General features: G+C 63.3%; 44 protein-coding genes (1 of these 44 running past the window's edge). 24 read left to right on the plus strand and 20 right to left on the minus strand.

Translation table 11 applies throughout. From position 1 onward, the window contains the following. On the minus strand, positions 1 to 469 hold the beginning of the coding sequence (locus AAHK20_RS24965; protein ID WP_449184178.1) for a glycoside hydrolase family 31 protein. It extends 1,958 nt beyond the left edge of the window; 469 of the gene's 2,427 nt are visible here — the first part of the coding sequence; the start codon lies at positions 467 to 469; the stop codon falls past the left edge of the window. Positions 470 to 520: 51 nt separating this feature from the next. Next, entirely contained in the window at positions 521 to 1,789 is a 1,269-nt protein-coding gene (locus AAHK20_RS24970; protein WP_449184179.1) for an MFS transporter, read from the minus strand. A 479-nt stretch (positions 1,790 to 2,268) separates the two neighbouring features. Here AAHK20_RS24970 and AAHK20_RS24975 point away from each other — a divergent pair, with 479 nt between their 5' ends. From AAHK20_RS24975 to AAHK20_RS24990, 4 genes are all read left to right on the plus strand, one after another. Beyond that, positions 2,269 to 3,444, plus strand: a complete 1,176-nt coding sequence (locus tag AAHK20_RS24975) for a porin (RefSeq protein ID WP_449184180.1) — start codon at positions 2,269 to 2,271, stop codon at positions 3,442 to 3,444. 224 nt (positions 3,445 to 3,668) lie between these two features. Next, a complete protein-coding gene (locus AAHK20_RS24980; RefSeq protein WP_449184181.1) occupies positions 3,669 to 4,430 on the plus strand; it encodes a FadR/GntR family transcriptional regulator in 762 nt (253 codons plus the stop codon). Positions 4,431 to 4,587: 157 nt separating this feature from the next. Further along, positions 4,588 to 5,502 (plus strand): 5-dehydro-4-deoxyglucarate dehydratase, encoded by a 915-nt coding sequence (gene kdgD / locus AAHK20_RS24985; RefSeq protein ID WP_449184182.1) that lies wholly within the window; start codon positions 4,588 to 4,590, stop codon positions 5,500 to 5,502. Between the two features lie 92 nt (positions 5,503 to 5,594). Continuing rightward, positions 5,595 to 6,941: an enolase C-terminal domain-like protein gene (locus AAHK20_RS24990; RefSeq protein ID WP_449184183.1), complete on the plus strand. Its 1,347-nt coding sequence runs from the start codon at positions 5,595 to 5,597 to the stop codon at positions 6,939 to 6,941. Positions 6,942 to 7,021: 80 nt separating this feature from the next. On the opposite strand, the gene AAHK20_RS24995 is transcribed toward AAHK20_RS24990, so the two are convergent. Next, positions 7,022 to 8,827: a hypothetical protein gene (locus AAHK20_RS24995; RefSeq protein WP_449184184.1), complete on the minus strand. Its 1,806-nt coding sequence runs from the start codon at positions 8,825 to 8,827 to the stop codon at positions 7,022 to 7,024. On the opposite strand from AAHK20_RS24995, the gene AAHK20_RS25000 reads away from it, so the two are divergent. From AAHK20_RS25000 to AAHK20_RS25010, 3 genes are all read left to right on the plus strand, one after another. Then, complete coding sequence (locus AAHK20_RS25000; protein ID WP_449184185.1) at positions 8,808 to 9,020, plus strand: hypothetical protein; 213 nt, start codon at positions 8,808 to 8,810, stop codon at positions 9,018 to 9,020. The two genes, AAHK20_RS24995 and AAHK20_RS25000, sit on opposite strands and share 20 nt — an antisense overlap. 483 nt (positions 9,021 to 9,503) lie before the next feature. Further along, entirely contained in the window at positions 9,504 to 9,896 is a 393-nt protein-coding gene (locus tag AAHK20_RS25005) for a hypothetical protein (protein ID WP_449184186.1), read from the plus strand. Between the two features lie 155 nt (positions 9,897 to 10,051). Continuing rightward, positions 10,052 to 11,734: a multicopper oxidase family protein gene (locus AAHK20_RS25010; protein WP_449184187.1), complete on the plus strand. Its 1,683-nt coding sequence runs from the start codon at positions 10,052 to 10,054 to the stop codon at positions 11,732 to 11,734. Positions 11,735 to 11,852: 118 nt separating this feature from the next. Here AAHK20_RS25010 and cspD read toward each other — a convergent pair whose 3' ends face one another. Continuing rightward, positions 11,853 to 12,059: a cold shock domain-containing protein CspD gene (gene cspD, locus AAHK20_RS25015; protein ID WP_017776809.1), complete on the minus strand. Its 207-nt coding sequence runs from the start codon at positions 12,057 to 12,059 to the stop codon at positions 11,853 to 11,855. Between the two features lie 545 nt (positions 12,060 to 12,604). On the opposite strand from cspD, the gene clpS reads away from it, so the two are divergent. After that, on the plus strand, positions 12,605 to 12,919 hold the full coding sequence (gene clpS, locus AAHK20_RS25020) for an ATP-dependent Clp protease adapter ClpS (RefSeq protein WP_137331330.1): 315 nt from the start codon (positions 12,605 to 12,607) through the stop codon (positions 12,917 to 12,919). Continuing rightward, positions 12,916 to 15,213: an ATP-dependent Clp protease ATP-binding subunit ClpA gene (gene clpA / locus AAHK20_RS25025; RefSeq protein ID WP_449184188.1), complete on the plus strand. Its 2,298-nt coding sequence runs from the start codon at positions 12,916 to 12,918 to the stop codon at positions 15,211 to 15,213. Before clpS ends, clpA begins: the two co-directional genes overlap by 4 nt. A 115-nt stretch (positions 15,214 to 15,328) precedes the next feature. Here the strand turns inward: clpA and dut are convergent, their stop codons facing one another. The 6 genes from dut to AAHK20_RS25055 form a co-directional block, all read right to left on the minus strand. Next, on the minus strand, positions 15,329 to 15,775 hold the full coding sequence (gene dut / locus AAHK20_RS25030; RefSeq protein WP_449184189.1) for a dUTP diphosphatase: 447 nt from the start codon (positions 15,773 to 15,775) through the stop codon (positions 15,329 to 15,331). Between the two features lie 21 nt (positions 15,776 to 15,796). Beyond that, on the minus strand, positions 15,797 to 16,813 hold the full coding sequence (locus tag AAHK20_RS25035) for an LLM class flavin-dependent oxidoreductase (protein WP_449184190.1): 1,017 nt from the start codon (positions 16,811 to 16,813) through the stop codon (positions 15,797 to 15,799). Between the two features lie 41 nt (positions 16,814 to 16,854). Then, complete coding sequence (gene coaBC, locus AAHK20_RS25040) at positions 16,855 to 18,069, minus strand: bifunctional phosphopantothenoylcysteine decarboxylase/phosphopantothenate--cysteine ligase CoaBC (protein ID WP_449184191.1); 1,215 nt, start codon at positions 18,067 to 18,069, stop codon at positions 16,855 to 16,857. 27 nt (positions 18,070 to 18,096) lie between these two features. Beyond that, positions 18,097 to 18,597: a signal peptidase II gene (gene lspA / locus AAHK20_RS25045; protein ID WP_449184192.1), complete on the minus strand. Its 501-nt coding sequence runs from the start codon at positions 18,595 to 18,597 to the stop codon at positions 18,097 to 18,099. Continuing rightward, positions 18,597 to 21,434 carry an isoleucine--tRNA ligase gene (gene ileS / locus AAHK20_RS25050; RefSeq protein ID WP_449184193.1) on the minus strand — a complete coding sequence of 946 codons (2,838 nt, stop codon included), beginning with the start codon at positions 21,432 to 21,434 and terminating at the stop codon, positions 18,597 to 18,599. Before ileS ends, lspA begins: the two co-directional genes overlap by 1 nt. A 180-nt stretch (positions 21,435 to 21,614) precedes the next feature. Further along, on the minus strand, positions 21,615 to 22,619 hold the full coding sequence (locus tag AAHK20_RS25055) for a bifunctional riboflavin kinase/FAD synthetase (RefSeq protein ID WP_449184194.1): 1,005 nt from the start codon (positions 22,617 to 22,619) through the stop codon (positions 21,615 to 21,617). 114 nt (positions 22,620 to 22,733) lie between these two features. Between AAHK20_RS25055 and purN the strand changes: the two genes are divergently transcribed. The 6 genes from purN (at position 22,734) to nadC (ending at position 29,768) form a co-directional block, all read left to right on the plus strand. Continuing rightward, complete coding sequence (gene purN / locus AAHK20_RS25060) at positions 22,734 to 23,387, plus strand: phosphoribosylglycinamide formyltransferase (protein ID WP_449184195.1); 654 nt, start codon at positions 22,734 to 22,736, stop codon at positions 23,385 to 23,387. Further along, positions 23,384 to 24,793: an RsmB/NOP family class I SAM-dependent RNA methyltransferase gene (locus tag AAHK20_RS25065; RefSeq protein ID WP_449184196.1), complete on the plus strand. Its 1,410-nt coding sequence runs from the start codon at positions 23,384 to 23,386 to the stop codon at positions 24,791 to 24,793. The genes purN and AAHK20_RS25065 overlap by 4 nt, the downstream gene beginning before the upstream one ends. 35 nt (positions 24,794 to 24,828) lie before the next feature. Continuing rightward, positions 24,829 to 26,193 carry a mechanosensitive ion channel family protein gene (locus AAHK20_RS25070; RefSeq protein ID WP_449184197.1) on the plus strand — a complete coding sequence of 455 codons (1,365 nt, stop codon included), beginning with the start codon at positions 24,829 to 24,831 and terminating at the stop codon, positions 26,191 to 26,193. Positions 26,194 to 26,397: 204 nt separating this feature from the next. Further along, positions 26,398 to 27,594 (plus strand): DesA family fatty acid desaturase, encoded by a 1,197-nt coding sequence (locus AAHK20_RS25075; protein ID WP_449184198.1) that lies wholly within the window; start codon positions 26,398 to 26,400, stop codon positions 27,592 to 27,594. Between the two features lie 126 nt (positions 27,595 to 27,720). Further along, on the plus strand, positions 27,721 to 28,869 hold the full coding sequence (gene nadA / locus AAHK20_RS25080) for a quinolinate synthase NadA (protein WP_449184199.1): 1,149 nt from the start codon (positions 27,721 to 27,723) through the stop codon (positions 28,867 to 28,869). Further along, positions 28,869 to 29,768 carry a carboxylating nicotinate-nucleotide diphosphorylase gene (gene nadC / locus AAHK20_RS25085; RefSeq protein WP_449184200.1) on the plus strand — a complete coding sequence of 300 codons (900 nt, stop codon included), beginning with the start codon at positions 28,869 to 28,871 and terminating at the stop codon, positions 29,766 to 29,768. The genes nadA and nadC overlap by 1 nt, the downstream gene beginning before the upstream one ends. Positions 29,769 to 29,824: 56 nt before the next feature. On the opposite strand, the gene nadB is transcribed toward nadC, so the two are convergent. The 4 genes from nadB to radC all read right to left on the minus strand — a co-directional run bounded on the left by nadB (position 29,825) and on the right by radC (position 33,048). After that, positions 29,825 to 31,423, minus strand: a complete 1,599-nt coding sequence (nadB, locus tag AAHK20_RS25090) for an L-aspartate oxidase (RefSeq protein ID WP_449184201.1) — start codon at positions 31,421 to 31,423, stop codon at positions 29,825 to 29,827. A 166-nt stretch (positions 31,424 to 31,589) separates the two neighbouring features. Next, entirely contained in the window at positions 31,590 to 31,757 is a 168-nt protein-coding gene (rpmG, locus tag AAHK20_RS25095; protein WP_004185395.1) for a 50S ribosomal protein L33, read from the minus strand. Between the two features lie 10 nt (positions 31,758 to 31,767). Continuing rightward, the gene (rpmB, locus tag AAHK20_RS25100) at positions 31,768 to 32,001 is read right to left on the minus strand and encodes a 50S ribosomal protein L28 (RefSeq protein ID WP_004186391.1); all 234 of its coding nucleotides are present in this window, start codon (positions 31,999 to 32,001) and stop codon (positions 31,768 to 31,770) included. Positions 32,002 to 32,280: 279 nt separating this feature from the next. Further along, the gene (radC, locus tag AAHK20_RS25105; RefSeq protein ID WP_449184202.1) at positions 32,281 to 33,048 is read right to left on the minus strand and encodes a RadC family protein; all 768 of its coding nucleotides are present in this window, start codon (positions 33,046 to 33,048) and stop codon (positions 32,281 to 32,283) included. Positions 33,049 to 33,322: 274 nt separating this feature from the next. Here radC and AAHK20_RS25110 point away from each other — a divergent pair, with 274 nt between their 5' ends. The 8 genes from AAHK20_RS25110 (at position 33,323) to AAHK20_RS25145 (ending at position 40,935) form a co-directional block, all read left to right on the plus strand. After that, entirely contained in the window at positions 33,323 to 33,778 is a 456-nt protein-coding gene (locus AAHK20_RS25110; protein ID WP_449184203.1) for an FKBP-type peptidyl-prolyl cis-trans isomerase, read from the plus strand. 2 nt (positions 33,779 to 33,780) lie between these two features. Further along, positions 33,781 to 34,740 (plus strand): 4-hydroxy-3-methylbut-2-enyl diphosphate reductase, encoded by a 960-nt coding sequence (gene ispH / locus AAHK20_RS25115; protein WP_449184204.1) that lies wholly within the window; start codon positions 33,781 to 33,783, stop codon positions 34,738 to 34,740. A gap of 322 nt (positions 34,741 to 35,062) precedes the next feature. Further along, the gene (locus AAHK20_RS25120; protein ID WP_449184205.1) at positions 35,063 to 35,827 is read left to right on the plus strand and encodes a type 1 periplasmic-binding domain-containing protein; all 765 of its coding nucleotides are present in this window, start codon (positions 35,063 to 35,065) and stop codon (positions 35,825 to 35,827) included. Positions 35,828 to 36,049: 222 nt separating this feature from the next. Continuing rightward, positions 36,050 to 37,000 carry a branched-chain amino acid ABC transporter permease gene (locus tag AAHK20_RS25125; RefSeq protein ID WP_449184206.1) on the plus strand — a complete coding sequence of 317 codons (951 nt, stop codon included), beginning with the start codon at positions 36,050 to 36,052 and terminating at the stop codon, positions 36,998 to 37,000. Between the two features lie 18 nt (positions 37,001 to 37,018). Then, positions 37,019 to 38,188, plus strand: a complete 1,170-nt coding sequence (locus tag AAHK20_RS25130) for an ABC transporter permease subunit (protein ID WP_449184207.1) — start codon at positions 37,019 to 37,021, stop codon at positions 38,186 to 38,188. A gap of 21 nt (positions 38,189 to 38,209) precedes the next feature. Beyond that, complete coding sequence (locus AAHK20_RS25135; protein WP_449184208.1) at positions 38,210 to 38,980, plus strand: ABC transporter ATP-binding protein; 771 nt, start codon at positions 38,210 to 38,212, stop codon at positions 38,978 to 38,980. Further along, on the plus strand, positions 38,980 to 39,693 hold the full coding sequence (locus AAHK20_RS25140) for an ABC transporter ATP-binding protein (RefSeq protein ID WP_449184209.1): 714 nt from the start codon (positions 38,980 to 38,982) through the stop codon (positions 39,691 to 39,693). Before AAHK20_RS25135 ends, AAHK20_RS25140 begins: the two co-directional genes overlap by 1 nt. Positions 39,694 to 39,810: 117 nt before the next feature. Beyond that, the gene (locus AAHK20_RS25145) at positions 39,811 to 40,935 is read left to right on the plus strand and encodes a branched-chain amino acid ABC transporter substrate-binding protein (RefSeq protein WP_449184223.1); all 1,125 of its coding nucleotides are present in this window, start codon (positions 39,811 to 39,813) and stop codon (positions 40,933 to 40,935) included. Between the two features lie 148 nt (positions 40,936 to 41,083). Here AAHK20_RS25145 and AAHK20_RS25150 read toward each other — a convergent pair whose 3' ends face one another. The 4 genes from AAHK20_RS25150 to AAHK20_RS25165 all read right to left on the minus strand — a co-directional run bounded on the left by AAHK20_RS25150 (position 41,084) and on the right by AAHK20_RS25165 (position 44,973). Next, the gene (locus AAHK20_RS25150; RefSeq protein ID WP_449184210.1) at positions 41,084 to 41,872 is read right to left on the minus strand and encodes a carbonic anhydrase; all 789 of its coding nucleotides are present in this window, start codon (positions 41,870 to 41,872) and stop codon (positions 41,084 to 41,086) included. Positions 41,873 to 41,978: 106 nt separating this feature from the next. Continuing rightward, positions 41,979 to 42,443: a GNAT family acetyltransferase gene (locus AAHK20_RS25155; RefSeq protein WP_449184211.1), complete on the minus strand. Its 465-nt coding sequence runs from the start codon at positions 42,441 to 42,443 to the stop codon at positions 41,979 to 41,981. Positions 42,444 to 42,458: 15 nt separating this feature from the next. Further along, on the minus strand, positions 42,459 to 43,643 hold the full coding sequence (locus AAHK20_RS25160) for an acetylornithine transaminase (RefSeq protein WP_449184212.1): 1,185 nt from the start codon (positions 43,641 to 43,643) through the stop codon (positions 42,459 to 42,461). A 298-nt stretch (positions 43,644 to 43,941) separates the two neighbouring features. Further along, positions 43,942 to 44,973, minus strand: a complete 1,032-nt coding sequence (locus tag AAHK20_RS25165; protein WP_449184213.1) for a CDP-6-deoxy-delta-3,4-glucoseen reductase — start codon at positions 44,971 to 44,973, stop codon at positions 43,942 to 43,944. Positions 44,974 to 45,039: 66 nt separating this feature from the next. Between AAHK20_RS25165 and AAHK20_RS25170 the strand changes: the two genes are divergently transcribed. Then, positions 45,040 to 46,062 (plus strand): NAD-dependent epimerase/dehydratase family protein, encoded by a 1,023-nt coding sequence (locus tag AAHK20_RS25170; RefSeq protein ID WP_449184214.1) that lies wholly within the window; start codon positions 45,040 to 45,042, stop codon positions 46,060 to 46,062. Positions 46,063 to 46,125: 63 nt separating this feature from the next. Here the strand turns inward: AAHK20_RS25170 and AAHK20_RS25175 are convergent, their stop codons facing one another. Further along, complete coding sequence (locus AAHK20_RS25175; RefSeq protein ID WP_449184215.1) at positions 46,126 to 46,314, minus strand: hypothetical protein; 189 nt, start codon at positions 46,312 to 46,314, stop codon at positions 46,126 to 46,128. 179 nt (positions 46,315 to 46,493) lie between these two features. Next, a complete protein-coding gene (locus AAHK20_RS25180; RefSeq protein ID WP_449184216.1) occupies positions 46,494 to 47,198 on the minus strand; it encodes a pseudouridine synthase in 705 nt (234 codons plus the stop codon). Between the last annotated feature and the right edge of the window lie 211 nt (positions 47,199 to 47,409).

A 47,409-nucleotide genomic window follows, 5' to 3' on the forward strand; every position in this document is an offset into this window, starting at 1 on the left:
GGCCCACGACCATCTCGCCGGGCATGCGGCGGACATAGTGATAGACGCGCTCGTCCCACCAGCCGAAGTTGTAGGCTTGCGTCGCGCGATCCTGCAACACCGCGTGCCATGCATCGCCGTGTCGAATTTCCCATGCGCAGTAACCGCCGGCGAGCGTGATCGTGAGGCGGATTTGCTGCGTTTCGATGCGGATTGCGCCGGTGCTCGACGTGTCGAGCGTGTAGGGCGGCAGCGTGAAGCCGCTCGTGTCGAGCCGATCGCGTCCTTCGAATGCGACGTCGTCGAGCCCGGGTGCGATCGCCCATGTGCGAGGGCCGTGGGCGGTTCCGTCCGGCAGCACGCGCACGCGGACGATGTCGTCCTCGAGCACGAACACGTCGATCGTCGCGCGTTGCGCACTGGTGAGAAGCAGGTGATTCCCGTCGTTCGACGCCAGCGTGAACGACGGTGGATGCAGTAACGACGTCATTGAACTTCCTGGTTGATGCAAGTGGGCCCCGTCAAGCGGACCGCGTTTCGCTCACGCGTGGACCAGTGCGCGCTCCTGGCGCGACTGTCCGCGTATCAGCCATACGAGCACGGCGGCGCCGATCAGGTCGAACGCGCCGAGACACGCGAAGAGCGGTCCATACCCGACGGTGTCGGCCAGCGCGCCGACCATCAGCGAAAAGCCGAGGCCGCCGATCCATGCCGCCATGCCCGCGAAGCCGCTGGCCGTGCCGACTTCTTCGGGGTCGAAGACGTCGGCGGAGAGCGTGTTGACGAGCGTGGAAATCATCTGATGCGCGAAGCCGCCGATGCAGAAGAGGGCGATGGCCTCGTAAGGCGATGCGACGAGACCGATGCACGCCGGGCCGATCATCATGAACGCGCCCAGTATCACGCCCGCCACGCGCGACCAGATGAGCGGCAGGCGGCAGTACTTCATCAGGAATGGCGACAAGTAGCCGCCCAGTATGCCGCCGAGATCCGCCGCCAGGAAAGGCATCCACGCGAAGAGCGCGATCTGTTTCAAGTCCATGTGGCGATCGGTGACGAGGTAGAGCGGAATCCAGAAGCTGAAGGTTTGCCAAGCCGGCTCGGCGAAGAATCGCGGCAGCGCGATCGCCCAGAAGCGGCGCGATGCGATGACGTCGCGCACGCGGCGCTTCCCGTGCACGGGGGCGTGCGTCTGGCCGTCGAGAATCAGCGCGCGTTCGCGCTCGCCGACGCGCGGGTGGTCGCCAGGCTTGCGGTAGAGCGCATACCAGGCCGCGGCCCAGATGAAGCCGATTGCCCCCGTCGCCATGAACGCAGCTTGCCAGCCGAAGCGCAGCGAAAGAAAGATGACCACTGGCGGCGCGAGCACCGCGCCTAGCGACGTGCCGGCATTGAAGTAGCCGACCGCGACCGACTTCTGCTTGTCGGGAAACCATTCGGCGACGGCCTTCATGCCCGACGGAATCGCAGCGGCCTCGAACAAACCGAGAAAGCCGCGCACCACGCCGAGCGAGAGCCATCCGCTCGCAAAGCCGTGCATGACGCCGGCGGCCGACCACAGCGCGGCGAACAGCGCAAAGCCGAGCCGCAGCCCGAGCAGGTCGACGATGATGCCGCAGACCGGCTGCATGATCGTGTAGCCGATCTGGAACGCGGCGACGATGTACGAGTACTGCTGGGTGGTGAAACTGAGTTCGTGTTTGAGCTCGGGCGCGAGCACCGACAACGAGTTGCGGGCGAGGTAGTTCATGATCGTGCCGACGCAAACGAGGGCGATGATCCACCAGCGCAAGCCTTTGACCGTTTTCAAGCTTGTCTCCTCCAATATTTGGGGCGCGGCAAGGTTCGGCTTGCCGCCGGCCGAATGGCTGATGCTTCGGCTCGAGCTATTGAATGGATCGGGCGCCGCGCTTAAGCGCTGAAGTCGCCGAACTTTCAAAGCTAGTTATCGGATGACTGATGTCATCTCGTTCGAAAATCCTATGTTCGCAAATGAGTGCTGTCAAGCGTCAATGTTCGAGTGAACTTGCGGCGAGCGGCTTCGTTTTTCGGTTGCAGTCAGCCTTGAGGCCTTTATTTACTGGGCTGAGCGCGAAATGCGTTCCTTCTGCCCGAGGCTCCGATTTCTGATAGCGTGCTTGACGACGCTCGTTTGCGAACATAGGATGTTTTTGCAATTTCGAATATCAGTCATCAGACAACTGGGTGCCGACGTGCTTGTGGCGAGCCGGACTCCAGCCCGGCTCGTCGTCAGCATGAGCGCCGCCTTGGACAATAGGAAGAGACACGATGAAAAAGCAGAAGAGGATGCAGGCGCTGCTCGTGGCAGGCGCTTCGCTTGGTGCCGCGTCGGCCCATGCGCAATCGAGCGTGACGCTCTACGGCGTGGTCGATGACGCCATTGCCTACGTCAATAACCAGAAGGGCAGCTCAAATGTCTATCTGGCGCAGGGCAATCTCTACGCCTCCAAGTTCGGCCTTCGCGGTAACGAGGATCTGGGCGGCGGCACGAGCGCGATCTTCGATCTGCAGGCGGGCTACAACCTGAACACGGGCGCGGCGTCGACATCCGGGCTGCTTTTCAACCGGCAGGCATACGTCGGCTTGCAAAACAAGACCTACGGCACGGTGACGATGGGCCGCCAGTACACGCCGTACTTGTTGTTCGTGGGGCCGCTCGCGTCGAGCAACTGGACGACCGGCGCGACGGGTGCGCATCCGGGCGACTACGACGGCCTCGACACGACGGTCCGCATCAACAACGCGGTGACCTATACGTCGCCCACTTACTACGGTCTCAGCGCCAGCGCGCTATACGGGTTGAGCGGCATTGCCGGCAGCCCCGGCAAGGGGCAGACGTTCAGCGGCGCGATTCGCTATGCCAGCGGTCCGGTCAGTCTCGCCGCGGGCTATCTGCGTTTGGACAACACGGGACTCACGAACAATTTCGATCCGAACGCGACGGGCTCATTCGCCGTTTCCGCCGTCAACCAGGGTTTTGCGTCGGCGAGGGCGGTGCAGAACGTCGCGGCGGCGGGCAACTATACGCTCGGCGATCTGACGCTCGGGCTGAACTACACAAATGTCGAGTACCTCGCGGGCGGCAAATCGCTCTTTGCAAATACCGCTGTCTTCAACACGTATGGCGCGATTGCCGCGTACCGTTTCACGCCCGCGTTCGACATCGCGGGCGCGTTCGCCTACACGTTGGCTTCGAAGTCGAACGGCGTCACGAGTGCGGCGCGCTACCAGCAGTATTCGCTGAGGGAGTCTTACCACCTGTCGAAGCGCACCACGCTCTACGCGCTGCAGGCGTTTCAGCACGCCAGCGGACAGACGCTCGGCGCGACCGGCGCAGGCAGTATCGTCGACGCCGTGGCGGTGGTCGGCGACTCGCAAAACTCGACGCCGTCGTCGACGAACAAGCAGTTCGTCGGCATGGCGGGCATCACGGTGACGTTCTGATCGGCATCCATGGTGCGCGGGCGGTGCGTAGAACGCGCCAATCAGGCTGAAGTGTAGAGATATGACAACTGATATCTGTTTGCGTACGTCACATGGAAGTCGAAGTTTTCGCGGCGCCGTTCACGCCGGCGCGCCCGCCTGCCTGCGTCGTCAGCATGGGCCGAGGACATATAATCAAATCTTATGAGCCGTTGGCTCAGCCACCGTTCACCGCCCACTGTCCCATGACCCAAGCTCCCGCATCGCGCTCGCTTCGTAAATCCCGCAACCTGACCGAGGAAGTCGTTGCGATGCTGCACGAGCAAATTCGCGACGGGGCGTTCCGTCCGGGTCAGAAGCTCCCCACGGAATCGGAAATCATGCAGCTCTTCGGCGTGAGCCGGACGGTCGTGCGCGAGGCGATTTCCAGGCTGCAGGCGGCGCGCCTCGTCGAGACGCGTCACGGCATCGGCACGTTTCTGCTCGAGACGCCGGAGTCCAATCACTTCCAGATCGACACGTCGAGCATCATGACGATGCTGGACGTGATGGCGATTCTCGAGCTGCGCATCAGCCTGGAGGCCGAGGCCGCGGGCCTCGCGGCGATGCGGCGCACGGACGCTCATCTGAAGGAGATGCGCCGTGCGCTCGACGACTTTCAGGAGCACATCGCCAAGCGCACGGGCAACGCGGTCGAAGCGGATGTCGCGTTCCACCTGCAGGTCGCGAGCGCCACGGGCAACCGCTATTTCCACGACATCCTGAGCCAGCTCGGCAACACGATCATTCCGCGCACGCGCGTCAACTCGGCGGCGCTCGCCGATAACGACCAGGCGAGCTATCTGGACCGCGTCAACCGCGAGCATGAGGACATCTTCAACGCCATTTCGCGGCGCGACGCCGAAGCGGCGCGCGCCGCGATGCGCACGCACCTGACCAACAGCCGGGAGCGTCTGCGTCGCGCGCAGGAGGCGGCGAGCGCTGGGGCGCACGACGTGGCGCAATAACTTTCGATAAGCCGTGTTCGTTGCGGTCCTTTCTTGCTTGGCTTGCGTGGTGTGTTGTACGATGACGTATCACATAACTTGAACGGCCTCGGGCAAGCGAAGTTGCGAGCCTTTGTCGTCTTTCCAGGTCCGTTCTCCTTCCCAGGACATCTCGACCATGACCGCACCGCAAGAACTCAAACAAATCATCTCCGACGGCCTGCTCTCGTTCCCCGTGACCGATTTCGACGCGCAAGGCAACTTCCGCGCGAAGACTTACGCTGAGCGACTCGAATGGCTCGCGCCGTATGGCGCGAAAGCGCTGTTCGCAGCCGGCGGCACCGGCGAATTCTTCTCGCTGACGCCGGCCGACTACACCGAAGTCGTGCGCACCGCGGTCGAGACCTGTGCGGGCAAGGTAGCGATCCTGGCGGGGGCGGGTGGCCCGACGCGCATGGCCATCGCCTACGCGCAAGAAGCGCAGCGCCTCGGCGCGAAGGGCGTGCTGCTGTTGCCGCATTACCTGACCGAAGCGAGCCAGGACGGCATCGCGGCGCATGTTCAAGCCGTCTGCGAAGCGGTGGATATCGGCGTGATCGTCTATAACCGCGCGAATTCGAAGCTCGACGCGAACCAGCTCGTGCGCCTCGCCGAGCGCTGCCCGAATCTGATCGGCTTCAAGGACGGCGTCGGCGATATCGAAAGCATGGTGAAGATCCGCCGCAAGCTCGGCGACCGCTTCGCCTACCTCGGCGGCCTGCCGACGGCCGAGGTCTATGCCGCCGCGTACAAGGCGCTCGGTGTGCCGGTGTACTCGTCCGCGGTGTTCAATTTCATTCCGAAGACGGCGATGCAGTTCTACCGCGCGGTCGCCGCCGACGACCACGCGACCATCGGCCGCCTGCTCGACGATTTCTTCCTGCCGTACCTCGAGATCCGCAACCGCCGCGCCGGTTATGCGGTGAGCATCGTGAAGGCGGGGGCGAAGCTCGTCGGCCATGACGCCGGCCCGGTTCGCGCTCCGCTCACCGATCTGACCGAGGAGGAGCTTGGCATGCTCGATGCGCTGATCCGCAAGCTCGGCTCGCAGTAAGGCGATTCCGTTCGCTTGTTCGTCCGCTTATTTGCCTGCCTATTCGTCCGTTTCGTCCGTTTCGCCCGTTTTCGATCGAGAGAGTCTCGCTGATGAATGCCAACGCCGCCTCCGCCAACACGCCCGTCGTGACCGAGTTGACCGTCGTGCCCGTCGCCGGCTACGACAGCATGCTTCTTAACCTGAGCGGCGCGCATGGGCCGTTCTTTACGCGCAACGTCGTGATGCTCAAGGACAGCGCGGGGCACGTCGGCGTCGGCGAGGTGCCGGGCGGCGAAAAGATTCGCGCGGCGCTCGAGCGCTCGCGCGCGCTCGTCGTCGGTCAGCCGCTCGGCGCGTATAACGCCGTGCTGAGCGCGATGAGCCGGGAATTGTCGAAAGTGGAAGAGGGCGGGCGCGGCTTGCAGACGTTCGATTTGCGAGTCGGCGTCCATGCGGTCACCGCGATCGAATCGGCGCTGCTCGATTTGCTCGGCCAGTTTCTCGGCGTGCCGGTCGCAGCGCTGCTGGGCGAGGGCGTGCAGCGCACGTCGGTGCCGGTGCTCGGCTATCTGTTCTATATCGCCGATGCCGGCAAGACCGACCTGCCGTATCTGCGCGAGTCCCACCCGGCCGATGCCTGGGAGGCCCGGCGCCGCAACGAGGCGCTGACGCCGGAGGCGATCGTGCGCTTGGCCGAGGCCACCCACGAGCGTTACGGCTTCAACGACTTCAAGCTGAAAGGCGGCGTGCTCGCGGGCGACGCGGAAATCGAGGCGGTGACGGCGCTAGCCGAACGCTTCCCTCATGCGCGCATCACGCTCGATCCGAACGGCGCGTGGTCGCTTACCGAGGCGATTCGCCTGTGCCGCGATCAACACGACGTGCTCGCGTACGCCGAAGATCCGTGCGGCGCGGAAAACGGCTTCTCCGGCCGCGAGGTGATGGCCGAATTCCGCCGCGCGACGAACCTGCCGACCGCCACCAACATGATCGCCACCGATTGGCGGCAATTCACGCACGCGCTGCAACTCGGCGCGGTCGATATTCCGCTCGCCGATCCGCACTTCTGGACGATGCGCGGCTCGGTGCGCGTCGCGCAAACGTGCGCGGAGTGGGGGCTGACCTGGGGATCGCATTCGAACAACCACTTCGATATTTCGCTCGCGATGTTCACGCATGTCGCGGCGGCGGCGCCCGGGCGCGTGACGGCGATCGACACGCATTGGATCTGGCAGGACGGCCAGCGTCTGACGCGCGAGCCGCTCGAAATCGTCGGTGGAGAGATTGCGTTGCCGGCTACGCCGGGTCTCGGGGTGGAGATCGATGCCGAGCGCCTTGAAGACGCGCATCAGCTGTATTTGAAGCACGGCCTCGGCGCACGCGACGATGCGATCGCGATGCAGTATTTGATTCCCGGCTGGACATTCGACAACAAGCGGCCGGCGCTCGTGCGCTGATCGTCGAGCAGGAGGGGGACCGGTCGCCCGCAGCCGGTCGCCCGCGCGCGAGCAACCGGCCTTGCTACATCAGCTTCCGATCAATCGGTGTACTTCCACTCGTTGTAGTAAGCCGTCTTGCCGACAGTCCAGTACAACTCGGCAAGGCGCGAAGCGCCGACGACCAACGACGGGAACGCGCACGTGCTCGTACATTGCTGCACGTTGTTCTGCGCCACGCCGGCCGTCACCGACTCCGTGTACTGACCATTGGCCGCGAACGGCGTCGGCCCGACCCACCATCCATCGACTTCCGTCGACGGCGTCACGCCCGTGCCCGGCACCGCCTGAACCTGCGCTTTCGCCACCAGCGGTGCGATGTTCTGATTGTTGATCAGGTTCGACCACGACAAGCTCATCGAGGTCTGCGCAGTGGTGGCGAGCGAGCCGCCAGGCATCAGGACCGAGTTCAGCGTGCTGGTCGTGAGCGACTGCCACGGCACGCTCGCGCCCGCCGAAGCGGCGGCCGTCGGCGTGATATTCATGACGCTCGTGCTGCCGAGCTGATTGCCGGTGGCGTCGTAGAACGTGACCGTGTACGTCGCGAATTGCGGGACGTTCGACACCGCGATCGGCTGCGGCGTGTAGAAGCCGAGACTGTTCGTTCCCGGCGTGAACGTCGAGGTCGCGCCGGGCAGCGCCGCCCAAGACCAGCGATAGAGGTTGGTGTTCGAGTTCGTCGTCACGCCGCCCGTCGGGACGCTCGTGAGCGCCTGGCTCGTCAGTCCGAGCGTGCTGTTGCCCGTTGCATTGCGCGGCACCAGATAGAGCGTGCCGTTGATGCCCGGACCCGTCACCGATGCGGAAGCGAGATTCGCGGGATTCGGCGTTCCCGCCGCGCCCGCCGGAATGGTGATGCCGATACCGGATTCGTAGCGTCCGAACGGCGCATCGGCGCTGTCGACGAAAATACGGCGGCTCACGTAAGACGTGATCGTGACGTTGTACTGCTCCTGATTGCCGATGATGTCCCACGTGCCGCTGCCGGTTTCCTGCGCGACCGTGACGTCTTCGCCGTTCGCACCGTTCAGCGTGTAGGGCAGCGCGATTAGCGCCTGTTGCTTGCCGTTGGTGCCCGTGAAGAACTTGATCGTGTGCGGCATGCCGAGCGTCGCGCCGGACGCCGTCAGCGACGGATGCGCCGTCGCGAAGCTGGTGAAGCCGTTTTCGAGGTAGCTTGCATCGATGGCCGAGCACGACGTCGACGAGGACGCCAGGCATTGGCTCAGCGTGGAGATCAGCGAGGTCAGGTAATTGGCCGGAGCGGGCGGTGCGGCGAGCGGCGTCGAGACCGTGGTGCCCTGAACCAGCGGAATGCCGGCCGACGGATTCGCGCTCGACACGAGCTCCGTGCCGCCTGAGGGATTCGGCACGATCTGCACCGAGTCGATGACGGCGTCGGGGCCGCTCTGGTTCGGCGTGAACGCGGTGCCGATCGGGTCGAACGAAGCGCTGAGGCCGTTTGCGCTCAAGATCGGTGCCAGTGCGCTATCGAGCGTCGCGACCGCGCTGGACACAGACGACGGCGTCACGAGCGATTTGAGGCTGCCGCTTGCCGAGAGGTCGAGCGGGTTGCCGCTCGTCGTCAGCAAAGAGGCGACGGCGGTGGTCAGCGTCGTGACGTTGGCGACGACGGGCGCGCTCGTGCCGCTCGGCAATTGGGACACCACCGAGACCAGCGTCGGGTTCACGCCCGAGGGATCGGCCGCCACGACCATGAACGGTGCGGTGAGGCCGCTCAGCGACACGGTGTAGGTGCCCGAGCTGTTGCTGGTGGCGCTCGCGCTGTTGCCGTTCACGTCGATCACCGTGACGTTCGCGTTGGCGATGGCATTGCCGATTGCCACGGTCCCCGTCATTTGCGTGGGGGTGGCGGAATTGTTCGTTGAAGTGGAGGCGCTGCCGCTGCTGCCGCCCCCGCAGCCCGTGAGAATAGAAAAGGCCAAAGCGCCGGTAACGGCAAGCGCCAATCTCGATTTGGCCGGTTTTAGTGATTTCGCTTTAAGTTTGGTCATATCTCGGAAATATTGTTTATTGTGATTCGCCACCCATGGCTTGGGGATGCATCTTCTTGAAGCAACGTCTCGCGCCGATTTACGAGCTTTTGCGGTTTCTCCTCGATGTTTTCGGCGTGCCGTCGCGATCCCATGTGAAATCGAAATCGCAGAATTGCCTGCGGACACGAAAGCGATTTGCAAGAAAATTAAAGCCGAATCTAAGCTTGCAATTGGATCGTCGAGTTGTCTTTCTTGTGCTGCATCGTTATTAACGGCTCGACTTCCGGTTTATTAAGCGCGTTGCAGTGCAATCGCTTGGCTTGCGAAATAACTCATTGATATTTTTAGGGTTTAACTTTTGGTGCGAGTTTGTTTCCGAGAAATATCGAGGTTCGTGCATTTGGCTTGAGTTAATCGATGGCACGGCCGAGTGTGCGGAGCGCGTTGCGATATCATTCGGTGGATCCGGTTTCATTCGCCCTAGCGTCAACAAGTCCGTTCGAGGGCTTTGCTTTTTGGTGCATTCATGAAGTGGGTGTCGCGCATTCTTCTGGTTTTCCTGCTGTCGTCGCTTGCGATGACGGGCGCGTTCGCACATCAAGTGGGCGCTGCAGGCGGCGAGCTTTCCGTGTTGCCTGCGACGGGCAATGTCTCTGCGGTGCATCACGCCGACGCGGCGCTCTCGAGGTCCGCCGCATTGCCTCGTCAAGACGCGCACTGCACCACGGGCAAGGACATAGCCGGTCATGACTGCGGGCATGCTTGCTGCAGCATCGCCTGCGGACTTCACTGCGGCGCATTGCCGAGCGCGTTTCATTTCTCGCCGAACGTAGCCGCGGCGTCCGCACCCTCGATCTCGACCGACGCCGAACCCGCGAGCCTCGCACACGCGCCGCCTTGGCGTCCTCCTATCGCCTGACCGTTGCGCCACTCGATGGGGCAATTCGAAGCCTTCATTGGCACGACAGCTACGGACCGAAGCGCATCGCGACGCGTCCGCACCTTGCCCCTTTCGCAAACGGTCAATCGCGAAGCGCGATTTGCACGCGCTTCGCTTGCAATAAGGAACCCTCGATGATTCGCAGAGAATTTCTGGCCCGCACGCTTGGCGTGGCGGCCGCGTCGCTGTTCGCTCGCGACGTATTCGCCCAGCAGCATGCACACGACATGATGGAGATGCACGACATGCCGGCCATGCCGTCGATGCCCGCCGGCAAGATGCCGATGACGTCCGCGGCGCTCGCGCCCGCCAATGCGCTGCCAGCTGGCGCATCGTTGCCGGCCTTGCGTACGCTGGCCAACCAAAGCCGCGAGCGTGGCGTGTTTCGCGCGACGCTGGTCGCGAAGCCGCATTCGCTCGAGTTGCTGCCGGGCACGACGACGTCGTTCTGGCTATATGGCGACGATCCGTCCGCGTTATCCGGAAGCGCGATTGATGGTCCCGTGGTCGGCCCGCTGATCGACGTTCGTGAAGGCGACACGGTCGAGATCGCCTTCGTCAACGGCTTGCCGCAACCGTCGACGATTCATTGGCACGGCATGCCCGTGCCGCCCGATCAGGACGGCAACCCGATGACGCCGGTCGCGCCGGGCGCGACACACGTCTACCGCTTCACGCTGCCGCGTGGCAGCGCGGGCACGTACTGGTATCACCCGCATCCGCACATGCTGACGGCCGAGCAGGTCTATCGCGGCCTCGCGGGGCCGATCATCGTGCGAGCCGCCGACGATCCGCTTGCCGAGTGGCCCGAGCGGCATCTGTTCATCAGCGACCTGAAGCTGGCCGCCGACGGCACGATCGCGCCGAATGACATGATGGATTGGATGAACGGCCGGGAAGGGCAGTTCGTGCTCGTCAATGGTGTGAGGAGGCCGCGAATCGTCGTGTCGCAAGACGAGCGCTGGCGCGTGTGGAACGCGAGCAGCGCGCGCTACGTGCGTCTGACGTTCGACGACGGCCGCCGCTTCGCCCAAGTCGGCACTGATGGCGGCTTGCTCGAAAGCCCGCGCGACAGATTGACGGAACTGCTGCTGGTGCCGGGCGAGCGCGCCGAACTGATCGTGCGCGCAGCGAGTGCGGAGGGCGCAGGGCGTGCGAGTGGGGCGCCGTCGCACGCGGTGCTGACCGCGGCCGTCTACGACCGGAGCAAGATGGCGATGTCGCACGGCAGCTTGCCGCCCGAGCCGTCGCGCGCGCTCGCGGACGTCGAATTCACGCCCGCCGCCGACGCGAAGGATGTCGAGGCATCGGTCGTCGATACGCCGCGCGCCGATACTCAGGCGCAGCGCATGCTGCCGAGACATTTGCGCACGATCGCAACGCTTGCCACGCCCACGGCACGTAAATCCGTCGTGTTCTCCGAGCAGATGGACATGGCCGCAATGCACCGTCCTGGCGCATCGAATCACGGGATGCCGGCGGGTATGAGCTTCATGATCAACGGCACAACCTACGACCCGAGCCGCGTCACGCTGACCAGCCGCCGCGGCGAGGTCGAGCTATGGTCGATCGAGAATCGCACCGACATGGATCATCCGTTCCATCTACACGGCACGCAGTTCCAAATAGTGGAGCGCGTGTCGGATGGCGTGACGACCCCCGAGCCGTTTCGCGCGTGGCGCGACATGGTGAACGTGAAGCGTGGAGAGATCGTGCGAATTGCGACGATGCAATCGATGCGCGGCGAACGCATGTTTCACTGTCACATCCTCGAGCACGAGGATCTCGGCATGATGGGCACGCTGAAAGTGATCTGAAACAACGTCAAAGCGCTATTTTGATATGTGGGGATTTGACGCGGCTTTGAGATATCAATAATCCAAAAAGAAACCCGGCACGAGGCCGGGTTTCCAAAGCACAGCGAATCGAACGTTATCAGGCGGCGGCCTGGATGTTCGATGCCTGTTTGCCTTTAGGTCCTTGCACGACTTCGAAGCTGACCTTCTGGCCTTCCTTGAGCGTCTTGAAACCGTTCATCTGGATGGCCGAGAAGTGTGCAAACAGATCCTCGCCGCCTTCGTCGGGCGTGATGAATCCGAAGCCTTTCGCGTCATTGAACCATTTGACCGTACCAGTTGCCATACCAACTTCCCCTGTAACTCATGTCCTACCACGAGCACGCTCGAAAAGCTCAGCGGCCACGGAATGCAGCCGCCCCCTCCTCACTAGCTCACCTCGGCATTTTTTCGTACCTACGCACCTGCTGCGGCCAGCTGAAAAAAAGTGCCAGCTTGATTGTTGGATCTCTTTATTCGAGTGTCAAGTGAATTTTGAGACGTTGTGTGGAGCGTTGTATCAAAAGCATTTCTAGGGTTTTTCCCGCTTTTCATATGTGCGCTGGCGCAAGCGCTGGATCTTGAAAAGACGCATAATCGACGCACATGGGGTCACGGGCCGCGCCGGGACGGGCTCTCAGCCGGTCGGCACGCGATGTGCGATACTCGACTCGACTATGCTGACGGGGCGGCAACGAACCTCGGCGATGTCGAAGGCCGGCGCCGCGATCGGCCGCGAGAATGCAAGCGTGCGCGATGGGGTGACCGTCGGGCGGCAGCGATTGAGCCACCGGCCAGGCGGTCGGGTTTTGACAGGATTGCGGGCCTGTCCGAGTTGTTTAGAATGGGTGTATGGCGATTATTCCGGACAAGCAAGACAGCACCGTACTGGAGCGGCAGGAAAAGAAGCTGAAACCGCCTTCCATGTATAAGGTGGTGTTGCTGAACGACGATTTCACGCCAATGGAATTTGTCGTGATGATCGTGCAGGAATATTTCAATAAAGACCGCGAGACCGCGACGCAGATCATGCTGAAGGTCCATCGCGAGGGGCGGGGAGTTTGTGGGGTCTACACGCGAGACATCGCGTCGACCAAGGTCGAGCAAGTCGTTACCCACGCACGGCAGGCAGGGCATCCGCTGCAGTGCGTGATGGAGGAAGCATGATTGCCCAGGAACTGGAAGTGAGCTTGCACATGGCGTTTATGGAAGCACGCCAGGCGCGGCACGAGTTCATAACGGTCGAACATCTTTTGCTGGCGTTGTTGGACAACCCGACGGCAGCAGAGGTGTTGCGTGCGTGCGCGGCCAATATCGAGGATCTGCGCCAAAACCTGCGCAATTTCATCCACGACAACACGCCCACTGTTCCCGGCACCGACGACGTCGATACGCAGCCGACACTCGGCTTTCAGCGAGTGATCCAGCGCGCGATCATGCACGTCCAGTCGACCTCGAACGGCAAGAAGGAAGTGACCGGCGCGAACGTGCTGGTCGCGATCTTCGGCGAAAAGGATTCGCATGCGGTCTACTACCTGCAGCAGCAGGGCGTGACGCGCCTCGACGTCGTCAATTTCATCTCGCACGGCATTGCGAAGACGAGCAGCAGCGACGCCGCCAAGGCGAGCGACGCGAACGCCGAAGCCGACGAAGCCGCCGCGCAGAAGGAAACGCCGCTCGCGCAGTTCACGCAGAACCTGAACCAGATGGCGAAAGACGGCCGCATCGATCCGCTGATCGGGCGCGAGCTGGAAGTCGAACGCGTGGTGCAGGTGCTGTGCCGCCGTCGCAAAAATAATCCGCTGCTCGTGGGCGAGGCCGGCGTCGGCAAGACGGCGATCGCCGAGGGCTTGGCCTGGCGCATCACGCGCGGTGAAGTGCCCGATATCCTCGCGGACGCACAGGTCTATTCGCTCGACATGGGCGCACTGCTCGCGGGTACGAAGTACCGCGGCGATTTCGAGCAGCGTCTCAAGACGGTGCTGAAAGAATTGAAAGAGCGTCCGCACGCGATTCTGTTCATCGACGAAATTCATACGCTGATCGGCGCGGGCGCCGCGTCGGGCGGCACGCTCGATGCATCGAATCTGCTGAAGCCGGCGCTGTCGTCGGGCACGCTCAAGTGCATTGGCGCGACCACCTTCACCGAATATCGCGGCATCTTCGAAAAGGACGCGGCGCTCTCGCGGCGCTTCCAGAAGATCGACGTGACCGAGCCGACTGTCGAACAGACGGTGGCGATCCTCCGCGGGCTGAAGTCGCGCTTCGAAGAGCACCACGGCGTGAAGTATTCGTCGGGGGCGTTGTCGGCGGCGGCTGAGTTGTCGGCGCGCTTCATCACCGATCGTCATCTGCCGGACAAGGCGATCGACGTGATTGACGAAGCCGGCGCCGCTCAACGCATCCTGCCGAAGTCGAAGCAGAAGAAGACGATCGGCAAGAGCGAGATCGAGGAAATCATCTCGAAGATCGCACGCGTGCCGGCGCAGAGCGTGTCGCAGGACGACCGCAGCAAGCTGCAGACGCTCGATCGCGACCTGAAGAGCGTCGTGTTCGGGCAAGACCCGGCGATCGACGCGCTGTCCGCTTCGATCAAGATGGCGCGTGCGGGCCTCGGCAAGACCGACAAGCCAATCGGCGCGTTCCTGTTCTCGGGGCCGACGGGCGTCGGCAAGACCGAAGTTGCGCGCCAGCTCGCGTTCACGCTCGGCATCGAACTGATCCGCTTCGATATGTCGGAATACATGGAGCGTCACGCGGTGAGCCGCTTGATCGGCGCTCCGCCGGGATATGTCGGGTTTGACCAAGGCGGGCTTTTGACCGAGGCCGTCACGAAGAAGCCGCACTGCGTGTTGCTGCTCGACGAAATCGAAAAGGCGCACCCGGACATCTACAACGTGCTGCTGCAGGTGATGGACCACGGCACGCTGACCGACAACAACGGCCGCAAGGCGGATTTCCGCAACGTCATCATCATCATGACGACGAACGCGGGCGCCGAGTCGATGCAAAAGGGAACGATCGGCTTCACGAGCCGCCGCGAAACCGGCGACGAAATGGCCGATATCAAGCGGATGTTCACGCCTGAGTTCCGCAACCGCCTCGACGCGACGATCAGCTTCCGTTCGCTCGACGAAGAAATCATCATGCGCGTGGTCGACAAGTTCTTGATGCAGCTCGAAGATCAGCTGCACGAGAAGAAGGTCGATGCGCTCTTCACCGATGCGTTGCGCAAGCACCTCGCGAAGCACGGTTTCGATCCGCTGATGGGCGCGCGTCCGATGCAGCGTCTGATTCAGGACACGATCCGCCGCGCGTTGGCCGACGAGTTGCTGTTCGGCAAGCTGATGAGCGGCGGCCGCGTGACGGTCGATGTCGACGAAAACGACAAGGTGTTGCTCACGTTTGACGAAAACGCTGCGCCGCGCAATGCGAATCCGGAGACGGTCGAGGTCGAGTGACGCGCGAACGTGATTCGTAGGCGATAGAAACAAAACGGCGCGGGTTCATCCCCGCGCCGTTTTGCTTTTCAGCGGTCCTGTCCGTTCGAAGGGGCGCAACGCCCCTTTCGCGGCATCAATGCTTGCCCGTGCTTCCGAATCCGCCTGCGCCGCGGTCGCTCTCGTCGAACTCATCGACGATATTGAAGTGCGCCTGCACGACCGGCACGATCACGAGCTGGGCGAGGCGCTCCATCGGATTCAGCGTGAACGTGGTGTGTCCGCGGTTCCACGTCGAAATCATCAACTGGCCCTGATAGTCCGAATCGATCAGCCCGACGAGGTTGCCGAGCACGATCCCGTGCTTGTGCCCGAGACCCGAGCGCGGCAGGATCATCGCCGCGTAGCCCGGATCACCGACGTGGATCGCGAGGCCGGTCGGCACCAGTGCGGTCTGGCCCGGTTCCAGTGTCAGCGGTTCGTCGAGGCACGCGCGCAAATCGAGGCCGGCGCTACCGGTCGTCGCGTAGGCGGGGAGCTGGTCGCGCATGCGCGCATCGAGGATCTTCAGGTCGAGTTTCATGCAGGCTTTGTTGAGTGAGGGTCAAGCGGTTGGGTTGTCGCGCCCGAGCTCGAAAGCTTGAGCGAGGAGTTCGTATGAGCGCAGCCGGGCGCGATAGCTGCCTGCGACGGTCAGGATGACCAGTTCGTCGGCGTTGAATTGGTCCTTCACTTCCGCGAGGCGCGCTGTCACGGATTCCGGCGTTCCGATGATGCTGCGCGGTTTCTCGCGATCGATCACGAGCTGGTCGCGCTCGCCGAACTCTTGAAGGCGGCCTTGTTCGATCGACGGAATCGGCGCGTTCAGGCCGTACGCCATTTGCACGCGGCGCAGGTCGACGGCCCGTTCCAGCTCGGCGGCTTCCTTTTCCGTGTCCGCGCAAATGACGAAGACAGATGCGGCAAGGTAGGGCTTCTCTTCGTGGCCCGGGGTGAAGCGATCTCGATACGCCTCGCCGACCTGATGCCCGAAATGCGCGTTGATGAAATGCGCGAACGCAAATCGCATGCCGAGCCGGGCCGCCAGCATGCCGCCGAAATCGCTCGAGCCGAGCATCCACAGTTGCGGACGCGTCGCGATTTGCGGCTGCAGCAGCACGCCTTGCGCGACGTGGTCGAGCGGCAGCTTGCCGCTCATTAGCGCGACGAGATCGGCGACTTGTTCGGCGAAGATTTCGCCGCGGTTGTACTGGCCGGCCGCGACCGCCTGGGCAGTACGCATGTCGCCGCCGGGCGCGCGTCCGACGCCGAGATCGACGCGGTTCGGGAACAGCGCTTCGAGCATCAGGAACTGCTCGGCGACTTTGAACGGGCTGTAGTAGGGCAGCATGATGCCGCCGGAGCCGATGCGGATGCGTTTGGTAAGGCTGCCGAGCCGGGCCAGCATCACTTCGGGACAAGGGTTCGAAACCCCCCGCAGGCCGTGGTGCTCGGCGCACCAGTAGCGCGTGTAGCCGAGATCGTCGGCGAGCTGCGCGAGCTCGAGAGTGGCGGCAATCGCGTCGGCCACCGAGTGCCCGTCGATCACGGGCGTTTGATCGAGCACGGAAAGTAGCGTCATGGCAGTACCGCTCCGAGTTAAGCCGCTAGTCCATTCCCCGCTTAGGAAATCAGGCTCGTGTCCGGCAGTCGGCGAGCGATCTCGTCGATCAGCGTTTGCGCGAGCGTCGTTTTGTCTGCGCGCGGCAGCTTTGTCACACCACCGGCTTCGAACAGCGCCACTTCATTATCGTCGCGGCCGAACGTCTGCGGGCCAAGATTGCCGATCAGCAACGGCACGTTCTTGCGGACGCGCTTTTCTTCACCGTTCACGTCTAGGTTGCCGCTTTCCGCAGCAAAACCGACGCAGAACGGCGGATGCGGCAGCTTTGCCACCGACGCGAGGATGTCCGGATTCTCTACGAATGTGAAGCTCGGCATTTTGCGGTCGGCCGTCTTCTTGATTTTATGTTCGCTGACGTGATCCACACGCCAATCCGCTACGGCGGCGACCGCGATGAAGATGTCGCAATCCGCTACCGCCTGCATGACGGCGTCGTGCATCTGCTGGGCCGTTTGCACGTCTTCGCGGAACACGCCCCAAGGCGTATCGAGCGCGACCGGGCCGGCCACCAGATGCACGTCCGCGCCGGCCTGCTGCGCTGCGCGCGCGAGCGCAAAACCCATCTTGCCGCTGGAGAGGTTCGTGATGCCGCGCACCGGGTCGAGCGGTTCGAAGGTCGGGCCCGCCGTGATCAGGACGCGCCGCCCGCCAAGCACTTTGGGCCGGAAGAACGAGGCGATGGCCTCATACGCCGCTTCCGGCTCGATCATGCGGCCATCGCCGACTTCGCCGCAGGCCTGCGAGCCGGAATCCGGGCCGAGCACGAGCACGCCGTCGGCGCGCAGTTGCGCGACATTGCGCTGCGTCGCCGGGTTCTGCCACATCTGGCGGTTCATCGCGGGCACGACGAGCAGCGGGCAGTCGCGCGCGATGCACAACGTGGAGAGCAGGTCGTCGGCCATGCCGTGGGCGAGCTTTGCGAGGAAATCGGTCGAAGCGGGTGCGATTACGATCGCGTCCGCTTCACGCGAAAGGTCGATATGCGGCATGTTGTTGTCGATGCGCGCATCCCACTGGCTCGTGTAGACCGGGCGCCCCGAGAGCGCCTGCATCGTGACCGGCGTGATGAACTGCGTGGCCGCTTCGGTCATCGCGATTTGCACGGTCGCACCGGCCTTGGTCAAGAGCCGCGTCAGCTCGGCGATCTTGTAGCAGGCGATGCCGCCCGTCATGCCCAGTACGAGGTGTTTTCCTGCGAGTTCTGCGGTTGCCAACGAAGGTCTCCGAAAGCGAAGGCGCGTTTAGCGCGCGCCGCGCACGCGCCGCAATTCGTCGAGCACAAGCAAGATCGCGCCGATCGTGATCGCGCTGTCGGCGAGATTGAACGCGGGCCAGTGCCAGCCGCCGACGTGGAAATCGAGAAAGTCGATCACGTGGCCGTACACAATCCGATCGATCACGTTGCCGAGCGCGCCGCCCATGATCAGTGCGAGCGACGTGCAGAAGAGCCGCTGGTTGCCGTGGCGCTTCATCAAGTAGCAGATCACGGCCGCGGCCGCGACGCCGAGCAGCGTGAACGCCCAGCGCTGCCAGCCGCCAGCCGCTGCGAGAAAGCTGAACGCCGCGCCGCGATTGAACACGAGAAAGAAGTTGAAGAACGGCGTGATCGAGTACGGCACGGCGTAGGCAAACACCTTCGACACCGCGATCTTCGTCAACTGATCGGCCAGGATCACGATCAGCGCGATGCCCAGCCACGGCGCGAGGGTCCCGCTTGCTTGCTTCGACATGGTCTTCGCCATTATGCCGCGCTCCGGGTCTCGCCGCTGCCGAACAGGTTGGAGACGCAGCGGCCGCAAAGAGTGGGGTGCTCGGCGTTGGCGCCGACGTCTTCGCGGTAGTGCCAGCAGCGCTCGCACTTGAGGTACTTCGAGGTGACGACTTCGACGCCTTCGTCGGCTTCGGAGTCGACCTTGACGACGGTCGCCGCCGACGTGATCAGCATGAACTTGAGGTCGTCATTCAAGCTCGCGAGCGCGTCGTAGCGCGCGCCGCTCGCGCGGATCTGCACCTCAGCCTGCAGCGACGAACCGATCTGGTTCGCGACGCGCGCCTCTTCGAGCGCCTTCGTCACGTTGCCGCGCACGTCGCGCAGGAGCGACCACTTGTCGAGCAGCGCCGCCGCACCCGGCACTTCCGGGTATGCGTAATACGTTTCGGTGAAGATCGTGTCGCGGCCCGGCTGGAACACCTTCCACGCTTCTTCCGCGGTGAACGACAGGAACGGCGCCATCATCCGCAGGAGGCCCTGCGCGATGTGATAAAGCGCCGTCTGCGCCGAGCGGCGCGCGGCCGAATCGGGCGCGCTCGTGTAGAGGCGGTCTTTGAGCACGTCGAGGTAGAAGCCGCCCAGGTCTTCGGAGCAGAACGTCTGCAGTTTCGCGACGACCGGGTGGAATTCGTACTTCTCGTAGTGCGCGAGCACGTCCTGCTGCAGCGTCGCCGTGAGCGCAACGGCGTAGCGGTCGATCTCGAGCCATTCGCCGATCGGACGTGCGTTCTTCTCGATGTCGAAGTCCGACAGGTTCGCGAGCAGGAAGCGCAGCGTGTTGCGAATGCGCCGGTAGCTTTCCGTCACGCGCTTCAGGATTTCCTCGGAGATCGCGAGCTCGCCCGAATAGTCGGTCGACGCGATCCACAAGCGGATGATTTCCGCGCCGAGCCGGTTCGCGACTTCGTGCGGATCGATGCCGTTGCCGAGCGACTTGCTCATCTTGCGGCCTTCGCCGTCGACGGTGAAGCCGTGCGTGAGCAAGGCGTCGTACGGCGCGCGGCCGTCGAGCATCGATGCCGTCAAGAGCGACGAATGGAACCAGCCGCGGTGCTGGTCCGAGCCTTCGAGGTAGAGGTCGGCCGGGAATTGCAGTTGATCCTTGTGTGAGCCGCGCAGCACGTGCCAGTGCGTCGTGCCCGAATCGAACCAAACGTCGAGCGTGTCGCGGTTCTTTTCGTACATATTGGCGTCGTCGCCGATCAGCTCGCGCGGATCGAGCGTCTGCCATGCCTCGATGCCGGCTTTCTCGACGCGCTGCCCGACGGCCTCGAGCAGCTCCAGCGTGCGCGGATGCAGCTCGCCCGTTTCCTTGTGGACGAAGAATGCCATCGGCACGCCCCATTGGCGCTGGCGCGAGAGCGTCCAGTCCGGACGGTTCGCGATCATGCTGTGCAGGCGCTGCTTGCCCCACGACGGGTAGAACGTGGTCGCGTCGACCGCGGCGAGCGCCGTTTCGCGCAGCGTGCGGCCGCCGTCTTTCGGCGTGACGTCCATGCCGGCGAACCATTGCGAGGTCGCGCGATAGACGATCGGCGTCTTGTGGCGCCAGCAGTGCATGTAGCTGTGCGTGTACTTCTCGGTGTGCAGGAGCGTGCCTGCCGAGCCGAGCGCTTCGACGATCTTCGGATTCGCCGTCCAGATCGACAGACCGCCGAAGAGCGCGAGCGATTCGATGTAGCGGCCGTCGCCCATCACCGGGTTGATGATGTCGGAGTCGGCCATGCCGTGCGACTTGCACGACTCGAAGTCTTCCACGCCATAAGCGGGCGACGAGTGGACGATGCCCGTGCCGGACTCGGTCGTCACGTAGTCGCCGAGGTACACCGGCGCCGTGCGCTTGTAGTCGGGGTGCGACGAAGCGAGCGGGTGATGGAAGCGCAGGTTCACGAGCTTGGCGCCCGTCGTGGTCGCGACGACGTGGCCTTCGAGCTTGTATTGCTTCAAGCACGCTTCGACGCGTTCTTCCGCCAGGATCAGCAGGCCGCGCGGCGTATCGACGAGCGCGTAGACGATCTCCGGATTCACGTTGAGCGCCTGGTTCGCGGGGATGGTCCAGGGCGTCGTGGTCCAGATCACGATGCCGCCTTCATTGCGCGGCAGCGCGGAGAGCCCGAACGCTTGAGCGGTCTTGTCGGCTTCCGCGATCGGGAACATCACATCGATCGTCGGGTCGGTCTTGTCCGTGTATTCGACTTCCGCTTCGGCCAGCGCCGAGCCGCAGTCGAAGCACCAGTTCACCGGCTTCAGGCCGCGGAACACATAGCCTTTCTCGATGATCTTCGCGAGCGCGCGGATTTCACCGGCCTCGTTCGCGAAGTTCATCGTCTTGTACGGATTGTCCCAGTCGCCCAGCACGCCCAGGCGGCGGAACCCGGACTTCTGCTTTTCGATCTGTTCGGTCGCGTAGGCGCGGGCCTTTTGCATCACTTCCGCCGCCGGCAGCGACTTGCCGAACTGCTTTTCGATCTGGATCTCGATCGGCATGCCGTGGCAGTCCCAGCCAGGCACATAGGCCGCGTCGAAGCCCGCCATGTTGCGCGACTTGACGACCATGTCCTTCAGGATCTTGTTCACCGCGTGGCCGAGGTGGATGTCGCCGTTCGCATACGGCGGGCCGTCGTGCAGGATGAACTTCTTGCGGCCAGCGCTTGCCGCGCGGATCTTCTCGTAGACCTGGTTCTCCTGCCATTCCTTGACCCATTGCGGCTCGCGCTTGGGCAGGTCGCCACGCATCGGGAACGGCGTGTCGAGCAGGTTGACCGGATACTTGGCCTGGGGTTTCGAATCGGCTTTCTTGTTGCTCATGGTGAGATCGCTGGAAAACGGTGGACGCCCGGCTGTGGGCGTCGTGTTGGGCGTGGCGTCTGTGGCGTCGGGCTTTGGTACGGGTGTCTCCCGAGTGTCCGACGCGACGCCGTGTACGGTGCTTGCTGCGTTTTTCTGGCGGTGCGGGTGCAGGCTTTGGCGCCGGCGCGCACCGCGCGGCTACCTAATTCGATCGGTGGCCGAGGTGGAAAAGCCCGTTGCGCTGCTGCCGGGCGCGCTGCCGCCCGAGCCGCCGAGCGCGGCAAAATACTCGCGCGCGTTGACGACATCGCGAGCAATGGCCTTGGACAGCGTTTCGAGGTCGATGAATTTCTCCTCGTCGCGCAGCTTCTTCAGAAATTCGACGCGCACGAGTTTGCCATAAGCGTCGCCGTGCCAGTCGAGCAAGTGAACTTCGAGCAGCACGCGGCCGGAATCGTCGACGGTCGGGCGCAGGCCCAGGCTTGCGACGCCCGGCAGCGGCTCGGGCGCGATGCCGTGCACGCGCACGACGAAAATGCCGGAGAGCGCCGGCCGCTTGTGCGCGATCGGCAGGTTCAGCGTGGGAAAACCCAGATCGCGGCCGAGCTTCAAGCCGTGCACGACGTGGCCGCTGATCGCATAGTCGCGGCCGAGCGCCGAGCGCGCTGTGTCCAGATCGCCCGCGATGAGCGCCGTGCGCACGCCGGAGCTGGAAATGCGCGCGCCGGTCGGATCGGCGACGGTCGCCATCTGCTCGACTTCGAAGCCGTGTTGCGCACCGGCAGCCTTCAGCGACGCGAAATCGCCCGCGCGCTTCGCGCCATAGCGGAAGTCGTCGCCGATCATCACCCAGCGCGCGTGCAGCCCGTTGACGATGATCCGCTCGACGAACGCATCGGGCGTCTGACTCGCGAACGTGTGATTGAAATGCTCGACGACCACCCGGTCGACGCCGTTCATCCGCAGCGCTTCCAGCTTGTCGCGCAGCATCGCGATGCGCGGCGGGGCGCCGGCCGGATTGAAGAATTCCCGCGGGTGCGGCTCGAAGGTCATCACGCAGACGGGCAGGCCGCGCGCGTCGGCCGCTGCGCGCACGTGGGCGAGCAGCGCCTGGTGGCCGCGGTGGACACCGTCGAAATTGCCGATCGTCAGCGCGCAGGGCGCCCGGCTTTCGGCATTGGGAAGACCGCGGAAGACTCTCACGATAGCGGATGGGGTGGGGCGGCCAAGTGCCGCAAAGCAGAAGATTATAAACGTTCGGGGCAAATGGCGGCTCTCCCCGGCGGTTTGGGGCCTCCCGAATGATAAAATCCGCGGATGAAAAAAATCGTCATCCTGATTTCAGGACGAGGCAGCAACATGGAAGCGATCGTGCACGCTTGCGCGCACGAAGGCTGGCCGGCGCAAGTCGCCGCCGTGATTGCCAACCGTCCCGACGCCGCGGGTCTTGCGTTCGCCGCGTCGCACAGTATTGCCACGCAAGTGGTCGATCATCGCGCTTATCCAGACCGTGAGAGCTTCGACGCCGCGCTCGCCGCCGTCATCGATGGCTACGGGGCCGACCTCGTCGTACTCGCCGGTTTCATGCGCGTGCTGACGCCGGGCTTCGTCGATCGCTACGCCGGGCGGATGCTGAACGTGCATCCGTCGCTCTTGCCGAGCTTTCCGGGCCTGCATACGCATCAGCAGGCGCTCGACGCCGGCGTGCGGCTGCACGGCGCGACCGTGCACTTCGTCACGTCGCAGCTCGACCATGGGCCGATCGTCGTGCAGGCGGCGGTGCCGGTCGTCGATGGCGACGATGCGGCGGCGCTCGCTGCCCGCGTGCTGACTTACGAACACGTGATTTATCCACGGGCGGTGCGCTGGTTCGTCGAGGGGCGGCTCGCGCTCGACGGCTTGCGTGTCAGCCTGACGCCGCCTGAGCCGCAATGGCTCTTTTCCGACCAACTCGCCGGGGAAAAAATATGAAAGGGAAGGAAGGAAAGGGGTCCAACGGAAACGGGCAAAAACGTTCGCGAGGCGCCGAGGGCGTGCGTGCCGCGGGCGCTCGTGGTGCCGGCAATCGTGGTCAGGGCAATCGCGCGTCATCGGGCCGCAGCGGCGCGGACGGCGGTCCGCGCGTGCATGGATTCTTGATCGGGCAAACCGAAACGCTTCTGGCGGAGGTCCTCAAGCTCACCGGTCCGGCCGACGCCACGACGAGCCGCTTTTTCCGCGCCCATCCGAAGCTTGGCCACAATGAACGCGGCGTGATCGCCGAAGCGGTGTTCGCCGTGCTGCGCCGGCGCATGGAATTCGCCCATCTCGCCGAAAGCGGCAGCGGGAGCCCGACGCGGCGCCTGACGCTGCTTGGCCTGATGCAGACGATGGGGCTGTCGGCGCTCAAGCCGTTCGTTTCTGCAGACGAACTCGCATGGCTCGAGCACGTGTCGAAGATCGATCCACAGAACTTGCCCTTGCGTGTGCGCACGAACCTGCCCGAGTGGATCGTCGAAGCCCTCGCCAAGCGTTTCGAGGCCGACGAGCTGGCTCAACTCGCCGCCGCGCTGAATTACCCGGCTCCGCTCGATTTGCGCGCGAATCCGATCAAGGCGACCCGCGACCAGGTCCTCGACGCGCTGAAAGCCGCGGGTATCGACGCCGGCGCCATGCCGTTTGCGCCGTATGGCGTGCGTGTCGCCGGCAAGCCCGCGCTCACCAAGCTGAAGGCGTTCGAAGACGGCTGGATCGAAGTGCAGGACGAAGGCAGCCAGCTGCTGTGTTCGCTGGTCGCGCCCAAGCGCGGCGAGATGATCGTCGACTTCTGCGCGGGCGCGGGCGGCAAGACGCTCGCGCTCGGCGCGATGATGCGTTCGACCGGGCGTCTGTATGCGTTCGACGTGTCCGATCGCCGGCTCGCGAAGCTGAAGCCGCGTCTCGCGCGCAGCGGGTTGTCGAACGTGAACCCGGTGCTGATCGACAGCGAGCACGATGCGAAGATCAAGCGCCTCGCCGGCAAGATCGACCGCGTGCTCGTCGACGCGCCTTGCAGCGGCCTCGGCACGCTGCGCCGCAATCCCGACCTCAAATGGCGCCAGTCGCCCGAATCGATCGCCGAGCTCGCGCCCAAGCAGGCGTCGATTCTCGAGAGCGCCGCGCGGCTTGTGAAGAAGGGCGGGCGCCTCGTCTACGCGACGTGCAGCGTGCTCGAAGAGGAAAACGAAGCGATCGTCGCGCAGTTCCTCGCCGCGCATCCGGAGTTCGTGCTCGTGCCTGCGGGCACGGTGCTCGCGGAGCAGCGCATCGAGATGGAAATGGGCGATTACCTGTCGCTATGGCCGCATCGCCATGCGACCGACGGCTTCTTCGCCGCAGTGCTCGAGCGGCGCGGTTGAGGCCCTTCAAGCACGTTAGGTAGCGCAGGTTTCCGATGGCTTTGACTGACAACCGTATCTTTTCGCACATGCTGGGCGGCTTCGTGCGCGACTTCGGCCAGCCGGTAATGATCTGGCAGGCCGGCGCGCTCGTCGGCGCGCTGGCCGTGGCGTGGTTCCTCGCGCGTTTCGTGCGCCGCAAGCTCGATTTGCGCCGGCAGACACGCTATCAAGCGCTGCGCTTCGGCGCCGAGAGCCTCAACAAGGCGATCTTTCCGCTGCTGGGCGGCGTGCTCGTCTGGTCGATCGAGGAGGTGCTCGACGGCTATATGTCGACGTCGCTGCTCGAGCTTGCGGTCGTGCCGCTCTTCGGCATCGGGCTGATCTACATCCTGTTCTTCATCGGGCGGCGCGTGTTCAGCAGCGACGGCCAGACGCACGCCTGGCTTTTCGTCGCCGAAAAGGTCGTGTCGGTGCTGGTCTGGATCGGCATGGTGCTGACGGTGCTCGGCATTCAGGACGATGTGATCCATTGGATGAGCACCGTGCGTTTCCATATCGGGACCGCGCATATGTCGCTGCTGTCGCTCGCGACGGGCATCGTCTGGGTCTGCGTGACGCTGATCGTCGCGATGTGGCTCGGCTCGGCGCTCGAAGACCGTGTGATGCGGGCGAGCACGATCGACGCGAACCTGAAGGTGGTGCTCGCGCGCGTCGGGCGTGCGCTGCTCGTGCTTGCGGCCGTGCTGATCAGCTTGTCGCTCGTCGGTATCGACATTACGGTGCTCGGGGTGTTCGGCGGCGCGCTCGGCGTCGGCCTCGGCTTCGGCCTGCAGAAGATCGCGAGCAACTACGTGTCGGGCTTCATCATCCTGATCGACCGGTCGCTGCGGATCGGCGACACGATCAACGTCGCCGGTCAGCAAGGCAAAGTCACGCAGATCAGCACGCGCTACACGACAGTGCGCGGGCTCGACGGCATCGAAACGCTGATCCCCAACGAGAAGCTCATCACCGACGTCGTGCAGAACCACTCGTCGTTCCAGACGCGCGGCTACGCGAAGGTGGCCGTGCAGGTCGCCTACGAGTCGGATATCGAGGCAGTGCTACTGCTGCTCGCCGACGCGGCGAAGGGCGTCGAGCGCGTGTTGCCGGAGCCCGCGCCCACCGCCTACTTGGTCGGCTTCGGCGCGGACGGCATCGATCTTGAGCTCGGCTTCTGGATAGAAGACGCCGCCAAAGGCACGGCGGGCGTGCGCTCGCAGGTGAACCGCAACATCTGGCGGCTTTTCGCCGCACACGGCGTCTCCATCCCATTTGCGCAGCGGGAAGTGCGTATCATCGGCGGGGTTCCCGAGGGCTTCTCAAAACTGGGAAAAATGATCGATTCCGTGGAGAGCGAGGTGGCGCGTGGCTCGTAAAGGAATCGCAATATAGGGTGCCAGATCCGGCTGTCGTTTTTTGACGACGCGGTGGCTGCGGGTAAGCCCACAGACAAAAAAATCTCCATTTGTTACAAACACTTGGAACCGGCGAGGTAAAATGCCGTCCAACCTCGCCTCATGCTTTCACTTTCTTGACATCCGCCGGGCGGCGGATGTTTCTCGATTCACGGATAAACTGCCTTGCTGAACTCCCTGTTCGATTTCCTCGCGAATGGCCTGCTCCGCTTTACGTGGTGGCAAATTGTGCTTTTCGCGCTCGTTGCCACGCACATCACGATCATCGGCGTCACGGTCTATCTGCACCGCTGTCAGGCGCACCGCGCGCTCGATCTGCACCCGATCGCGAGCCACTTCTTCCGTTTCTGGCTGTGGATGACGACCGGCATGCTGACCGGCCAGTGGGCGGCGATTCACCGCAAGCATCACGCGAAGTGCGAAACCGAGGAAGATCCGCACAGCCCGCAAACGCGCGGCATCTGGAAGGTGCTGCTCGAAGGCGCTGAGCTCTATCGCGCCGAAGCGAAGAACGAAGAAACGATGCGCCGCTTCAGCCACGGCACGCCGAACGACTGGATCGAGCGCAACGTGTACTCGCGCTACCCAATTCTCGGCATCAGCCTGATGATGGTGATCGACGTCGCGCTGTTCGGCATCGTCGGCCTGTCGGTTTGGGCCGTGCAGATGATCTGGATTCCGTTCTGGGCGGCGGGTGTCGTCAATGGCCTCGCGCACTTCTGGGGCTACCGCAACTTCAATTCGGCCGACGCCAGCACGAACATCTTCCCGTGGGGGATCATCATCGGCGGTGAAGAGCTGCACAACAATCACCACACGTACGCGACGTCCGCGAAGCTGTCGAACAAGTGGTTCGAGTTCGATATCGGCTGGATGTACATCCGCATTCTCTCGGCGTTCAAGCTCGCGAAAGTGAAGAAGGTTGCGCCCACGCCGCGTCTGTCGAAGGGCAAGCTCGTGCTCGATCAGGAAACGCTGCAGGCCGTGCTCTCGAATCGCTACGAAGTGATGGCGCGCTACGGTAAGACGGTCAAGCAGGCGTACCGCCAGGAACTGGCGCGCTTGAAGGAAGTGGGCGCACGCGAGAAGTACCTCGTGATGCGCAACGCACGCAAGTGGTTCCACAAGGACGAATCGGGCCTCGACGAACCGCAAAAGCGTCAACTGCCAGAGATTTTCGCGAACAGCCAGAAGCTGCGCACGTTCATCGAGCTGCGCAACGAGCTGGCTGCGATCTGGGATCGCTCGAACGCTTCGCGGGAACAGTTGCTGGTGCAGTTGCAAGATTGGTGTCATCGCGCAGAACAAAGCGGCATCAAGGCCCTGCAGGAATTTGCGATGCGTCTGCGCCGCTACGCCTGATCTCGAAATCCTTTAAAATTTAGAGACGTCACAAAACCCCGCGTTGGCGGGGTTTTTCTTTATGTGCGTCCAGATCGCGCTATATAGGGTATTGGGATGCCAGTGGGTGAGGCAGAGGAGATGAAGATGGAATCAGCGGTCAAAACTGTCGAGTTCGACCAGCCGCTCATCGCCGGGGGCGCCATGGGCGCGACTTGCGGCGTCGGCCACGCGTGGGCGAAGGTGCCTGTCGCACCGTTGGCCGAGGAGCGCATTGCATTGAAAGCGCGGATTCGCTCGTTGCTGGCGCGCGAAAAAGCGGTGCTCGTCGCGCATTACTACGTCGATCCGGAGCTCCAGGAGCTCGCCGATGAGACCGGGGGTTGTGTTGCGGATTCGCTCGAGATGGCTCGCTTCGGGCGCGATCACGATGCACAAACGCTCGTCGTTGCCGGTGTGCGCTTCATGGGCGAAACGGCGAAGATCCTGAGTCCGAATAAACGCATCCTGATGCCCGATCTCGACGCGACATGCTCGCTCGACCTCGGTTGCCCGGGCGACGAATTCTCGGCGTTCTGCGACGCCCATCCCGATCGCACGGTGGTGGTGTACGCCAATACGAGCGCCGCGGTGAAGGCACGCGCCGACTGGATGGTGACCTCGTCCATCGGCCTCGAGATCGTCGCCGATCTGCATGCGCGCGGCGAAAAGATCCTGTGGGCGCCGGATCGGCATCTCGGCAGCTACATCCAGAAAAAGACCGGTGCGGACATGCTGCTGTGGCAAGGCTCGTGCCTTGTTCACGACGAATTCAAGGGCGTCGAGCTCGACTTGCTGCGCGCCGAATATCCGCATGCGAAGGTGCTCGTGCATCCGGAGTCGCCGGAAAGCGTGGTTGCACAGGCCGATGTCGTCGGGTCGACGACGCAGTTGATCGACGCCGCGCAGAAGCTCGACGCGACACACTTCATCGTCGCCACCGATCTCGGCATCCTGCACAAGATGCGGCTCGCGGCGCCCGGCAAGACGTTTATCGAAGCGCCGACGGCCGGTAACAGCGCGACCTGCAAGAGCTGCGCTCATTGTCCGTGGATGGCGATGAACGGTCTTGTGAATCTCGCCGAAGTGCTCGAGCGCGGGCATAAGGAAATCCATGTTGATCCGGCAATCGGCGAGCGTGCGCGTCTGCCGATCGATCGCATGCTCGACTTCGCCGCAGCGCGCAAGAAGCGCGTGCAGGCAAGTGGCGATCTCGCGCGCGATACAGCGTTGTTTGCGAATGTGGGGGCGGCGTAATGGGGGCTTCCGAGTTGGCGCCGATCGAAGCGGTGTCGCCGCTATTCGAAGAAATCCGCGCGCAATACGGCGTCGCGTTCGACGCGGCGCTCGCGCGCAACGTGACCGATGCGCTTGCCGAGGATGTCGGCAGTGGTGACCACACGGGACGCCTCGTTCCGGCTGGCGAATTGAGCAATGCGCGCATCATCGTCCGCGAAGAAGCGGTGCTGTGCGGCGTGTTGTGGTTCACCGAAGTGATGCGCCAGGTCGACCCGGCGATCACGGTGCGTTGGTGCTATCGCGAAGGCGACCTGATGGGCGCGAATACGCTGGTGTGCGAGCTGCGCGGTCCGTCGCGCTCGCTGCTGACGGCGGAGCGCAATGGGCTCAACTTCCTGCAGCTACTGTCGGGTGTGGCGAGCGCGACGCGCCGTTATGTCGAGGCGGTAGCCGGCACGCGTGCGCGTATCGTCGATACACGCAAGACGCTGCCGGGGCTGCGCCTCGCGCAGAAGTACGCGGTGCGCGTGGGTGGCGGTGCGAACCAGCGGCTCGCGCTGTACGACGGGATTCTGATCAAGGAAAACCATATCGCCGCAGCGGGGGGTGTCGGGCCGGCGATGGGCGCGGCCTTGGCGCTCGATGCAGGCGTGCCGATCCAGTGCGAAGTCGAGACGCTCGAGCAACTCGAGACGGCGCTGGCCCATCGCGCCGAGTCGATCTTGCTCGACAACTTCTCGTTCGACGCGATGCGCGACGCCGTTCGTCTGACGGCCGGGCGTGCGGTGCTCGAAGCGTCGGGTGGCGTCAATTTCGATACCGTTCGGACGATCGCCGAAACCGGTGTCGACCGCATCTCGATCGGCTCGCTGACGAAGGATGTGCGGGCTACCGATTATTCGATGCGTATCGTTTGACGTATTGCAGTTACGCATCGCAAGCCTCAACGCTCGAGGCTTGCGTCCCGAACCGCTCAAACGTTTCGATTGCGCACGTGTTCCGGCGACAGCACGGTCGGCAGCGCCTTCGGCAACGCGGTCGGCCAGTCGCGGCTGTAATGCAGTCCGCGGCTTTCCCGCCGCGACCTGGCGCTCTCGACGATCAGCGACGCCACGTCGACCAGGTTGCGCAATTCGAGCAGATCGCGGCTCACCTTGAAGTTCGCGTAGTACTCGTGGATCTCGTCGCGCAGCATGGCGATGCGGTGCTTGGCGCGTGCGAGCCGCTTGTCGGTGCGTACGATGCCGACGTAGTTCCACATAAGCCGCCGCAACTCGTCCCAGTTGTGCGCGACGACGACCTCTTCGTCCGGGTCCGACACGCGGCTCTCGTCCCAGTCCGGCAGTGGCGCGTGAGCCGCCGCGCTGAAGCCTTCTTTCTCGATCGCAGCAGCAGCCGAGCGGCCAATCACGAGACACTCGAGCAGCGAGTTGCTGGCGAGCCGGTTCGCGCCGTGCAATCCGGTGCACGACGTTTCGCCGACCGCATACAACCCGGCCAGGTCCGTGCGTCCTGCCAAATCGGTGACGACGCCGCCGCATGTGTAGTGCGCAGCGGGCACGACTGGGATCGGATCTTTGGTGATGTCGATGCCGAACTCGAGGCAGCGCGCGAGAATCGTCGGGAAGTGCTCGCGCAGGAACGCCTCGGGTTGGTGGCTGATGTCGAGATATACGCAGTCGATGCCGCGTTTCTTGATCTCGAAATCGATCGCGCGGGCGACGATGTCGCGTGGCGCAAGCTCGGCGCGCTCGTCGTGGCTTGGCATGAAGCGCGTGCCGTCGGGGAGCTTCAGAAGGCCGCCTTCGCCGCGTACGGCCTCGGAAATCAGGAACGACTTCGCGTACGGGTGGAACAGGCACGTCGGATGGAACTGGATGAACTCCATGTTCGACACGCGGCAGCCCGCGCGCCATGCCATCGCGATGCCGTCGCCGGTCGCGGTGTCGGGGTTGGTCGTGTACAGATAGACCTTGCCGGCGCCGCCGGTTGCCAGCACCGTGTGCGGGGCTTCGATCGTGACCGTGCGGCCGCTCGCCAGATCGAGCGCGTACAGCCCGTGGCAGCGGCGGCCCGGCAGGCCAAGCCGGTCGGAGGTGATGAGATCGATGGCGTAGTGATCTTCGAGCAGCGTGATGTTCGGATGCCGGCGCACGCGTTCGCTCAATGTCGCGACCACGGCGTGACCAGTCGCGTCGGCTGCATGGATGATGCGCCGATGGCTGTGGCCGCCTTCGCGCGTCAAGTGGAAGCCGAGCTCGGCCGCGTCGTCCTTCGTGAAGGGGACGCCTTGCTCGATCAGCCATTCGATCGCCGAGCGCCCGTTCTCGACGATAAAGCGCGTCGCCGCCTCGTCGCATAGGCCGCCGCCGGCAACCAAGGTGTCATCAACGTGGTTCTCGATGCTGTCAGCCGAGTCGAGCACGGCGGCAATGCCGCCTTGTGCCCAGTCGCTCGCACCTTCGGTCATCGATTTCTTGGCAATAACCGCGACGCGGCGCGTTTCCGCCAAATTCAGCGCGACCGATAGTCCAGCCAGCCCGCTCCCCACGATCACGACGTCGAAATTCATCGGTTGTCCCTCTAAGTCTCTTATCTACTCTTGAACCAGAGCCGCGCCGCAGCGTGCGTCGCGATAAACGAAAGAGGATACCCCGTTGCGAGGCGAGAGGGACGGCGCAAAAGCAAAAGCCCCGCGCAGAGGCGGGGCTTTTGTCGTCTTCAGGCTCGGAACCAGATTACTTGATCTTGGTTTCCTTGTACGCCACATGCTTGCGGGCGACGGGATCGAACTTCATGATCTCCATCTTTTCCGGCATGTTGCGCTTGTTCTTCGTCGTGGTGTAGAAGTGACCCGTACCTGCGGTCGACTCCAGCTTGATCTTGTCGCGTGCGCCTTTCGCCATGATTTACTCCTTAGGCTTCGCCGCGTGCGCGCAGGTCTGCGAGCACGGAGTCGATACCGTTCTTGTCGATCAGGCGCAGGCCGGCGTTCGAAACGCGCAGGCGCACCCAACGGTTTTCGCTTTCAACCCAGAAACGGCGGTTCTGCAGGTTCGGGAGAAAACGACGCTTGGTCTTGTTGTTCGCGTGGGAAACGTTGTTGCCGCTCATCGGCGCTTTCCCAGTTACTTGGCATACGCGTGCCATATGAGAGCACTCCTAAAACGCTTAAATTCGGGTTCGAGCCGGGAAGGTTGCTCTTCCTAGAAGAGCTGGCCTCACAGTGGTAGCTGCCACAGCTACGATTGAGACCCGAGCCGTTCTTTTAGGAATGGCCCTTCGCTGGCACTGAACAGGGTTGGAAACAGAGGCAGACGGCGATTCTAGCAGAAAAAGCTCAGAAAAATCAAACCCTATTTGCGGATGCCCGGCTGGCTGTTGCGGAAAGCCGGTATAGGGCGCCAAGGGCGGCAAGCGGGGCGGGCTTTACATCCATCCCGCCTGGGCGAACGAAAAAACCGTGTCGCTGCCGACAATCAGGTGGTCCATCAGCTGCACGTCGATCAGCGCAAGCGAGTCGCGCAGCACGCGCGTGAGCCGGCGATCGCTCGCGCTGGGCTTGACGGCTCCGGATGGGTGATTATGCGCGACGATGAGCCCGGCCGCGTTGAGCGTCAGCGCCCGGCGCACGATTTCGCGCGGATAGACGGCCATCCGGGTCAAGGAGCCGCGCGAGCTCTCCTCGGTATGGAGAAGTCGGTGCCGGGCGTCGAGAAACAGGCAGACGAACACCTCATGAGGCCGTGCGCCGATCAGAAGGCGCAGGTAGTCTTCGACGGCCCCGGGCGAATCGACGAGCGGCCGCTCGCGCGCTTTCTCCGCAAGTGCGCGGCGCGCCATTTCGACGACGGCCAGCAGCGTGGCGATCTTTGCCGGCCCGATGCCGCGCAATCCCTTGAAATCGGCTGGCGTCGCGTCCAGCATCGCGCGCAGCGAGCCGAACCGCGCCAGAAGTGAGCGCGCGACGTCGAAGACGTTGTGTCCCGGCAGGCCCGAACCAAGAAGCAGGACAATGAGCTCGGTGTCCGACAGGGCAGCGGGTCCGGCTTCGAGCAGGCGTTCGCGGGGCATGTCGCGCGCCGGCCAACCTTTTGGCCTGGACGGCTCGCACTGATCGTGCGCCGAATCCGGCGGTTCGGACAGGTAGGCGGCGAGCGGATCGGCAGGGTGCACGGCGCTGGAACTAACGGGCATCTGTTTTTCTCCGAGAGGCGTAGGCAGCGGGTAAGGTCTGCAATTCCGATAGGCGAGATGTTTAAGGGGCAGATCGGCGAGGCCCGATGGCCGGGGCTAAGTGCACCGGGAGGGCGCTTTTGCGCGATATGCTGTCTACGCTTGTCGCATTTATGTGGCTTACAATACGAAGCTTGTGCCTGGCGCAGTCGCGCCTGTGCGGGGCGCCAAAGCGCCCAAGCAACGCTTCCCTTTTTGTGCGCGCGAAACGCGCGCGGATTCAGCGAGCTATTTCATGAGCATCATCGATATTTCCGAAGTGAAACCGGGTTCGCACGTGACGCTTCACTACCGGCTTTCTCTCGCCGATGGCTCCGATGTCGTCAACACCTTCGGCGACAAGCCGGCTACGTTGCTGCTCGGCGCCGGTCAGCTCGCGCCGCCGCTGGAAGAAATTCTCGTTGGCATGAAGACCGGGCACCACTCGACCTTTCAGCTAAAGCCGGGCCAGGCGTTCGGTCTCCGCAATCCGGAATTGATCCAGCGCGTGTCGCTCGCCACGCTGCGCGAAAACGGCATGTTGGGTGAGGAATTCACGCCGGGCGATCTCATCGAGTTCAACGCCCCGAGCGGCGGCCGCTATGCGGGCGTGCTGAAGGAAGTGGGCGAAACGTCTGCGCTGTTCGACTTCAACCATCCGCTTGCCGGTCAAGCGCTGACGTTCGAAGTCAAAATCATCGGGATTCTGTAAACATGAGCTTCACGGACACCTCCCTGGCCGAAGCGGAAATTCTGCTCGCACAGCCGCGCGGTTTTTGCGCGGGCGTCGATCGCGCGATCGAGATCGTCGAGCGTGCGATCAAGCTGTTCGGCGCACCGATCTACGTGCGTCACGAGATCGTCCATAACGCGTACGTCGTCGAGGACTTGCGCAAGAAAGGCGCCGTATTCGTCGAGCAGCTCGACGAAGTGCCCGCAGGCAGTACGGTGATCTTCAGCGCGCACGGTGTTTCCAAGGCGGTGCGCGAGGAAGCGGAAGTGCGCGGGCTCCGCATTTACGATGCGACGTGCCCGCTCGTCACGAAGGTGCACATCGAAGTCGCGAAGATGCGCCAGGACGGCATGGACATCGTGATGATCGGCCACAAGGGGCACCCGGAGGTCGAGGGCACGATGGGCCAGACCGCGGAAGGCATGTATCTGGTCGAAAGTATCGAAGATGTGAACGCGCTCACGCTCGCCGATCCTGAGCGTGTGGCCTTCGTCACGCAAACCACGCTTTCCGTCGACGACGCATCCGAAATCATCGCTGCGCTCAAGGCGCGGTTTCCCGCGATTCGCGAGCCGAAGAAGCAGGACATTTGCTACGCGACGCAGAACCGCCAGGACGCCGTGAAATTCATGGCGCCGCAATGCGACGTGGTGATCGTCGTCGGCAGTCCGAATAGTTCGAATTCGAACCGTCTGCGCGAAGTTGCGGAAAAGCGCGGCATCCCGGCCTATATGGTGGATTCGCCGGACCAGATCGATCCCGCGTGGCTCGAAGGCAAGCGCCGCATCGGCGTGACGGCGGGCGCGTCCGCGCCGGAGGTGCTCGCGCAAGCCGTTATCACGCACTTGCGCGGTATGGGGGTGCGCAACGTGCGCGCGCTCGAGGGGATCGAGGAAAACATTTCGTTTCCGCTGCCACGGGGACTCGGTCTGCCCGCCTGATTTATTTTTAATTGGCTGATTAAAAAAGCGCGCCTTGAGCGCGCTTTTGTTTTTTATGTCGACCAGTGTTGGCGGTTTAACGCTGACTCCGGCCCCATGCAGCGCAAAATACAAATTACGCGGTTGCTATACAAATAAGCAAGGAGATTGCAACCTGGTTGCGCCGGCTCTAATTATGAGTCTCAAAAAAAGGTTGCAATGCAGGAAAACCCTGGCGAATTCTCAATATTGGCCGTCCCATAATTAGAGTTACAATGCGCCCGTTCTCAAGGCCACAAGGCCTTCTGACAATGGATTTAGCAAGGCGCAGGAGACCTTCTTAATGCAATTCCAGTTTGCTTACGCCGTGTCCACCGCGGCCGCGAACGCCAAGGCGGACGCAGCCAGCAAAAGGAACGACGGCGGGGCGAGCGTCGGCGAGTCGGTCGCGGCTGCGAACGATGCCACTCTTGTCGGCAGCGGCAAAAACGGGGGGCGATCAGGACCTGAGCTTGGACTGGGCGTAACGGCGTTGAAAGCGCGTTACGTCCAGACTGGTGAAGGCACTGATTACTGGGCATCGGACTTCAAGGCCATCCTTAAGAAGATCAAGAATATTCAGCCGGACGTGAGCATGTACGGTGGAATGAACCGAACGGGCGGACTGCTTGCAAAGCAGGTTCCGCTTGGCAACAGAGCAGCAAACCTTGGCGGCGACGGCGTGCGTGCCGCCAAGGCGGCCGAACTTGCGCTTCGCGCACAGGGACGCCGGACCTCGTCGAAAGCGGGTCTCCCGCCGACGTCGGGGAATACCGATGCGGGCTTCGCATTGCAGGACCAAGGGCAGTACGAAGACCGCTTCTGCACGCCGGCGCAGGTTGCCGCGCACTCCGCGTATGAAGTCATGCGCTCGGATGCCGACACACTGCAGCGCGCCGTTTCTATCGATGCGCCCAAGGTGCTGGTTGCGAAGCCGTCGGACCGTTTTCGGAACGGATCCGCCGGTGCTGTCGCATTCGACGACAAGGGTGATTTGAAAGAAGGCGCCATTACGGTTCACGACTTCAAGGACAGCGGTATCGCGGTCCTCGAAGCCGTGGGCATGTAGTGACGGAGCAAAACCTGACGGCACCGCGCACCCGACGGTGCCGTTTTTGCATCCGCCTTTAACGAGCCGGTCTTTGCATCACAAAGGCGCGACCCGTTGGAAGACGGCTAACCCTTACCGGTCTTTTACATCAGTACCCGCAGTGCCGTTGCGATTCCGTCACTCACCGCCTACCCGCTGGGGAGCAACGCGAATCCAGTCGCACGGGCTAAGGAGCTTTAAATGGATATCTTCATCCAGCAGATCATCAATGGTCTGGTGCTTGGCAGTGTCTACGCCATCATTGCACTGGGCTATACGATGGTGTACGGCATCTTGGGCATCATCAACTTCGCTCACGGCGACGTGTTGATGGTAGGCGCGATGGTGGCGCTTTCGTCCATCACTGTGCTGCAGAATCACTTCCCCGGTTTAGGTCATGTCCTGACGCTGCTTATCTCGCTGCTGATCGCGGCAGGGGTGTGTGCGTGCGTTGGCTACACGATCGAAAAAGTCGCCTACCGGCCGCTGCGCAAGGCGCCGCGTCTCGCCCCGCTGATCACCGCGATCGGCGTGTCGATTCTGCTGCAGACCGTCGCGATGATCATCTGGGGCCGCAATCCGCTGGCATTCCCGCAGCTGTTGCCGACCGATCCGATCAACGTGATCACGGCCGGTCCGAACAACCCGGGCGCTGTGATCTCGATGACTGAAATCATGATCATCGTGGTGGCCTTCGTGATGATGGGCGCGCTGCTGCTGCTCGTGCACAAGACCAAGCTCGGCCGCGCGATGCGCGCGATCGCGGAGAACCCGAATAACGCGAGCCTGATGGGCGTGAACCCGAACTTCGTGATCTCGGCGACCTTCATGATCGGCTCGGCGCTCGCGGCGCTGGCAGGCGTGATGATCGCGTCGGAATACGGCAACGCGCACTTCTACATGGGCTTCATTCCCGGCATGAAGGCGTTCACGGCGGCGGTGCTCGGCGGGATCGGCAACCTTGGCGGCGCGATGGTGGGCGGCGTGCTGCTCGGTCTCATCGAACAGCTCGGCGCGGGCTACATCGGCAACCTCACGGGCGGCGTGTTCGGCAGTAACTATCAGGACGTGTTCGCGTTCATCGTGCTGATCATCGTGCTGGTGTTCCGTCCGTCGGGCCTGTTGGGCGAACGTGTTGCGGATCGCGCGTAAGGGTAAGGAGCTACGAAAATGACTTCAATTCAACCGATCGAGCCGTCCACGACGCTGGTCCCTGAAAAGAACACGACGAAGACCACGATCGTCACCATTGTGACGGCGGTGTTCGTGATCGCGGCGCCGTTCATCATCGGCGCAGCCGGCGGCAACTACTGGGTGCGCGTGCTGGACTTCGCGATGCTGTATGTGATGCTCGCGCTGGGCCTGAACGTGGTGGTCGGCTTCGCCGGCCTGCTGGACTTGGGCTACATCGCGTTTTACGCGGTGGGCGCCTACACGGCGGCGCTGTTGACCTCGCCGCACCTGGCGACGCAGTTCGCGTGGATTGGCGCGATGTTCCCGGGTGGCTTCCACGCACCGTACTGGATCGTCGTGCCGCTCGCGATGTCGTTCGCAGCGGGGGCCGGTGTCCTGCTCGGCGCGCCGACCTTGCGTCTGCGCGGCGACTACCTCGCGATCGTGACCCTGGGCTTCGGGGAAATCGTGCGGATCTTCATGAACAACATGGATCGTCCGCTGAACATCACGAACGGCCCGCAGGGGATCACGGGGATCGATCCGGTGCACGTCGGGGGCTTCAGCCTGTCGCAGACCCACACGTTCCTCGGGATCACAGTCACGACCACGTACATGTACTACTACCTGTTCGTGCTGTGCGCGCTGCTCGTGGTCTGGACGTGTACGCGTCTGCAGCACTCGCGCATCGGCCGTGCATGGGCCGCGATCCGCGAAGACGAAATCGCCGCGAAAGCAATGGGCATCAACACCCGTAACGTGAAGCTGCTCGCATTCGCGATGGGCGCGTCGTTCGGCGGCCTGTCGGGCGCGATGTTCGCGGGCTTCCAGGGCTTCGTGTCGCCGGAATCGTTCACGTTCTGGGAATCGGTCGTGGTGCTCGCCTGCGTGGTGCTGGGCGGCATGGGCCACATCCCCGGCGTGATTCTCGGCGCCGTGCTGCTCGCGGTGTTCCCGGAATTCCTGCGCTCGACGATGGGTCCGCTGCAAAACGCGATCTTCGGTCATCAGATTGTCGATACCGAAGTGATCCGTCAGCTGCTGTACGGTCTGGCGATGGTGATCATCATGCTGTATCGCTCGGAAGGCCTGTGGCCGGCGGCGAAGCATGAGGACAAGATCGCGAAACTGGCCAAGCGTGCCAGCAAGAAACCGGTGCGTGCATAACGGACGGCGAGGAGAAATTCAATGAGCAAAATTCGTTTGTCCGTCAAGGGCGTGAACAAGCGCTTCGGCGGCCTCCAGGCGCTGTCGGACGTGGGTCTTCAAATCGAAGAAGGCCAGATTTATGGGTTGATCGGCCCGAACGGCGCCGGCAAGACGACGTTCTTCAACGTGATCACGGGGCTGTACACGCCCGATTCGGGCGAGTTCAAGCTCGACGGCACCGACTACACGCCGACGGCGGTGTACCAGGTCGCGAAGGCGGGCATTGCCCGCACGTTCCAGAACATTCGCCTGTTCGGCGGCATGACCGCGCTCGAGAACGTGATGGTGGGGCGCCATGTGCGCACCAAGCATGGTCTCTTCGGTGCGGTGTTCCAGACGCCGGCCGAGCGCCAGGAAGAGCGTGAAATCAAGGAACGCGCGCTCGAGCTGCTCGAGTACGTGGGCGTGCTGCAATACGCGGACTACACGTCGCGCAACCTGTCGTACGGTCACCAGCGCCGTCTGGAAATCGCGCGTGCGCTCGCGACCGATCCGAAGCTGCTCGCGCTCGACGAGCCGGCAGCCGGCATGAACGCAACCGAGAAGGTCGAGCTCACGAAGCTGCTCGACAAGATCCGTTCGGACGGCAAGACGATTCTCTTGATCGAGCACGATGTGAAGCTCGTGATGGGATTGTGCAACCGGATGACGGTGCTCGATTACGGCAAGGTGATCGCCGAAGGTCTGCCGCACGACGTGCAGCGCGACCCGAAGGTGATCGAGGCTTACCTCGGTGCGGGGGTCCACTAATGGCTACAGTTCTGAAAATCAAGGGCCTGCAGGTCAACTACGGCGGCATCCAGGCGGTCAAGGGCGTCGACATGGAAGTCCAGCAGGGCGAGCTCGTCACGCTGATCGGCGCGAACGGCGCCGGCAAGACGACGACCATGAAGGCGATCACGGGCCTGAAGCCCTATTCGGCAGGCGACATCGAGTACATGGGCCAGTCGATCAAGGGCGTCCCGGCGCATGAGCTGCTCAAGCGCGGTCTGGCGATGGTGCCGGAAGGGCGCGGGATCTTCGCGCGCATGTCGATCGTCGAAAACATGCAGATGGGCGCGTACTTGCGCAACGACACCGACGGCATCAAGAAGGACGTCGACCGCATGTTCGGCTTCTTCCCGCGCCTGAAGGAACGCGCGGCGCAGTATGCAGGCACGCTCTCGGGCGGCGAGCAGCAGATGCTGGCGATGGCGCGCGCGATTCTCTCCAAGCCGAAGCTGTTGTTGCTCGATGAGCCGTCGATGGGTCTCTCGCCGATCATGGTCGAGAAGATCTTCGAAGTGGTGCGCGAGATCTCGAAGGAGGGCATCACGGTGCTGCTCGTCGAGCAGAACGCGCGGCTCGCGTTGCAGGCTGCGAATCGCGGCTACGTGATGGACTCGGGCACGGTGACGATGTCCGGCGACGCGAAGCAGATGCTTGACGACCCGAAGGTGCGCGCGGCGTATCTCGGCGAGTAAGCCTCCGAAGCAAAAAACGCGGTGCTTGCGCGAAGAGCGCAAGCACCGCGTTTTGTTTTACCCGTTGTTCACAAAAACTAGTCTAAACAAGGAAGTTCAGTCGTGAAAGTTAGCGCTTTGAAGCATTCCGCAGTAGCAGCATTGGCATTGTTCGCAGTGTGCAACGTCGCCTCGGCCGACACGGTCGTCAAGATCGGCCACGTCGCGCCGCTGACCGGTGGCTCCGCCCAGCAAGGCAAGGACAACGAAAACGGCGCGCGTCTCGCCATCGAGGAGATCAACGCGAAGGGCCTCGTGATCAACGGCCAGAAGGTCACGCTCGAACTCGATCCGCAGGACGACGCGGGCGACCCGCGCACGGCGACGCAAGTTGCGCAGAAGCTCGTCGACGACAAGGTCGCCGCCGTGGTCGGCCACGAGACCTCGGGCACGTCGATCCCGGCTTCGAAGATCTACAGCGATGCGGGCATCGTGCAGATCTCGCCGTCGGCGACCAATCCGACCTACACGCTGCAAGGCTTCAAGACGACGTACCGCGTCGTTGCGACCGACGCGCAGCAAGGCCCGGCGCTCGCGAACTACGCGGCGAAGGTCATGAAGGTGAAGACGGTCGCGGTCGTCGACGATTCGACTTCGTATGGCCAGGGTCTCGCCAACGAGTTCGAGAAGAACGCGAAGGCGCTCGGCTTGAACGTCGTGTCGCATGACGCCACGAACGACAAGGCCGTGGATTTCCGCGCGATTCTGACGAAGATCAAGGGCGAAAACCCGGACGCGATCATGTACGGCGGCATGGACGCCACCGGCGGCCCGTTCGCGAAGCAAGCGAAGCAGCTCGGCATGCGCTTGAAGATCCTCGCGGGCGACGGCGTCTGCACGAGCAGCATCGCGGCGCTCGCAGGCAACGGCACCGACAACATCGTCTGCTCGGAAGCTGGCATGGGCCTCGAGAAGATGGACGGCGGCGCCGCATTCGAAGCCAAGTACGAGAAGCGCTTCGGCCAGCACATCCAGCTCTACGCGCCGTACACGTATGACGCGGTGTACATCATCGTCGACGCGATGAAGCGCGCGAAGTCGACCGATGCGGCGAAGATCGTCGCCGCGATGCCGGCCACCGACTACAAGGGCGTGATCGGCGAAACGACGTTCGATGCGAAGGGCGACCTGAAGCACGGCGTGATCTCGCTCTACGGCTACAAGGACGGCAAGAAGTCGCTGCTCGACGTCGTCAAGATGTAATGACGGGCGGCACCGGCGGCGCGCAGTGCTGTAGTGCGCCGCCGGAGCGGGCCATGCATGAAAAAAGGGTTCTTCGCGGATGAGTGCGAAGAACCCTTTTTGCTTTAGCAAGGACAACGAGGCAGCGCTTCGCGCTGCGTGTGCAAGCTCAATCCACTTCGAGAATCTCGCGTCCGTTGAGCGGCTGCACCGGACGCTGGTTATGGTCGTAGAACTTGCGCATCGCCTCCAATTGCGCGCGGCTGATCGTCACCGGCTCTTTCAGCTCGATCCAGGTGACGCCTTCGCTGCACGGCGGGGTCGTGAGCGAGCCGGAATAGGTGTAGTAGCCCGAAGCCGTCTTCGGCAGCAGACCGGCCGGGTTGATCATGAGCGCGTCGTCGGTCTTTTCGTCGCCGGCTTGCTCGGGAATGTCGTCGAGCAGTGCGCCGAGCACTGGGTTCGGCTTGTCGCCGACGACGAACTGCACGGCCACCACAAGGAGCTTGCCGTTCGCATCGGCATGGACGAGGTGCATGTCCATCGGCGATGCGCGTCCGGCGAATCGTTCTTCGCCCGGCGAGTGGAAGTGGAACTGGACCAGTTGGTAGCGCGTGTCGCCGAGCGTGACCGAGTCCTTGCCCGGCTGAGCCGCGAATTGAATCGCGTGGCCCGTGTTCAGCAGATGCACGGGCATCGGCTCGTACGAAAACTGGATACGCGGCGTGTCGGCCGGCGCTTTCTTGGCCGAGCGGATGTCGATCGGCGATTCCGCCCTGCCGGCTTCGCAGGTCTGGAACGCTTTGTTGATCTCCGCCCAATGCGCGGGGCCTTCCGTACCGTCGTAGCTCCAGTGCGGCGCGCTGCCCGGTGTGCGGATATGGGCGTGCAAGGTGCCTTCGGCTTGCACGCCGGAGGCCAGGCACGCGACTGCCAAGGCCAAAACTGCCTTTCTCATCTTGATACTCCTCATCGGTCGGTTATGAAAAACGGGGCCGATTTTATGTAGGCGTTCGATTTGGCCGTCTCATTAAGTCGGCGGCCGAACGACGAGGAGTACGCGGTTAATTGGGCAGGGCAGAAGTCTCGAGTCGCTTGCCGAGGCTTACGACGGCATCAGTGCGATAGCCGATCGCCTCATAGAAGCCTTGGATATCGCTCTTGGCGCTCAGCACCTGCAGGTTCACTTTGAGGCAGCCGAGCGCCGCGAGCGCCTGCTCCGCATGAGCGACGAGCGCCCGCCCGAAGCCGAGCCGGCGCGCATCCGGCACGACGGCAAGCGAATACAGCCAGCCGCGGTGTCCGTCGTAGCCGGCCATCACGGTGCCGACGACGCGCCCGTCATGAAGCGCGACGAAGAACAGCTCCGGCTGCATCGCGAGCTTGTTGGCGATCGACACACGCGGGTCGCGGTGCGGCCTCGACGGATCGCCATACTCGGGAAACGCCTCTAGCCACAGCTCGAGCACGGCGTCGGTATCGGTCGAGGTGTCGAACGGGCGGATCGACAGGGCAGGGGATTTCGTCATACGCGAGCCGCCCGATCAAAGGGAGTCGAGCACGGTGCGCAGCATCGCCATCATTTGGTCGATCTCGTCGCGGCTCACGTTCAGCGCGGGCATGAAGCGCAGCAGATTCGGGCGCGCCGCGTTGAGCAGCACGCCGTCCGGCTGCATCAGGCGCGCCTTTTCGACGATCTGCGGGCCGATGCCCTTGCCGAGCAGCAGCGCGCGCAACAGGCCCTCGCCGCGCTCGCCCTCGAAGCCGCGTTCCTTCGACAATTCGAGCAAGTGCGCCCTCAGGTATTCGCCGCGCTCGCGCACGCCTTCGAGAAAGCCCGGCGCGAGAAGCTGCGAGATCACCGAATAGCCGACGGCCGTCATCAACGGATTGCCGTTGTAGGTGCCGCCCTGATCGCCCGCCTCGAACACGGCGATCTCGGCTTTCGACAGCATGGCCGCGAGCGGCACGCCGCCGCCGATGCCCTTGCCGAGCGTCATGATGTCCGGCTCGATGCCTGACAGTTCATACGCAAAGAGCGTCCCGGCGCGGCCGCACCCGCTTTGCACTTCGTCGACGATCAAGAGCACGTTGTGGCGCTTCGTCAGTTCGCGCAGCTGCTGCATGAATTCGCGCGTGGCCGGAATCACGCCGCCTTCACCCTGGATCGGTTCGAGCATCACGGCGACGGTCTTCTCGCTGATGAGCTTCTCGACCGACGCGATGTCGTTCAGGTCCGCCTTCGGAAAGCCCGGCACTTGCGGCGCGTAGATCGTGTCCCAGCCGGGCTTGCCGCTCGCGGACATGGTCGCGAGCGTGCGGCCGTGGAAGCTATGGTCGAACGTGATGATCTCGTAGGCGCCGTGCTTGAATTTCTTGCCCCACTTGCGCGCGAGCTTGATCGCACCTTCGTTCGCTTCGGCGCCGCTGTTCGCGAAGAAGACCTTGTCGAAGACGCTGTTTTGCGTGAGGAGCCCCGCGAGTTTCGCCATCGGCTCGTTGTAGAACGCGGGCGATGGGTTGATGAGCAGCCGCGCCTGCTTCTCGAGCGCTTCGATCATCCCTTCGTTGCAGTGGCCGAGACTGTTGACCGCCCAGCCTTGGATGAAATCGAGGTAGCGCTTGCCCTCGTTGTCATAGATCCACGAGCCCTTGCCGTGCGTGAACACGATTTCGGGGCGATTCGTGATGTACATCAGCGACTGCGTCGGGTACTCGGTGAATTGCATGGCGGCGGGCTCCAGGAGGTGCGAAAGAAACAGACGAAAATGCAGAGCTTTGCATGGGACCTGAGTAAGCGCTGAAGCGCTAACTCAGGTCGACACGAAAAAAAAGCCACGGATTTCCGTGGCTTTTCATGTTTCAACCGATTGGCGCTTGCGGTATTGCTGCAAGGCGCGAACCCATGACTAGCCGACGGCTTCCCAGGCGGGCAGCGCGCGTCGGCGTCGGAGTTCGGTTTGGATGCGGTTCATGCGCGACAGAATACGGTATCGAGACAGCCGATGTAAACCATTAAACCGCGCATCACACCGCGTTCGCGAGATCGGCCTCGCTCGTGAACGAGTCCGCGTAGAACTCGTCGTCCGGCAGGCTGTGATGGCTCGTGAAGTCGCGCTGCGCCGATTCGACCATGACCGGTGCGCCGCAGGCGTACACCTGATAGTTCGACAAGTCTGGCAGATCCTCGATGACGGCGCGATGAACGAAGCCCGTGCGGCCCGTCCAGGCGTCGCCCGCGTCCGGCTCGGACAGCACCGGCACGAACTTGAAGTGCGGGTGGTCTTTCGCCCATTGCTCGGCGAGCTCCAGCAGGTACAGGTCTTTCTTGCGGCGCGCGCCCCAGTAGAGCGTCATCGGGCGGTCGATGTTCTTGAAGAGCGCGTGCTCGACGATCGCCTTGATCGGCGCGAAGCCGGTGCCCGAGGCGAGCAGGATGATCGGCTTGTCGGAGTCTTCGCGCAGGAAGAACGTGCCGAGCGGGCCTTCGAAGCGCAGGATGTCGCGCTCCTTCATCGTGTTGAAGACGTGGTCGGTGAAGACGCCGCCCGCCATGTGGCGGATGTGCAGCTCGATCGGGCCTTCCTGGTGCGGGGCGCTCGCCATCGAGTAGCTGCGGCGCTTGCCATCCTTGAGGATGAACTCGACGTATTGACCGGCCAGATATTGCAGGCGTTCGTTGGCCGGCAACTGGAGCTTGAGCAGCATGACGTCGTCGGCCTTGCGCTCGAGCGCGTTCACGCGGCACGGCAGCTTCTTCACTTGCACGTCGCCGACGCCCGCCACTTCGCGCACGTCGACTTCCAGATCGCAGTTCGCGGTCGCACAGCACAGCAGCGCCATGCCGCGCGTCTTCTCATCGTTCGACAGCGCAGACGACGAGTGCGCGCGCTGCTCGATTTCGCCCGCCACGATCGTGCCCTTGCACGAGCCGCAGGCGCCGTTCTTGCAGCCGTACGGGAGTCCGACGCCTTGGCGCAAGGCGGCGGTCAGGATGGGTTCGTCGGGTTCGACTTGAAACTGCCGGCCGCTTTGCCGGAGGGTTACGTTGTATGCCATAGCTCCATCGAAACGAAGAATACGAAACCGGTGGACATCGCGGGCGACCGCTACAATGCGTCCACTATGAATGCGACACGAATTTTGCGCCGGCCGCGTGTGCTGATCGTCGGATGCGGCGATGTCGGCATGCGCTGCGCGGAACGTCTGCGCGCTCGCGCGCGGATCGTTGCGCTCACGAGCCACCGTGAGCGGGTGGCCGAGCTGCGTGCCGCGGGCGTGACGCCGATCGTCGGCGATCTCGACGTGCCGCGCAGCCTGTGGCGCTTGAGGGCCATCGCGCCGACCGTCCTGCATCTCGCGCCGCCGCAAAAGACCGGCTGCGACGATCGCCGCACGCGTGCGCTGATCGCTGCCCTCTCGGCGCCGCGGCGCCTTCGGCCCGCTTTTCAGGGCATTGCTGCGACCGGGCGCCTTCGTGCCTTGCGCGCGCAATACGCCGGAATTTCCGCCAGCGAAACAGCCGGTATTGTACCCGACGGACCTTTCTCGGCCGTGCGGCGAGGGGCTCGCGTTCGCGTGGTTTACGCGAGCACGACAGGGGTCTACGGAGATTGTGGCGGTGCGCTGATCGACGAGACGCGACCGGTTAGTCCCGCTAACGAGCGGGCCAAGCGCCGGGTGTCGGCGGAACAGCAGTTGCGGCGGGTGAGCGCGCGCGGCTCGCTGGCGGCAAGCATCGTGCGGATCCCCGGGATTTACGCGCGCAACCGGCTGCCGCTGCTTCGGCTGGAAAAGGGCACGCCGGCGCTCGTCGCCGAGGACGACGTCTACACGAACCACATCCACGCCGACGACCTCGCGGCGATCTTGCTGCGGGCGGCAACGCACGCGCTGGTGGCGCGCGTGATTCACGCGTCGGACGATAGCGCGCTGAAGATGGGTGAATATTTCGACGCGGTGGCGAATGCGTTCGGGCTGGCGCGTGCGCCGCGCATTACGCGCGAGGCCGCTGAGCAGCAGCTCGAACCGATGCTGCTGTCGTTCATGCGCGAATCGCGGCGTCTCTCGAATGTGCGGCTCAAGCGCGAGCTGCGCTATCGGCTGACCTATCCGAGCGTCGAGGATTTTCTGCGGACGGTGCGCTGACGGCGGGCACCGGGCTAGGGTGGCGCGGCTCGCTTCGCTTATTGCGAACTCTCTAGGCGCGCGTCAGGTAATCGCCGGCAGCGCTTCGATCAGGATGAAACACAACAGCGCGCCGATCAACGCCCCGATCAAATTCGGGTGGTATTTGCGCTTCATGTGCATGGTCGTGAGCAGGGCGCCGATGATGATCGCGCCCAATGCGGCGAACGCAAGCACCAGGTACGAGATTTCGAACGTGTCGCTGATCGCCATGATGTGTCTCCCTTGCAATATTTTGTAATAAGTGGCTTAAGGCGAGTATAGAGCGCTTTGGGGCTCGCATCATGCTGCGGCGCGGCGGGTAAAACCCTTAGGTGTTGGTCAGCGCACAAACGGGCAAAATGGGCTGATTTGCGCGGCTTGGCGCCCGGCGCAAAACGCTTTTGGCGCGGCTAGCCGGCGCGTAATGCCTGCAAATCGGCCTCGTCGAGCCACTGCCATTTGCCGGGTTCGAGCGCCGCGGGCAGCGCGAGTCCACCGACCCGCTCCCGATGCAGCGCTTCGCAGCGATTGCCGATCGCGGCGACCATGCGTTTCACCTGATGATATTTCCCTTCCAGCACGGTCAGTTCGAGCAGCTGCTCGTCGCGCGCGTGCGCGGCGACGGCGGCGATCGGCTTGGTTTCGCCGTGCAGCAGCACGCCGTCGCGAAGCGCCGCGAGTTGGGCGTCGTCGAGCGGATGCTTGGTCGTTGCCACGTAGACCTTCGGCACCTTGCGCTTGGGTGAGGTGTAGGTGTGGACGAACTTGCCGTCGTCGGAGAGGAGCAGGAGGCCCGTCGTGTCCTGATCGAGCCGGCCGACGCATTGCACGCCGCGCGTCGCGAACTGCGCGGGGAGCAGGCTGAATACGCTCAGGTGATGCTGCGGTTCGCGTGAGCACTCGTAGCCGGCAGGCTTGTTCAGCAGAATGTACGCGTGCTCGCGATAGCGCCATGGGGCGCCGTCGACTTCGAACGTCAGGGCGTCGATATCGAACTGTGCGTCGGGATCGGTGCAGAGCGTGCCGTTCACGGCGACGCGCGCATCCGCGATGATTGCGCGGCATTGGCGGCGCGCGCCGAAACCTTGAGTGAAGAGAACGCTTTCGAGATCCATGCGCGCGGCGGGAACGGTAGGAGGATGCGGAAACCGCCCGCATTCTACCAAGCACGCCGCGCGCGGCCTTTAGCGCGTTTGCGGGCGGTGCGGGCTAATTACTGCACGCTCGCGCGCCGCTCGACAAAGCGCCGCACGTACTCGTCGGCGGGACGATGGACGATGTCGTCGGGCGTGCCGACTTGCACGAGCTGACCGTCCTTGAGGATCG

This window comes from Trinickia camelliae (assembly GCF_053525655.1).

Bases quoted from the DNA above. Each gene is read 5' to 3' on its own strand.
- AAHK20_RS25070 (WP_449184197.1), top strand. From the start codon at position 24,829: ATGGCTTTGACTGACAACCGTATCTTTTCGCACATGCTGGGCGGCTTC.
- AAHK20_RS25175 (WP_449184215.1), bottom strand. From the start codon at position 46,314: ATGGCGATCAGCGACACGTTCGAAATCTCGTACCTGGTGCTTGCGTTC.
- lspA (WP_449184192.1), bottom strand. From the start codon at position 18,597: ATGGCGAAGACCATGTCGAAGCAAGCAAGCGGGACCCTCGCGCCGTGG.
- AAHK20_RS25140 (WP_449184209.1), top strand. From the start codon at position 38,980: ATGGCTACAGTTCTGAAAATCAAGGGCCTGCAGGTCAACTACGGCGGC.
- AAHK20_RS25110 (WP_449184203.1), top strand. From the start codon at position 33,323: ATGAGCATCATCGATATTTCCGAAGTGAAACCGGGTTCGCACGTGACG.
- AAHK20_RS25130 (WP_449184207.1), top strand. From the start codon at position 37,019: ATGACTTCAATTCAACCGATCGAGCCGTCCACGACGCTGGTCCCTGAA.
- clpS (WP_137331330.1), top strand. From the start codon at position 12,605: ATGGCGATTATTCCGGACAAGCAAGACAGCACCGTACTGGAGCGGCAG.
- AAHK20_RS25120 (WP_449184205.1), top strand. From the start codon at position 35,063: ATGCAATTCCAGTTTGCTTACGCCGTGTCCACCGCGGCCGCGAACGCC.
- radC (WP_449184202.1), bottom strand. From the start codon at position 33,048: ATGCCCGTTAGTTCCAGCGCCGTGCACCCTGCCGATCCGCTCGCCGCC.
- cspD (WP_017776809.1), bottom strand. From the start codon at position 12,059: ATGGCAACTGGTACGGTCAAATGGTTCAATGACGCGAAAGGCTTCGGA.
- AAHK20_RS25035 (WP_449184190.1), bottom strand. From the start codon at position 16,813: ATGACGCTACTTTCCGTGCTCGATCAAACGCCCGTGATCGACGGGCAC.
- AAHK20_RS24980 (WP_449184181.1), top strand. From the start codon at position 3,669: ATGACCCAAGCTCCCGCATCGCGCTCGCTTCGTAAATCCCGCAACCTG.
- rpmB (WP_004186391.1), bottom strand. From the start codon at position 32,001: ATGGCACGCGTATGCCAAGTAACTGGGAAAGCGCCGATGAGCGGCAAC.
- dut (WP_449184189.1), bottom strand. From the start codon at position 15,775: ATGAAACTCGACCTGAAGATCCTCGATGCGCGCATGCGCGACCAGCTC.
- AAHK20_RS25125 (WP_449184206.1), top strand. From the start codon at position 36,050: ATGGATATCTTCATCCAGCAGATCATCAATGGTCTGGTGCTTGGCAGT.
- AAHK20_RS25000 (WP_449184185.1), top strand. From the start codon at position 8,808: ATGGCATTGCCGATTGCCACGGTCCCCGTCATTTGCGTGGGGGTGGCG.
- AAHK20_RS25065 (WP_449184196.1), top strand. From the start codon at position 23,384: ATGAAAGGGAAGGAAGGAAAGGGGTCCAACGGAAACGGGCAAAAACGT.
- clpA (WP_449184188.1), top strand. From the start codon at position 12,916: ATGATTGCCCAGGAACTGGAAGTGAGCTTGCACATGGCGTTTATGGAA.
- AAHK20_RS25155 (WP_449184211.1), bottom strand. From the start codon at position 42,443: ATGACGAAATCCCCTGCCCTGTCGATCCGCCCGTTCGACACCTCGACC.
- AAHK20_RS24990 (WP_449184183.1), top strand. From the start codon at position 5,595: ATGAATGCCAACGCCGCCTCCGCCAACACGCCCGTCGTGACCGAGTTG.
- nadB (WP_449184201.1), bottom strand. From the start codon at position 31,423: ATGAATTTCGACGTCGTGATCGTGGGGAGCGGGCTGGCTGGACTATCG.
- AAHK20_RS24975 (WP_449184180.1), top strand. From the start codon at position 2,269: ATGAAAAAGCAGAAGAGGATGCAGGCGCTGCTCGTGGCAGGCGCTTCG.
- AAHK20_RS25150 (WP_449184210.1), bottom strand. From the start codon at position 41,872: ATGAGAAAGGCAGTTTTGGCCTTGGCAGTCGCGTGCCTGGCCTCCGGC.
- nadC (WP_449184200.1), top strand. From the start codon at position 28,869: ATGGGGGCTTCCGAGTTGGCGCCGATCGAAGCGGTGTCGCCGCTATTC.
- AAHK20_RS25165 (WP_449184213.1), bottom strand. From the start codon at position 44,973: ATGGCATACAACGTAACCCTCCGGCAAAGCGGCCGGCAGTTTCAAGTC.
- AAHK20_RS25160 (WP_449184212.1), bottom strand. From the start codon at position 43,643: ATGCAATTCACCGAGTACCCGACGCAGTCGCTGATGTACATCACGAAT.
- purN (WP_449184195.1), top strand. From the start codon at position 22,734: ATGAAAAAAATCGTCATCCTGATTTCAGGACGAGGCAGCAACATGGAA.
- rpmG (WP_004185395.1), bottom strand. From the start codon at position 31,757: ATGGCGAAAGGCGCACGCGACAAGATCAAGCTGGAGTCGACCGCAGGT.
- AAHK20_RS25180 (WP_449184216.1), bottom strand. From the start codon at position 47,198: ATGGATCTCGAAAGCGTTCTCTTCACTCAAGGTTTCGGCGCGCGCCGC.
- AAHK20_RS25010 (WP_449184187.1), top strand. From the start codon at position 10,052: ATGATTCGCAGAGAATTTCTGGCCCGCACGCTTGGCGTGGCGGCCGCG.
- kdgD (WP_449184182.1), top strand. From the start codon at position 4,588: ATGACCGCACCGCAAGAACTCAAACAAATCATCTCCGACGGCCTGCTC.
- AAHK20_RS25005 (WP_449184186.1), top strand. From the start codon at position 9,504: ATGAAGTGGGTGTCGCGCATTCTTCTGGTTTTCCTGCTGTCGTCGCTT.
- ispH (WP_449184204.1), top strand. From the start codon at position 33,781: ATGAGCTTCACGGACACCTCCCTGGCCGAAGCGGAAATTCTGCTCGCA.
- ileS (WP_449184193.1), bottom strand. From the start codon at position 21,434: ATGAGCAACAAGAAAGCCGATTCGAAACCCCAGGCCAAGTATCCGGTC.
- nadA (WP_449184199.1), top strand. From the start codon at position 27,721: ATGGAATCAGCGGTCAAAACTGTCGAGTTCGACCAGCCGCTCATCGCC.
- AAHK20_RS25135 (WP_449184208.1), top strand. From the start codon at position 38,210: ATGAGCAAAATTCGTTTGTCCGTCAAGGGCGTGAACAAGCGCTTCGGC.
- AAHK20_RS25170 (WP_449184214.1), top strand. From the start codon at position 45,040: ATGAATGCGACACGAATTTTGCGCCGGCCGCGTGTGCTGATCGTCGGA.